The following is a 57,365-nucleotide window of genomic DNA, read 5'->3' as shown; positions in this document are numbered from 1 at the left end:
CTCACGGCACGAGGCATGAAGGCGAGCTGCCGCCATCCCAAATCTGACCTGCGAGGCATCACCTTGGACATACAAGGCATCAGGGGGAAGGGTTACAGGGAGTGGGCATCAGGACAGCATGAACCGCGGTCCTGATGCCCACTCCCTTTCGTCCTCCCCCCTGATACCTGAGGGGTTACTCATATCTGACCTCTGACCTCTGACTTCTGAGCTTAGCGCTGTACCGCCGCCAGCATCCTCTGCACAAACCCATCAATCGACGGCGTCGTATCAATCCACCGCACTACCGCAATGATGTCATTCACGGGATCGACGTAAATGATGTTGTTCCCATTCCCCACGTGCACAAAGGCTTCCACCGGAGCGCTCGCGAGGAACTTGTGGTCCGGGTTCGTGAACCAGTTCATGAAGCCGTAGGTCGGCTGCACCTTCGTGGGGGTGAGCGCCTGCGTCACCCACGCATCGCTCAGCAGCTGCTTGTCGCCCCACTTGCCGCGGCGCAGCGTGAGCAGGCCAAAGCGGGCCATGTCCCACGCGTTGATGAACATGCCGCCGCCCCAGTGGCCGCCGCCGCTCACGCTCTGCACCTGCTTGCCGTCGAGAATCACCCACGAGTTGTCATAGCCGTACCAGCGCCACGTGTTCGAGGCACCGATCGGGTCCATGATCCTCTCCTTGAGCACCTCAGGAAGCGGCTTGCGCCACACCATGAGCGTCGCGAGCGCCAGCGCATTCACGCGCACGTCGTTGTACTCGTACACCGTGCCCGGCTCCACGCGCGGGCGCGTGCGCCAGGTGCTCGCATCCTGCGCGGGGCGATCGGCCCACTCGGGCTTGCCCCAGAGCGTGCCTTCCCAGTCACTCGTCTGCCGCAGCATCACATCCCACGTGAGCCGCTTGTTGTGCGGCGAATCGAACGGCTTGAGCCAGCGGGCATCGCCCGGCCAGTCGGCGGCGAAGCCGGTGCCGTTGGGCATCGCGCGCAGAATGGGTGGCACATACTTGGCCACCGTGTCCTGCGTGCTCTTGATCAGCCCCGCGTCGAACGCGAGCCCCACCACGGTGCTCAAGAAGCTCTTGGTCACGCTGTGGGTCATCTCGATCGCCTCGGGGTTCCCCCACTGCGCCACCACGTAGCCCTTGCGAATGATGAGCCCCGTTTCGTCGCCGCGGTCGATGATCGGGCCAATCAGCTGCCCCAGCGGCTCACGCCCGAACGTCTGGTAGTGATTCTGCTCCCACTCGCGCGGCGTCTTGCTCTCCTTCGACTTCGCAAAGGCAATCGCCGCCTCGAGCTTCACCGAATCGAGCCCCACCGCACTCGGCGACTTTCGCTCCCACGCCCCAGCCGGCGGCACATACACCGCCGGCGCAGCGGGCTTCTTCTGAGCGACGAGGAGCGAAGGCAGCACACACAGCAGCACCTCCGTGCCCCTCCGTGCCCACCGTGCCTCCGCGCGAGACGCTTCCGCGCGAATCATGCGATGGGCCCCTTCTTCTTCGCCGAGACGACACCCGGCACGCCCTTGGACTCCAGGAGCTTGTTGAATGCCGGCACATCGACGAGTTCAATCTGCTCGACCTCCGCACGCAAGGCCGCCCAAATCTTCTCCAACTCCACCAACCGATCCTTCACCGGCTGCGTCAGCTGCGTATTCCCCTCGACCTGGCCAAGCAGGAAGCCATACTGCCCGTTGATGCCGTTGGCGTAGTTGATGATGTCCTGCCCGTTCGCCGCCTTGGTGGTGAGCCGCGGGTCCATCTTGTCGAGCTTGCCGGTGAGCGCCTTGCCCGCCGCCGCGATGGTATCGGGCGCGCTCGTCTCCTTGGCGCGCTGCACAAAGCCCGCCACCTGCCCCTTCACATCGCGCAGGCGCAGCACGCTTTCGTGAATCTCGTTGATGCGCGTGGACAGCAGATTCGCCACCGAGTCACGCTCCGCCACCAAAGCCACCGGCGTCGTGACGCGCGGATCGTTCTGCACGGTGAGCGGGCGCGTGAGCACCGTGCTCTTGCCGCCCTGCGTGAACGTCAGCCGCACGCTGTACTGCCCCGGTGACACATGCGCCCCGCCATCGTTCGGCGCGCCAAAGAGCAGTACCGTTCCCAGGCGCGCCGGCGCCGCGCGGCGGAGGTTCCAGTACAGGCTGTTGAGCCCCGCCTTGGCGGTGAGCTTGTTGAGCGAATCCTTCGAGGCAAACGACCGCACCACCGTACCCTTGCTGTCGAGGAACTCCACCGACACGGTCGTCACGCTGTCGGGCGCAGCCGCAAGGCGGAAATACACCGTGGCGCCGAAGGCGGGGTTGGCGCCCGCCCCCTTGCCGGCCGGGGCCGTGCCGCTGGCCAGCAGCACGGCGGGTCGCGGCGCGTAGAGATGCACCGCCGCACTCGCCAGAGAATCGGCGCGCTGCCGCAGCACCGACAGATCATCGAGAATCCAGAACGCCCGCCCTTCGGTGGAGGCGATGAGATCGCCGTGCTTCACCGCGAGGTCGGTCACCGGAGTCACCGGGAAACCCGTGAACGGCATCCACGCGCCGCCATCGTAGCTCACGTACACGCCGGTTTCGGTGCCGGCGTAGAGCAGCCCCTTTCGCGCCGGGTCTTCGCGCACGACCCGCACCGGCTCATTGGGGCGGAAGCCGCTCACCATTTCGGTGAAGGTCGCGCCGTAGTCACGCGAGACATACACATGCGGCGTGTAATCGCCGAGACGATCCTTGCGGAAGGAGACGTAGATCGTGCCGGCGTCGAACGGCGACACCGCGATCTCATTCACCAGCCCGTCGCCCCACGAGGCCGGCGTGATGTTCGTCCACGTCTTGCCGCCGTCGCGGGTGCGCTGAATGACGCCGTCGTCGGTGCCCACGTAGAGCGTGTTGGCATCGTGCGGCGACTCCTCGATCACCACGATCGCGGCGTACACCTCACCGCCGGCGCCCTCGTTGGTGATCGGCCCGCCACCCCATCCCTGCCGACTCTTGTCGTTCTTGGTCAGATCGCCCGAGATCGGCGTCCAGTGCTGGCCGCGATCGGTCGTCTTGAAGAGCACGTTGCCGCCATGGTACACGACCTTGTCGTCGTGCTGCGACACCTCGATCGGCGCCGTCCAGTTGTAGCGGTACTTCGTCTTGTCGGTCGGTTCGGTGAGGTTCATCTCCGGCCACGGCATGATCGCGCGCCGCAGCCCCGTCGCCTGATCGACCTCTTCGATGATCCCCTGATAGCAGCCGCCATACACATAGCGCGGGTTCTTCGCGCTCACCCCCATGTTGGCGCTTTCACACCCCGGGCCGATGTCCCAGTCGCGGATGTCCACGCGCCCCATGTCGCTGAAGCTCTTGAGCATCACCGACGAGTTGTCCTGCTGCCCGCCGTAGAGCTTGTAGGGGAAACCATCGTCCACGGCGACGTGATAGAACTGGGCCGTGGGCTGGTTGTCCTGCGTGCTCCAGCTCTTCCCGCCGTCGAGCGATACACTCGCGCCGCCATCGTTCGCGTTGGCGACATACCGTGAGTCGCGCGGATTGATCCACAGCTGGTGATTGTCGCCGTGCATCGCCGGCACCGTCTGGAAGGTGCGGCCGCCATCGATACTGCGCACGATCGGGGCGTTCATCACCCACACCACATTCTCGTTCTTCGGATCGGCGGTGACGTTCATGTAGTACCACGACCGCGTCTGAATGAGGCGATCGCCGCTCAGGAGGCGCCACGTCTTGCCGGCGTCATCGCTGCGGTAGAGGCCACCGGCCTCCGCCTCCACAATCGCAAACACGCGCTCCGGATTGGCCGGCGAGACCGCCACGCCGATCTTGCCCATCAGCTTGGGGAGCCCCTCGCTCAGGCGCGTCCACGTGTCGCCGCCATCCGTGCTCTTCCAGATCCCGCTGCCCGCACCACCCGAGCGCACCATCCAGGGCATGCGCTGATGATCCCACATCGCCGCGTACAGGATGCGCGGATTGGTGGCGTCCATGCTCAGATCGCTCGCGCCACTCGTCGCGTTCACCCCCTTGAGCACCTGCGTCCACGTCGTGCCGCCATCCGTGCTACGATAGATGCCGCGATCCGCCGTCCCCTTCCAGCGATCGCCCTGCACGGCCACGTACACGACCTCCGGATTGGTCGGATGCACGCGCACAGCGCTGATCTGCTTCGACAGCTCGAGCCCGATCTTCTTCCAGGTGCGCCCCTGGTCGGTGCTCTTGTACATGCCGTCGCCGTACGTGCTCGACTGGCCGCGCACGGCATGCTCGCCGGTGCCCACGTAGATCACGTTCTCGTCGCTCGGCGCCACCGCGATCGCGCCAATGGTGCTCGACGTGAACTGCCCGTCGGAAATGTTCTTCCAGTTCAGCCCCGCATCGTCGGTGCGCCACAGCCCGCCGCCGGTGTAGCCGGCAAAGTAGACCAGCGGATTGGACGGGATGCCGGCGATCGCATTCGCGCGGCCACCGCGCGACGGGCCAACGTTGCGCCACGCGAGCGCGGCAAAGGTCGACGAGTCCAGGGCACTGGCGGCGGCGGCGGCCCTGGCGGGAGCGGCCTTGGCCGGGGCCGACTTGGGCGCCGACTTGGGCGCGGGCTGCTGGGCATGGGCAGTCGAGACGGCCGCGCCAAGGAGGCCGGCCGCAAAGAGGCAAATACGCATCACAGATCGGGGCTGAACGTGAACGGGGGCGACAGGCAAAGGTAGCATTCGGTGGGCGCCCACGGCGTGACCGGGGCGGATCATCTGTCGGGGGGGTGCTGCCGATACTTCCCAGCACGATGAGCCACCCCCGGACGACGCCGTCTGCCCCGACCCCGCGCCCCCGCTTCCGCCGAGCCGCCGATTTCACCGCGCTTCGGCTGGGCCGGGCCGTACTCGGCTATCTGGCACTCACCACGGCGGTCATCACGCTCGCGCCCTTCCGCTTTCAGCTGACGCCGGCGCACGGGCTCACCACGATCTGGACCTGGTCCGATCTCGTCATGAACGTGCTGATGTTCGTGCCCTTCGGGTTCGTGCATCAGCTCACCCGCCCGCGCGGCGCGCCTGCCGATTGGCGCCGCGTGCTGCTGCTCGGCGCCGGGCTCAGTGCCGCGATCGAAACAGCGCAGCTCTTCGCGCCCGATCGCTTCAGTTCGCTGCTCGACGTGGCGACGAACACCGCCGGCGCGCTGCTCGGTGCCCTGCTCTTCGCGCGCGTGAGTCGCTATGTGGAGAGCGAGGACACGGTGCAGTCGCTGGCGCTCGAGCTCCCGCTCATGGGGCTCGTGTATCTGCTCGTGCCGCTCGCCTGGCTGCTCGGATTGGGGAGTGAAGGCGACGAACGCCGCGTACTGCTGCTGCTCCTGTCGATCGTCGCTGGCGCGGTGCTGGGCACCGTGCACGGCGCGTATGTCGCACCGGCGTCGGGGCGACGAGCGACGCGCTGGCTGGTGGCCTTCCCGGCGGCGTGGGTGCTGGTCTCCGTAGTTCCGGGCGCGCGTGGCGCCTGGGATATCGTGGTCGCCGCCGTGGGCGTCACGCTCGCGGCGGCCACGTGGCGCGATGCCGCCATGCAACGCGCCCCCGATATCAGCCCCCGACGCTTCGAGCTGCCGACGTTGCGGCTCGTGTTTCCGGTGTTCGCGACCTATCTCGCGCTCTCGTCGTTGTGGCCACTCACCGACGCCGGCTTTGGCTGGCGCGGCACGCTGGCGCTGACGCCGCCGAACGTCGCCCTCTCGCAGCCCATGGTGTATCGCGCCCTCGAGCACCTCGCGGCGTTCACGCTCGTGGGATACATGGGAGCCGAATTTCACGGCCGCGACAGCCGTCGCATGCGGCAGGTGCTGCCGCGCGTGCTCGTCTTCACGGTGCTCGCTTCGGCCCTGCTCGAGGGCGCCCGCGGGTTTCATGACGCGTACGGCGCGAGCGTGCTGCTCTTCCTGCTGACGCAGGTCGCGGCAGTCTTCGGTGCCTATGTGTATGTGCTGCAGCGGGCGCACGTGCGGGCGCTGGTGAAGCGCCGGCAGCTGCTGGTGGAACTGGCCGCCCGGCCCCCCGCGCCGCTGCGTCGCACGGCCTGACCGGCGATGTCACGTGGCGTGACGCCACGCATCGAACCGATAGACGACGGGCACGGCCGGATCATCCACATAAGCCATTGCTGCAACACGGCTTAGGTCAAATCCGAGCGCTGGTGCGGAAAATGCTTGGCTGGTGGGTGTCCCGTCGGCCCGCAACGGCCGACCCATCAGCACGCCTCTGCCGGAGCCCCTATGACCACCCATCCCGCCGCCCCACCTGGCTCGTCATTGTTGATCCTGGACGGCAACCTGCTGGTGGCTGCCTGAGCCGCGCGCGGCGCGCTACTTCTGCCGCACGTGGAGGTCGCGCGCCAGGATCATCTTGAGGACGAACTTGTCGGCACTGTTCGTGAGGCCGTAGCCGGCGCCGACTTCCACATCCCACACGCGGCCGGCGTGATCGACGGCGCCCCATACCTGATGGGACGCCGCGCGACCGCCGATCAGGTGGTTCAGGGTGCCAAGATCCGCATACTCCTCACCGGCCACGGCCCACGTCGCATTGATGTTGTAGGCGACGCGCGTGGAGGGCGCGAAGTCGAGATTCTTGAGCCCGCCCTTGTAGTCGGTATCGACGATCGGGTTGGTCACGAGATCCCACTTCTTGAGATGCCATGCGAGAATGGGGCGGAACTCCGAGGCGATGCGGTTCGGATCCCAGCGCTTGGCGTTGAAGCCGAGCTCCCAGCCCAGGCCGTAGGCGAAGGTGTGCTGGTCGCCATTCGGGCGGGCGACGAGCGTACGCAGCTTGAAGCCGTCGAGGCCAAAGCCCTGATGCGAGTCGAGCGTGTACAGCGGCATGTAGAGGCCGAGCTCGAGCCACTTGGTTGCCCCGTACGCCCACTCCGGGACGCCGTTCCACGAGTGATTGCTCGTCACCGCACCGGGAAACCCGGCCGTGGCGATGCCTTTGGGCGTGATGTTGTTGTGGATCGTGAGATTGAAGGTGCCGACGGCCGCGAGCCCGCCGGTATAGACCTGAATCTCATCGGCCTACGCGGCCAACCGCGCCACTGGCGCGCCGAGCGCCGCAGCGAACACCAGCACCTTCGTGAACCGGCTGCGCGAACAGCGCATGGGGCGGGACCTCTCGAGACGGGGCGGGATCCGTCAGTGACCTCTCGGTCGTTCCAATCCTACTGTCCGGTCCGATTTTCCGTTGGGCGCGTGCGCCCCCCGTAGCGCGCCTTTCCGGACCCGGAGATCATTCGGCACCCGCTCCCCCGCCCCCTTTTCGGGACCGTTGCTTCGGTATGGCTTCCAGTCTGCTGGCTCTGCTCGACGATATCACGTCGCTCCTCGACGACGTCTCCGCCCTCACCAAGACGGCGGCCACCAAGACGTCCGGGATCATGGGCGACGATCTCGCGCTCAATGCGCAGCAGGTGGCCGGGTTCGCCGCCGAGCGCGAATTGCCGGTGGTGTGGGGCGTCGCCAAGGGATCGCTGATCAACAAGGTGATCCTCGTGCCGATCGCGCTCCTGCTCAGCGCGTTCGCCCCCAGCTGGATTCAGCCGGTGCTGATGCTGGGCGGTCTCTTCCTCTGCTTTGAAGGCGTGGAGAAGCTCGCCCATAAGTGGCTGCCGCACGACGAGGACGAATCCACCGCGGTGGCCGTGGCGCACGAGCACGAGCCGGAAGTCGATCTCGCCGCCTACGAACAGGAGAAGATCAAGGGCGCCATCCGCACCGACTTCGTGCTGTCGGCGGAGATCGTGGTGATCGCGCTGGGTACGCTCGGCGGGCGCACGCTCACCGAGCAGGCCACGGTGCTGGCGATCATCGGCGTGGCGGCGACGGTGTTCGTCTATGGCCTGGTCGCAGGGATCGTGAAGCTCGACGATCTGGGGCTCAAGATGGTGCAGAGTGGTGCGGCCGCGAGCGTGAAGACGGGGCGACTGATTCTCGCCGCCGCGCCCAAGATGATGCGCACGCTGAGTGTGGTGGGCACTGCGGCGATGTTCACCGTGGGTGGTGGCATTCTGGTACACGGCGTGCACCCCGTCGCGCATGCGTTCGAAGGGATCGTGGAGCGCGTCCACGCGGTGAACGGCGTGCTCGCCAGCCTCGTGAGCATGACGCTCGATGGCGTGTTCGGGGTGCTGGCCGGTGCGGGGTGTGTGCTGCTGTTCGAGATGGGAAAGCGCGTGCGAAAGGCGTCACGCAAGGCACAGGCGTAAGGTCACGCGCGTCGCATGCCGTCCACCGACCTCCTCCTCGACGACTTCACGGTCAGCACCGACGCCCGAGGGTGGACGGTGTTCACCGATCGCGTCATGGGGGGCGTCTCCAACGCGCAGGGCGCACTGACCGACGTGCAGGGGCGCCGCGCCCTGCGACTCGTGGGGCAAGTCTCGCTCGAGCGGAACGGCGGCTTCGTGCAGATGGCGCGCGCGCTCAGCGATGGGCGTACCCCGTTCGATGCGCGCGCCTACACGGGTGTGGCGCTCACGGTGTGCGGCACCCCCGGGTCGTACTTCGTGCACCTGCGCACGGCGGATACGCGCGCGCCATGGCAGTACTACGGCGCCGAGCTGCCGGTGGCGCGCGACTGGCGCACCGTGGTGCTCCCCTGGTCGGCGTTCGCGCCGGTGTCGCTGGCGGCGCCGCTCAATGTCGCGGGGCTGGCGCGCATTGGGATTGTCGGGGCCAAGGTCGCCTTTCTGGCCGACGTGGCGCTTGCGCGCCTGGCGTTGGTGGGCTCAGGCTGACGCGCGCGCGTCGCGTCGGGCGGCGTAGAGAAATCGCAACGCGCCGAGTTCGGCCGCGCTCTTGGTGAGCTCGGTGTTGGCCCAGGCAAAGAGATCGGCGAGCGGGCGATCCCGAAACGGCCACCGGACGCGCGCCGACGACGCCAGCGTGCCGGCGTCACTGCTCGCCAGCGCGGCACGCCACGCATCGTGCAGGGCGCGGAGTTCGGTGCGCAGGCCATCGGCGTGGCCGGGCCACGGCACCGCCTCGCGCGTGAGCGTCGCGGCGCCCCACGTGTGATCGGCGGCCATGCGCCACCAGAAGAGCCAATGCCAGGTAATCCAGCCGGCACTCGACGGCCCGAGATCATAGCCCTCGTGCGTCGGCCAGTCGGCGACCCAGTGGTGCGCGGCCTCGTGCACGTGCAACCCGCGATCGGCGGGGCGCCACAGGCACTCCTCCGTCGTCAGCGATTCCAGATGGTACCACGCGAGCTGCCACGCGACATCGAATTGCCGCAGCAGCACCTTGCGCGTGTCGGTGCTCACGCCATCGGCTCCACGAGATGCGCGCGATTGGCCGGTGCCGGATACGGCTCGGGCCAGAACTCCACGATGCGCGTGATGCGCCCCTGCGCCACCGTAAAGAACGACACCGCGCGCCCGAGCACGTCGCCATCGGTGACACTGACATCGGTCACCACCTCACTGCCATTGGCGACCGCACGCGAGACCATGAAGCGCCACGGCCCCTTGGCGGGATATTCGGCGTTCATCTGCGCAAAGTTGGCCGCGCCACGAATGCGTTCGCGCGACTGCGGCCACTCGAGCACGAACTCGGGCGCGAGCACGGCGCCGACCGCGGCGAAGTCGTTGGTGGCCATCAGGCGCCAGAACTCCTGCACCACCGCCAGCGCATCGGGTGCGACGCGTTCATCGCGGATGACCGGCGCGTGGGTGCCAACATCAAGCGGCAGTTCCCCGGTGAGTCGCGGATCGGGCGCGATTTCGATTTCGCGCTTGTACGGTGTGAATCCGGACCGCACGTAAAACGCGACGGCGTTGGCGTGATCGAGCGTGCACGTGTGCACGTGAACGCGCGTGATGCCCCGTGCCCACGCGCGGGTCGTGGCCTCGTGCATCAGCCAGCGGCCGGCGCCCTGCCCCACGTGCGATGCCGCGAGGCCAAAGAAGGCGAGCTCGCACTGGCCCGGCTCGCGGAAATCGAGCTCGAGCATACCAATGCGCGCGTTGCCGTCGCGCACCGCGTACGCCTCGACCAGCGGATCGGCCAGCAGGCGGGCGAGCTCCGCGTCGGGCATGCGGAGACGGGAAAACCAGAGCCATTCCTGGCCCACTTCGCGAAAGAGCGCGCGATACATGGCGAGGTCCTCATCATGCATGCGCTCGAGGCGCAGCGGCCGCGACAGCGTGGGCACGGGGCGCGACGCAGGCGGGGCGGTCATCTCGAGGTGCGTCACCACCGCCGCCAGATGGCCGGCGGGGACCGGTGAGAACCCCGGGGGCAGTTCGGTATGCGTCGCCATACCTCTCAAGCTAAAAGCTCGCGCGAAACTGGCCACATGGCGCTCCGGCGGTGCATGTTCTCCGCATTCGGTTCGTCCTCGTTGCGATAGCGTGCCCCATATTCGCCGCATGGAATCCTTTCGCGCCCGCCTCGAAGAGTCGCTCGCCGGTCAGTACCGTTTCATCCGCGAGTTGGGGGGTGGCGGCATGTCGCGCACCTATCTCGCCGACGAACCGGCGCTGCAGCGCCGCGTGGTGGTCAAGGTGCTCGCGCCGGAGATGCTCGAAGGGCTGAGCGTGGAGCGGTTCAAGCGCGAAGTGCTCATGGCGGCGTCGCTGCAGCATCCCCATGTGGTGCCGGTGCTGGCCGCGGGCGACGCCGATGGCTTGCCCTGGTTCTCGATGCCCTACGTGGACGGCGATTCCTTGCGGCAACGACTGGGCCAGGGCGCGCTCACGATTCCGGAAGCGGTCGGCGTGCTGCGCGATGTCGCGCGTGCGTTGAGCTACGCGCACGCCCAGGGCATCGTGCACCGGGACATCAAGCCCGACAACGTGCTGCTCTCGGCGGGGAGCGCCACGGTGACCGATTTCGGAATCGCGAAGGCCATCTCGGCGTCGCGCACCTCCGCCGGCGGTGCCACGCTCACGCAGGCGGGGCTCGCCATTGGCACGCCGGCGTACATGGCGCCGGAGCAGGCGGAAGGCGCGGTCGCGGTGGACCATCGGGCCGACTTGTACGCCTTCGGGGCGATGGCGTTCGAACTGCTGACCGGGCAGCCGGTCTTCTCGGCGAACACCCCAGGACGGTTGCTGGTCGCCCACATCACCGAAAAGCCGCGCGATCCGCGCGTACTGCGGGCCGATGTTCCGCCGGCGTTGGCTGAGCTGGTGCTGCGGTGCCTGGAGAAGGCGCCGTCTGATCGGCCGGCAGATGCGGCCGCGATTGTCCGCGCGCTCGAAGGCAGCGGCGCCTCGAGCAGCACAACCGCGCCCGTTCTCGCGCCGACGATTCCGCTCTCCACCGCACTCGGTACCTGGGCAGGTGGTACCGCACTGCTGGTTGGTGGCGTCTTCATCGCCTCGCGTACCGTCGGCGTCCCCACGTGGGCGATGCCGTCGGCCATTACCCTCGCCGCGGCTGGGCTACCCGCACTTCTCGGGACATGGTGGGTGCAGCGCACCGCGCGTCGCGCGATCACGCGCACGCCGACGCTGACGCCTGGTGGGTCGGCGGTGGGCCCCGGCACCATGGCGACGCTCGCCTTGCGGGCGCAGCCTCACGTCAGCTTTCGTCGCACCCGGAAAGCGGGCATCGCGGTGGGAGGGGGCTTTGCTGCGCTGCTGGCCGCCTTTGCGGTGTCGCGCGCCTATGGCATTGGTCCAGCCGCGTCGCTGATCGGTGCCGGTGAGTTCGGCGAGCGCGAAAGCGTCATGGTAGCGGACTTCCGCCCCCCGGCGAACGATACGACGCTGGGAGTGACGATTGCCGAAGCGTTGCGCACCGACCTCGCGCAATCGCCCAACCTGTCGGTGCTGACGCGTGCTGCCGTGCGCGAGGTCCTCCAGCGCATGCAGCGTCCGACAGATGCGGCAGTGCCCTTCGACGTGGCCCGCGAGATCGCAACGCGCGAGGGAACGAAGGCGGTAATCGATGGGGATGTCGTGCGGCTGGGCGGCAGTTACGTGCTCTCCGCACGACTGGTGAGCGCCACCGATGGCCGCGAGATGGCGACCTTTCGTGCAACTGCCGACGGCGACGCGACTTTGGTCTCGGCCGTTGGCAAGCTCTCGCGAAGCATCCGCGAAAAGGTCGGCGAGTCACTCAGGGGGCTGCAGAGCGCGAAGGCCATCGAGCGGGTGAGTACGCCGTCGCTCGCGGCGCTGCGCAAGTACGTCGAAGGCGCGCAGATCGAAGAGAATGGCGGCGATCGCGCCAAGGCCATGAAGCGACTGCAGGAGGCCGTCGCGATCGATACGGCGTTTGCTATGGCGTGGCGCAAGATCGCCGTGATGTACAACCAGCTGCCGAACTCGGAAGCGGAGCAGATTGATGCCATATCACGCGCCTATCGACATCGCGATCGACTGACGGATAATGAGCGCGATGTGACCGAAGCGGGTTACTTCACGTACGGCCCGACGCCTGATCCGGACAGGACGATCGCTGCCTACGAGCAGCTGCTGGCACGTGATTCGCTGAATAACATCGCACTGAACAATCTGGCTGTCGCTTACGTGCAACGGCGCCAGCTTGATCGCGCCCTCGCCATGTACCGGCGCGCCGCAATGCTCAAGCGGCCGCCGGCGGTGAGTGTGGTGAACTGGAGCGGGATAGCGGCCCGATTGCAGAAGCCGGCTGTGGCCGACAGCGCCGCGGCTCGCTTCGCCACACTCTTTCCGAAAAGCCCGCTCCAGTGGGAAGTCACTTCGTGGCAACTGTATGCCCACAAGCTCGACGACAGCCTGGGGCGCTTGGTGCGAACGTGGATGGACACCTCGCAGTCGCCGCGGCTGACGTTCGGCGCCGCGAATTATCTCCGCGACCTGAATGCGATCGGTGGGCGGATCGACGCCGCGCTTGCGATGAGTGTGTGGCGCACCAATACCGTGGCTCGCCTCACCCGGCGTCCGCCGGCGGCGCTCCAGTTGGCGCTCGACTCCGCCGTGTTCATCGCCAAGTTCGACGGCGACCGCGCGCGCACGCATCGCACGCTGCAGCGGATGCTCACCCCCGCGTTCTACGAGTCAACGCCGCCAGTCAGCCGGCCATGGTCCGCAGCGGCGGTGGCCGCGGCGCTCGTCGGCGATGCCGAGATGACCGAGGCGCTCGCGGCCGCGTATCGACGCGATAACGCGGAACGGTCGGCAGATCGTGTGTGGGAGGATGCGCGCGTGGCGGGCCTGGTCGCCCTGGCGCATGGCCAGTACCAGCAGGCGGCGACGCTGCTCAAACAGGCAGGTCAGCGCCGCACCGCCCCCGATGCGGAGGAAGCGTACCTGATCGCCGTGGCGTTCGACCGTGCCCACCAGGTCGATTCCGCGACGGCGTGGTTCGCGCGGGTAGTCGATCCGAAATGGGAACGGGATGCTCGAGGTACGGGGCATCTGGCTGGAGCGCACAAGCGCCTCGGCGAACTCCTCGACGCGCAGGGCAATGTCGCCGGCGCCATCGAGCACTACGACGCCTTCGCCACACTCTGGAAGGACGCCGAACCCTCGCGTCAACCGGTGGTGAAAGCCGCGCGCGACCGCATCGACTAGCTCCGACTCAAGAAGAACCCCGGCTGACGCGCGATCGCGTTACGGCGTCGTCCGACACCGCGACGCCAACAGCCCCGTCGCCTGGGTCATGTCGCAGTCCACCACCAGCAGCCCCGCCTCACCATACGGCTGCCACGCCACGATCGTCCCGTCCGGCGCCGCCACGGCGCTCGTGGTCGGCGACCCCTCCCCGGCGCAGTTCACCGTCGCAAACCACACCGTGTTCTCCGCCGCGCGGCACCGCACCGCGGCTTCGTGGAAGGTGTTGCGCGGATCGGCGTAACTCACCGGCTGATAGCTCCCTGGCTCCGCCTCGCCGTAGTGCGGATGCACCACGAGCTTTGCCCCGCGCCGCGCGGCCCAGCGCACGGTTTCGGGATAGCGCCACCCCTCGTGACAGATCACGATGCCGAACGGCACACCGGCCACCTCAAACAGCCGCCGCTCGGCCGCAGCGACATAGCCGTTCTCCTCACTCGGGTCGAGCTGCACCTTGTCCTGCCACCCGACGCGCTGGCCCTCGGCGTCGATGACCAGCGCGCTCAGCACGAGCCCGGCGTCGGTAAAGCGCTCGGTGCCGAGCACCACCATGATCCGCGCCGAGGCGGCCGCTTCGGCGACCGCCTGCCACGCGCGCTCGAGATACGCCGCATCCGGCGCCGGCACGTGGCGCGTAGGCCAGCGATACCCCGGCACATAACACTCGGGGAACACCACCAACTGCGCGCCGCGCGCGGCGGCCTCGTACACCGCGGCCACCGCACGCGCCACCGCTGCCTCGGGCGACTCGGGATACGGCAGGTTCGCCAACGCGATCCGTAGCATGGGACCGGACCCGTCGCTCACTTCTTGACCGCCGTCTGCAACTGGGTGAGCCCCTTCTCGAAATCGGGGCCGACCATCTTGTCCATCGTGGTGAAGACGCCCATCACCTTGCCCATGAGCGTGTTGTCGCCGCGCATGGTCCAGATCACCTCGGTGCCGCCATCCTTGGGCTCGAGCTGAAAGGACAATACCGCCGTGCTCTCCATCGGCTTCAGGAAGTGCAGGTCGATCATCACCTTGTTCGGCGGCATCGACTCCTTGATCGCCATCGAGCCCTCACCGGCGTCGCTGTTCCCCTTCCACTCATAGGTCGCGCCGACGCCCGAGCCGGGAGTGTTGATCGACAACGCCATGTTCGGATCCAGCTTGGCCCACGGCGACCAGTTGGCCCAGTTGTGGAAGTCATTGATCTGCGCGAACACCTGTTCCGGCGAGGCCTGAATCGTGGCGCGCCGCTCCACGGTGAACGAATCGGGCTGACGCATCGCCAGCGCGCCGATGCAGACCACGGCGAGGACCAGCACCAACAGGATCTTCTTGATCAACGGACACCTCCTCCACTGTGAGTTTCTTTACGGCCTCGCACAGAGAGCGCAGAGCATCACAGAGGAGCACAGAGGACCGCGAACAGTCCGACGCGGAAAGTCGAAACCCTCTGTGCTCCTCTGTGATTCCCTGTGCCTCTGTGCGAGATAGTTCAACGAACTACGCCCCACGCACCACACGAGCGGTTACGATCAGCTGCCCCAAGTGGCGCATGCCATGCTCCGCCCCGTGCATCAGACACCCAATCACGGTGCTCGGCAGCGCCGCGCGACCGATGCCGCGCACGTCACCGAGCGTGGCGGGATCGGTCTCACGGTATTGGGCGAGACTGGCTTCGATCTGCGCATCGAGCCGCGCCAGCAGCGCCGCGCGGTCATCCTGCACGAGGGGCTCGCCTTCGCCCTTGAGCGCCGCCTTCTGCGCATCATCGAGGAGTGCTCCGCGCGCGTACGTGCCCATGCGATCGAGCACACCCGCGATATGCCGCACGTGATACGCAATCGACGCGACGCCGGCCGGGCGGGCGTTCCACTGCGCAAGGGTGAGATCGGCCACATGCGGCTGCAGTTCATCGCGCAGTTGCAGCACCATGTGCGCCGCGGGCTGCAACGCGACGGGCACGCCGTCCACCGGGCCGCGCAGCCACCACTCAGGTTGTGTGCTCATGTCGTTCCGGTCATCGGGCCCCCGGGATCTTCGCCAGATCCACGAGCTGCACCGTCTTGGAGTTGAAGTTGGTGAGCACGAGCGTGCGGCCATTCGGCATCAGCCGCAGTTCGCGCGGGAAGGCCCCCGCCGGGATCTCACCGAGCACCGCCTTGGCGCCGTCGGTCACCCGGGTCGCATCGATGACGGTGACCGACTGATGATCATCGGCCCCGCCGGCAAAGCGATTGGAATTGGTCACCAGCACCCGCCGGCTGTCGGGGGTCACGGCAATGCCTACGGGCGCCGTGCCCACCGGGATTCGAGCCACCAGCGGATTCGCGGTGTCACCACGAACGCCGAGCTTGCGCGCATCGAACACGAGCAAGGCGTTCTCCCCACGGGCGCTCACGTACGCGCGATCCCCCTTGGGCGAGAACACGAACCGCACCGGATTACATCCCGCGCGAATGATGCGCGCCACGCTGTGCGCCGCATCGGTGCGCGCCTTTGCCACATCCACCACGAGCACGGCGCCCTCGACCTGCTCGGGGGGATCGGCCGGATCGAGCGACCCCTGCTTGCGGCACACCACCGGCCACTGCTGCGTGTTGGGCACGCGCTGGCTCGTGGTGTAGAGCCACTTCCCGTCGGGCGAAAACGTCAGTGCAATCGGCAGATCACCGGTGGGGATGAACCCGAGCACACTCCCGGCGGCGCCACCCGGCGCGCGCGCCTTGGCGAAATCCACGACGGTGATGCTCTGCGTACGCTCATCGGCCAGAAAGAGCAGCGCGTCATCGGGCGACGTGTTGGCGTACACGCGCCCGGCGCCGGCTTTATCCGGGAGGCGCCCCAGCAGCGCCTCGCCGCCGTTCACGAGCGCGGCCACATCAAAGAGGGAGGCGCTCTCATTGTGCGCCGCGATGAGCACCTGTCCATCACGCGACAGCGCCATCCCCGACGGGATCTGCGGCGTGGGGACGATGCGCCGCAGCGCGAGCGTCCGCCCCACGTCGAGCACGGCCACACCGGGCTGTTCGCCGGGGCCCGCCGGATTGAGCGAGACAAACAGGTGACAGCCGTCGGCGCTCGGCAGCGCCACGAACGGCCGCCCGGGCACCGTGGCCGTGATGATGGAATCGGCCAGGGGCGCGGTACACGCGGCCGCCTGGGCGTGCGCGCGCGTCGCCACCAGGAAGATCGCGACCACCAGACCACGGAGCATGCTCACTCCTTGACGCCGAGCCAGCCGCGAATGATCTGCGACAGCGTTTCGGCCATGGGTGGGTCGACGTTCGCGAGGATCACCAGATCGCGATCGCCGGGGAGTGCGCCTTCGATCACCGCGTTCACACCGGGACTGCCGCCCGCGACGCCGATGCCGGGCGGTAGTCCCTGCGGAATACGCCTGTCGCGCAGCGCCTGCACAAAGAGCAACAGATCCTGCGCCGAGGCATAGCCGCCACCGGCCGAGGAGCCACGCCCGGGGAGCGACCCCTTGTTCAATCGCGGCGCGTCGAGCGGATCACCCGCGACACTGCGCTGCGTCGTCCCTACGACCGCAAACTCCGGCAGCGAATCGCGCGCGAAGTAGCCGGCACTCGTCATGCCCGCAAAGCGATAGATGCGCTCATCCACGAGGTCATAGTACGACCGCTTCGTGCGCTGTTCGAGCAGCAGGCCGAGCAGCACGTAGCCGGCATTCGAATACGACTCCCGGGTGCCGGGCTTGAACTGCAACGGATTGTCAACGAACGTCGGCAGATAATCACGCAGCGCGCGGCGCTTGCCACGCACGGCAGAGTCGCCGGCAAAGATGTTGCCCTGCACGCCACTCTTGTGCGTCAGCAGCTGGCGAATCGTGATGGCCTGCGCGACGGCGGCGTTCGGATAGTCGGGCCAGAGACCGGCGAGCGTCGTGTCGAGCGACCACCCCTGCTCGGCGGCGGTCTGCCGCACCAGGATCTCGGTAAAGACCTTGTTGATGGAGCCCAGATTGAATGCGGTGGTACTCGTCGGCTTGGCGCCCCCGGGCTTCGTGAGACCCGCGCTGGCGAGGTACACGATGGCACCCCGCTTCCCTACGGCCACGATGCCGGAGAAGGCGGGCGTCGCGGCAACCAGCGAGTCGATCCGCTTGAAGAGCACGGCATCGGGAAGGCTGGGCGGCACGGGCCCAGACGCCTGCGCGCCCGCCACGGCGGACACCGTGACGAGCGCGAGGGCGATGAGCGACGCCGAGGCCCCGGCGCGACTCACGAGGCGCGCGCCGCGATCATGCGGGAACCATCGGGGCCGACGCGGGGCCGCGTTTGCGACTGACCAGCCAGGCGGAGACAAAGGAGAAGAGCAGACCAACGGGGAGTGGCTCCAGAAACGTGTAGGCAATGTTGATGAGCGGGTTCTTGTAGGCGATGGCAAAGGCCTGCATGTCCGCCGAAACCTTGGCGATCTCCGCCTCGCTCTTGCCAGCCGCTCGCGCGCTTTCCACGGCGACTTTGGCATAGTGTTCGGCGAAATCGGGGGTCAGGGCAAAGAAGATGATCTCCCAGCAGGCGACATATATCGCGCTCCCGACGAGCATGATCAGCAGCCCGACCACCAACGCCCGTCCGTAGGACACCTGACCGTCGCCCATGGTGTCCCGATAGGTGGTGACGCCGGCGTGGATCATCAGAAACGCGAGCACCATGCTCGTGTAGCCGATGACCATGCCCAAAGTCCCGATGCCGATCTGCTCCCGGAACGGGTAGCTCCCGAACATCACGACGCCGAGAATGGCGCCCGCCCTGAGTCCGTATTTCAGTACAATGCTCCGCATCAGTCGCTCCTTGAGGATGAAGTGGGGCGGAGTGTGTCCGAACCGGGCGCGCCGCGCGTCACCCGAACGGGTGATTTTCTCGCGTGGAGCCGGAAATCATGCCTTCGGGTGACGATTCTGGCGAGTTGGACGGTCGTTCTGGCCGAAAATCATCGACCCAGCCCCGTCAGGGAATGAGTCGGAGTTCGCGGGCTCGCTGGGCCGCCTGGGTCCGCCGCTGCACCCCGAGCTTGTCGAAGACCCGGCTCGAGTGCGTCTTCACCGTATTCTCGCTGACGAACGCCCGCTCGGCGATCTCGCGGTTACTGAGTCCGGCCGCGATCAGCTCCAGAATTTCCAGTTCGCGCGGCGTCAGACCCAGGGCGGCGACCTGCCCCTCATCGCGCACGAACGGCCCCGCGGCCGGCACCTCGACGGGCACCTCGACCGGGACCTCGACGCGGACCTCCCGCACCCGTTCCACGAGCCGTTCCTTCGGGCGCGTCAGGCGCTGCCCAAGCCACAGCCCCACCGTCGCGAAGAGGACCGCGACCAGCGCGGCGTACACCTCGGCGGAGTGGGACAGGATCAACCACCGGTACTGGATCAGCTGCAGCACGGTAATCGCGAGCCCGCCAACGACGCCGTAAAGGAGGATGTGCCTGCGCACCCTACGCCAGCAGCCAGTACCCGGTGCCGCCGAGGATGGCGACGATGCCGACGCCAAGGGCAAGTCGCGCGATGCCGATGCGATCGAGGAACGATTCGTGCTCGGGCATCACGACCAGATGACGATGGCCCTGGTGCCGTTCGACCTCCACGACGCGCGGCGTATCGACGCGGCGCGTGCCATCCGGATCGGTAATGATGGGGCGCATCAGTCGGCGTCGGGAAGCGTGTAGGTGAACGTGTAGGCGTGCACGCCGTTCGCGATATCCAGCGTCATGCTGCCGCTCAAGCCGAGCAGTTCATCGGTGCCGGAATCCGGCACCACCGTCAGCGCGAGCTGCTGCGCGCCGGCGTGCATGGTTCCGCTGTGCTGCAGAATGAAGGTGCCGCGCCGCTCATCGACGGTACCAGTGACCCGTTCAATCGCGACGTACCCGGCGGAGCCCTTCACGGCGGTCATGCCGGTCAGCATCTGCCCCTTGCTCGTTCCCGCGATGCCCCCGCGAAAGACCTTGTCGATCGTGAGACGCCCGGTAATCACCCCATCGGCATAGTCATCCGCCGGTTGGGGGGTGAGCTTCACATCGAACGTGCCGGTCGCGCGCTGGGCCATGAATTCAGTCGGGGAGTGGGCTGCCACGACGTTACGCGCCGCTGGAATGAGCGGCTAGTCACATTCCCGGCCCGATTACAGCCCAGTTCGCTTCGCGATACCCCAGGCGAGGACGACTCCGGCCGCGTAGCTCACGAGATCACGCGAGTCGAAGCCTGAGCCGAGCACCAGCGGCCCGAGCCGGGTGGCCCGCAGCTGCTCGAGCCACGGCGCATGCCACAGCTGGCTGAACTCCACCGCCCAGCTGACGGCGAGCGCGACCGCGGCGCGCGTTGACGCCGAGCCGTTGGGCCAAAGCACCGTGACCCACCAGAACATCATCGCCGCCCAGAGTGCATCGCCGGCGATATCGCGCGCGGCGCTCGGGGCGGCGAGGCGATGAACCGCCAAGCCCGCAACGATGGTCGCGATGGCAATCGCGGCGGCTTGTGTACGCGACAGCGCAGGAGGGCGAGTCACACGTGTGGGGAGAGGTGGCGTGGCGCGGTAGGATACCACCGCGCCACACCCCCCACAACGCAGTGCGGCACCCGGGGGGAACCGGGTGCCGCTGGCAGACCGCTCGCGTATGACTCGCGCGCAGGTCCGGGAAAGGTCCTGCGAGCGGGCGATTACATCCGAATGCCCACGTGATCGCCGTTCTTGAGTTCGATGATCTGCGTCGCCAGATCGAGTCCGCCGGCGGGGCGCAGGAACACGCGGATCGTGTTGTCGCGCGCAATCAGCGACTTCGGGAACGTCAACGTCGTCTGCGTCTTCGCCTTCACTTCACCGAGGCGCACCGAGTACGTGCCCTGTTCGGCGTAGACAGTGACGGACCGATCGCGATCGTTGCTCACCGTGAGCGTGGTCGCCGCGAGTTCGCTGGCGTTGAGCTTCACGAGCAGGCTGTCATTCACCGCGATCCCACCTCGGGGCGGCACGAGCAGGCCAAGGCGCTTCGCGCCGCGGAGCGGGAAGGTCTGCACCGCGAGATCGGTGTCTTCGCCATCAGCGCGGGCGAACACCTTGAGAGTCGTTTCGCCGGCGACGGCCCATGACGGAATGGGCAGCGTGCTGATCTGCCCGGCCGGGACGATCCCCAGGCGGCGATCGAAGGCACCGACGCGCGCGTACACGGTGACGGCCGCGCCGCGGTCGTTCTGCACGGCGAGGAAGTTGGACGTATCGGCGGTGACCTTGGCGGTCGGGAGACGGCGGGGGGGCTGATTCTGAGCGGTGGCGACCGACGTGAGCGTCGCGAGCCCGAGCAGGATGGTGGGAAGGTGGCGCATCGTCGGATCCTCCAGAGTGAAGGCGCGGCGCCGGCGTGGTGGGGGCACCGAAGGAGGTGCCAGACGCCCGGCGAAAACCGCGTCGACTGTGCCCGCACCGATCCGAACCGATTCAGAGGAGCACATGTGGAAGATCGATTTCCCCAGCCGCAGGGAAGTAGGGGAAATGCGGGACTTGCGGTGTCGTTACCCTACCCTGATGGCGGGTTTCGCGTAATCGCGTATCGACATGCGAATCAGCGGTTTGGCGGCCCGTGTCAGGCCCATTTTTTCTTCGTGTACGCGTAGCTCGCCTTCACCATCTGCGCGAGCACTTTCTCATCAACGTCGGCGAGCGTCTTCACGTACACGCACGCCTTGGCCGTCTTGTGCTTGCCGAGCTTGGCCAGCAGCTCGTCGCGCTTCGGGAACTCGCTCGAGAGATAGAGGGCGATCTCCGTCGCGCGCGACGAAAAGCCCACGAGGCACGAGTCCCCTTCGCGGCCGCTGTCGTACACGTAGTGGTAACTGCCGAAGCCGACGATGGCCGTGCCCCACATCGTGGCGGGCTCGCCGGTGGCTTTGCTCATGAGCGCGGCGAGTCGCTCACAATCGGCGCGACGCGTCTCCTGCTTGATCGCCGCGAGATAGCTCGCGACGCTCCCCTTCGTGGCTTTCGTCTTGTTCTCGGCCATGTGGGCTCCGGATGAGGATGCTGGTGATTGCCCCGACTAGCGCGCCAACGCGTCGCGCCAAGGCGCGAACTCGTTGTACAACCGCTTGACCAGCGATTCGCTGAGCGTGGTCTTCGACGGCGCGCCGCGCGTGGCGTCCTTCACCACCAGCTCGATCCGTGGCGATGAGCCATCATCGCGGGGCACGAACGCGGTGGGCGGCACCACGGCGGCGAAGCCATTGAACACCGGCTTCTTGCCCCCCTGCTGGGCTTCCGGATTGGCAACCGCGGGAATCACGGCGCCGCTCTCGAGGGACACCGGTTGGCCGTCGCGCAGCAGCTCCACGCTCGTCACATCGCCCTTCTTGAAGTCCACCACGCCATCCGGATCGAGCTTGGGCCACGGCGACCGATCGGGCATCACTTCCAGGACGTACACCGCACGTCGAGCCTGCACGGTGCGGCTCCACGCACTCCACCGCTCGATCGGATCGGCGAGCTCGTAGCTGCTCCCATCGGGGCGCTTGAAGCCGTTCTTCCAGCTCGCCACCTGATCGGCGCGCCACACACTCATCGGCGCCGGCATGACGGTGACCCGCATGTCGTCGAAGCGCACCTGATGGGCCTTCACATCGATGCCCTTGTCGATCATCGCGCGGAGTGGCGCCTCGGGATACCGCGCCCGTGCCGCCGCCACCGCCGCCGCACTGTCGGCCGCCGCCTTCGCGCGCTTGGCGGCATTGAGTTTGGCCGTGTCGTCCTTGGCCTTTCGACTGGTGTCTGCCGACGGCTTGCCGCCCTTGGCTGACGCGGCCGCTACGGTCGGCGCGGCCGTCGGTGTGCCAGCCGTCGGTGTGCCAGCGGTCGGCGCGGGCGCGGGTGCTGCGCCGCTGGCGAGTGCCGCCGAATCACCGGGGACCGGCGCCGCGGCCATCGTGTCCGCGGCCGGGACTTCCGGCGATCGCCCGCGATTGACCGTCCAGAGCGTGGTCGCCACCGACAGCGTCACCACGCCACCAATGACGAACGGCCACCGTGCCTTGGGCGGTGGTGGCGGCAGCACCGGCGAGCCGCCGGACACCACTGGGACGCTGCCACTGCGCGACACGATGGAGCGTTCCCCCGAGCCGAGCGCGCCCGGCGTGCGCGCCACGACGCCGGCCGCGCGCGTTTCGAGCGCATGTCGGTACATCTCGGCGGTCTGCGTGGGCGTCATGCTGCTGATCGCGCGCGACAACCCTTCGGCAAACTCCAGCACGGTCGCGTAGCGATCGCCCGGCTCTGGCGAGAGGGCCTTGTTGAAGACCCCCTGCAGCGCTTCCGGCCACTCGATGTCCACGCGCGCATCCTGCAGCGACTGTGGGCGGCTGGTTAGCCGGAGAATGAGCGACTCCTTCGTGCTCTCGGCGGGAAACGCCTGCTTGCCCGTCAGTGCATAGAACGCCACCAGTGCCAGCGAGTACTGATCGCTGCGCGTATCGAGCGCCTCACCCGCCAGCTGCTCGGGCGACATGTACTGCGGCGTGCCCACGGCAAAGCCGGTACGCGTGACCTTCTGCTCGCCGCTGCCATACGTGCGCGCAATGCCGAAGTCCACGAGCTTCACGAGATACGTCCCGTCGGCGCGCCGCCCAAGCATGATGTTGTCGGGCTTGATGTCGCGGTGCAGCATGTTCATCTCGTGCGCCGCGTGGAGCCCGTCGGCCGCCTGGCCGATGATGTCCGCGGCGACTTCCGGATGCAGCGCCTCACGCGCGAGGAGATCCGCGAGCGATCCGCCGTCCACATACTCCATGGCGAGATACACGACGCCGTCGGCCGTCTCGCCGAAGTCGAAGATCGACGCGATGTTCGAATGCGACAGCTGGCTCGCGTTCTCGGCTTCGCGCGTGAACCGCTGCAGCGCTTCCGGCTCATGCACGAGCGCCGGCCGCATGATCTTGATGGCGCTCTTGCGACGCATGCGGACGTGCTCGCCCAGATACACCTGGCCCATCCCGCCTTCGCCAATGCGCGATTCGATGCGATAGCGCTCGGCGATCACGGTGCCCACCAGATCGGCGCTCTGCCCGGCGCGAATCAGACGTGTGCCATCCTTGGCGCAGAAATCGACGGCGTCGTCATACGTGTCGCCGCAACGCGGGCAGATCTTGGGCTGGGTCACGCAGGAGAGCAGGTGTGGGCCACGAACAGTCCGGATCGCCGGAAATGTAGCGGCGTGCACGCCCGCCGAGAGCGGCCTCGGCCATTCTGTTTTGGCGACTTACCGATCGAGCAGCACGCCCGTGTAGCGCATCTCGTTGGTGGCCACGAACCCCAGCGTTTCGTAGAGCGGGCGCCCCTCCGCGGAGGCGTGCAGCACCAGCCGCTGGACCGGCATGGCCCGCACGTCGTCGATGAGGCGGGTCATGAGCGCACCCGCGACCCCCCGCCGGCGCCAGGCGGGGTCCGTGTAGACGTTGATCACGATCGCCTCCCGGCCGTCCATCACCGCGGGGCCGGTGGGCCGGTCCACGACCCGCGGCAGGATCCGCCGATGCTGGATCCCCGCACCGGCGATCACCTGCGCCGGCGCGTCGGCGGGCACGGCCAGCCATCCCACGTACTCACCGGCCGGCAGCGCGGTGGCGAGATAGTCCGTCGTGGCGTCCACCAGCGACGTGCGGAGCGCCTCGGGCATCGTCCCCATGTCGATGAACATCTGGGCCCGATGGTGCGCGATCGTGGCGATGTCGGCGATCGTCGCCAGGCGGATGGTGAAAGGCGGCATGCGACATTCTACCACGGTGGGACCGAAACGGATCGCGCCCGCGGCACACCGACTGGTGCGCCGCGGGCGCGTGTCCGACAGGGCCCGCCTTACTTCATCGGCGACGTCACCACATCCGTCTCGCTGGCATCGATCAGCGTCCCCGAGCGGGACCAGAGCTCGGCGCGCACCCGGTACGGCGTGCTGTACTTCACCTGCGGCCCTTCGAAGTCGATCATGGTCGAGAGGCCGAGGTTCGGGTAGTCGAGCTCCACGAGACCGGTGTTGAGGTTCGTGATCTTGAGGTGCACGGTGCCGCCCTGTCCGCAGTCTTGAGCGTCCTGCGCGGCCCACAGCGCCGCGTAGTTGACCCAGTAGCCCACCGTGGCCGTCTCGTGAATGAACGGCGTGCAGGGGAGCGGATTCGTCATGTCCACCAGCTGCGACGCGGTCGCGATGACCGTGCCGTCGTTCCCGTTGATGGCCCGGGCGTCCACACGATAGGTGGTCAGCGTGTACGGGAGCGACCAGATCGCGATGGTCCCTGCGAGGTCAGGCACCGACTGCCACACCACGAAGCCCGTCGCGAGATCGGTGGCGCGCATGTTCACCTGCTTCTTGGAGTAGCAGGACGTCACGACATAGGTCGCCGAGAAGCTGTTGCCGGCGAGTGACTCGGTGCCGGTCGCGTTGATCGAGAGGGAGTTGGTGCACGTCTTCCCGCCGCCGCCGCCGCCACCGCCACCGCTTCCACCCGTCGATGTGGATCCGCCGCCGCCCGATGACGTCGAGCCACCGCCGCCGCTCCCGCCGGAGAGTCGAGCGACCGCATCGGGCCCCGACACCGCATCACCACTGCACGCGGCGAGCAGCATCGCCGTGACGAGACCACTGCTGACCATTCGAAGAGCACGGACCATGATGCACCTTGTCGTTGAAGATCGCGGGGCGGGTCCGCGTGTCCTCTCTCAAGGCATGGTGCAGGCCACGGCCGTGTTCGGCGCGCCCGGCGTTTCAATCTGTTGTGCCGTATACGCTTAGCGCACAGCCGGCAGGGCTGGGCGCCAGCGCCGGCGGCACCATCCCATTACACCCTCTCACGTTTCGTGACAGCAGGCGCGCCACGGTCGCCTATCGCCGCCCCGACAGATCCCGCTCCACCTGCGCCAGGTATTGCCGCGCCACCTCGCTACCGGGCGCAAGCGCCGCGGCGCGCTGGAAATGCTCGCGCGCCTCGATGAGGTTGCCCTGCTGCGCCAGAGCGACGCCCCAGTTGAGGTGGGCATCGGCATAGTCCGGACGAATCGCGACCGCGCGGGCGTAGTGCGCAAGCGCACTCGCCGCATCCCCGCGTCGCACGAGCGCGTTCCCCCAGTTCACTTCCGCGTTTGCATTCTGCGCATTGAGCTGCACGGCGCGCGCCAGATGACGCACCGCGCCGTCGAGATCACCCGTCTGCATCAGGGCGCCTCCAAGATTCGCTTCGACATCGTCGCGCGTGGAATCGACGGCCAGCGCGCGCGTCAGCATCTGGATGGCCTCGGCCGGCTTTCCTGCCGTATTCAGGGCGACACCCAGATTGGCCAGCGCCGGCCCGAACGTCGGCCGCAGTTCCACCGCGCGCGCATAGCGCGCGACCGCCTCCTCAACGCGCCCGGCCGCCAGCAGCACATTGCCGTAATTGTTATGACCGTGGGCACTCTCTGGCTCCACTGCGAGCACGCGTAGCCAGAGCGCCTCGGAGTTCTGCCAGTACGCCTGCTGTTGCCACGTCACGGCCGCGAGAGCCGCGACCACCGGCAGTGCCAGCAGCGGTGCCGCACGCAGGCGCGACCAGAGCGTGAGCACAGCGCCACCCGCCAGCAGCGCCAGCGCAAACGACGCGTTGTACGTGTTCCGGTCGGCCGTGATCTGCGGCCCGCCCTGATGCAACCCGAGCAGCGGGAAGATGATCACGCTGAACGCCAGAAGCGCCACCACCACACCCGGCACCCGGCGATACAGCCACCACCCCGCCACCCCACTGAGCACCACCACCGCCCCCGCCACGACAAAACGCGTCGCCAGCGGATCGAGCGGCTCCGGCATCAGATAGAGCGGCGAGAGCCCACTCGGCCACACCGTCTTGGCGAGATAGAAGCACCAGCTGTAGAGACTTACCGCGATCTTGCCGGTGATTGGGAGCTGCGGATAGGCGAGCCCACGCAGCGCGACCACCGCAAAGCCCACCGCCAACACGCCAAAGGGCGCGAGCACCCGGAGGGCGCGCTGCCACGCGGCGCGCGACCAGCCCGCCTCGCCGCCGATCTGCCCCAGCGGCATCCACCAGAGCAGCGCCATCGCGCCCGGTACGGTGACGGCGGTGCCCTTGGCGAGCAGCGCGGCCACAAAACTGCCCAGGGCCAGCGCATACCACGCGCGCGCCCGCGGCCCGCCATCCGCGAATCGGACAAAGGCGATGAGTGCGCCGAGGTAGAACATCCCCGACAGCACATCACGCCGCTCGGTGATCCACGTGACCGACTCCACGCGCAGCGGATGCACCGCGAACGCCAACGCGCCGATGGCCGCCGACACCGGCAGCGCCAGTGGAGACGCCGCAGCGAGGCGCGCGCGCGACGAGCCGGCGGGACGCGCAAGGACGTCGATACCGAGCTGCGTGAGCAACACGGCATTGATGGCATGGAGCAGAACATTCGTCGCGTGATACCCTGCCGGCTCCATGCCGAACAGCAGGTAGTTCGCACCGAGTGTCATCCACGACAACGGAATCCAGATGCCGAGGTGGAAGCTCGTCCACATCCACCGCAGCTGCTCAGCGCCGAGTCCGCGGAAGTTCGGGTTCAGCAGGAAGTTCGTGTCGTCATCCCACGTCACCCAGTCGGCGCCGAGTGATGGCCAGAAGACCGCGGCCACCACACCGGCGACGACGAGATACAGGAGTGCCCGACGCAAACGATCCGCTCCCACTGCTTACTTCGCGCGCATCCAGCGGTCTTCGAGTACCTGCACGGCGTTCGTGTACGTCTTCCCACCCACCGTGAGCGATGCGGTATAACTCCCCGGCGCCGCCGAGGTGGGCGCTCCCCCTCGTCCACCCGCCGCTGCCCCCGTGCAGCTGCGATCCCCCGCCGAAGCCACCGGCTGCACCGCCGCAGCCGCCGGCTGCGCCCCCGCAGTTCCCGCAGTCCCAGCTCCCGCCGTTCGAGCTTCCGCAGTACGGGCTTCCGCAGTACGGGCTTCCGCCGTTACCGACGGTCCAGCCCCACCCCGCCCCGCCGGTGCCGCCGCCAGCATCGGTGCCCCCAACGTCCACTGCACCCGATTCATCCCCGCCACGCCCTTCACCGTCTGCTCGCACACCGCCCGCCCGGTCGCATCCGCAATGCGCAGCGTCGCCTCGGCCGCGTTCTTGAGCCAGAAGTGAATCGCCGTCCCGCGCGCGGGGTTCTCCCCTTCGAATTCCTTCTCGCCACCCGTGTAGATGTCGAGCGTAAAGTCGTTGAGGTAGGCCACGGCCGGTCGCACATCGAAGAGATGCGCCTCACTCGCACGCACTGCCGGCGTGAGCTGCTGCAGCGGCGTGATGTCGTCGGCGATCCAGATGCTGCGGCCATGCGACGCGACGATCAGATCGCCGTCGCGCGGATGCACCAGGATCTCATCCGTCCGCACGGTGGGATAGCCAGTCATGAACTTGTCCCACGTGGCGCCGGCATCGAGGCTGATGTAGATGCCGAACTCGGTGCCGGCGTAGAGCAGGTCGGGGTTCTTCGGGTCCTCGCGGATCGTCTGCACGTTCCCCGAGCGCGGCAGCCCGGTGCTCACCGACTTCCAGGTGGCACCGTAATCGCGCGTGACGAACACATACGGCGTGAGATCGTCGCTGCGGTGGCCGTCGATGGACACGTAGGCGGTCGCGGCGTCGAAGTGACTGGCCTCGATGCGCGAGATCCAGTACGGGTTGTCGCCGGTGAGCGCCTTCGCCGGGAGCCCGGTGATGTTCTTGCCGACTTCCGTGAAGCTCACGCCGTTGTCGCGGCTCACCTGCAGGTTGCCATCATCGGTACCCGCCCACACCACGCCGGGGCGTACCGGTGATTCGCGAACGGCGATGATCGTGCTGTAGCTCGTCATGCCGTCATTCTTGCTCGCCTGCGGCTTGGTGCCCGGCACGCCCATCACGCTGATCGTGCAGCGATCGACCTGCTTGGTCAGATCTTCACTCGCATACCACAGGTCGCCCTGATTGGTCGAGCGGAACAGGCGATTGCCACCGAGCCAGACCACGCTCGGGTCATGCGGCGAGAGCTGATACGGTGTGTTCCAGTTGAAGCGGTACGTCTCGCCCGGCTTGCCGTTGATCACATTGGCCGCACCGCCGCCGCGCCCGCCGAAGCCGCCGCCCGGTGCCGCATTCGCGCCCGGGGTGGGCGGCGGGATGATGCGACCATCGACACACGACCCCGGCGCCGGCGTGGCCGCCGCACCGTTCGCGCCCCCACGACCGGCCGGCGGGGCGATCGGGCGAATGCTCTTCACCGCGCCCGTCGTCAGATCCGTCTTGATCGTGTTGCCGTCCTGCGACTCGGTGAAGATGAGCGTCGGATCCATCGGCGACACCGCCGTCTGGAAGCCGTCGCCACCACCGAAGCGATGCCAGGCAAAGTTGCGGATGCCATTGCGGCTCCGCTGCGCGCTCGGCCCGCCCCAGCTGTCGTTGTCCTGCAAGCCGAAGTAGACGTTGTAGGGGCGCTCCATGTCGGCACTCACCCAATAGGCGAGGCTCGTCGCCATCGTCTTCACATACTCCCACGTCTCGCCCTGATCCCAGCTCACGGCAAAGCCGGCATCGCTGCCGCGCATGATGTGGTCGGGGTTCGCCGGGTCGATCCAGAAGGCGTGCTGGTCCACGGTTTCGTTGCCGAAACCCATGCCGCTGTCGATCGGCGCAAAGCTGCGCCCGCCGTCGACGCTTTTGGCGGCGCGCACATTTGCCAGATAGACGCGCTGCGGATTGGTGGGATCGATGCGGATGTTGCTGAAGTACATCGGCCGCCCGTTGCAATTGCTCACGAGCGTCCAGCTGCGCCCCTTGTCATTCGAGCGATAGAGCCCGGGGCGATAGCGCGAGAGCGCCGGCACCTTCTTGAGACTGTCGGGCGTGTTGGCCGCAAAGCCCTTGGTGGCGCCGCCATTGCTGCACCAGTCATAGCCGCCGCGACCGCCGCCACCGCCGTTCACCACCACCGCGGAATCGGCGCCGTCAGTCTCGATCTGCGCGTACACGATGCTCGGGTTCGAGCGCGCCACATCTACCGCAATGCGCCCGAGATTCCCCGGCGGCAACCCACCGGTGGTCAGTTTCGTCCACGTCTTGCCACCGTTGTCGCTCTTGTACAGGCCGCTCCCCGGCCCCGCACCATTGAAGCAGCACCCCGTGCGGCGGCGCTGATACATGGCGGCGTAGAGCGTATTCGGGTTCGACGGATCGATTGCCAGATCGGTCGCGCCCGTGTGCTCGTCCACGAAGAGCACCTTGCTCCACGTCTTCCCAGCGTCGGTGCTCTTGAAGACCCCCCGTTCGGCGTTGGGGCCGAACAGATGACCGGTGGCCGCCACATACACCGTGTTCGAATTGCGCGGGTCGATCACCACCCGCGCAATCGTCTGCGTTTCGCGCAAGCCGATGTGGGCAAAGGTCTTGCCGCCGTCGGTGCTCTTGTAGAGCCCATCGCCGAACGTCGCCGACTGGCGGTTGTTCGGCTCGCCCGTGCCCACGTACAGCACATTCGGATCGCGCTGGTCCACCGCCAGATCGCCGATGCTGGCCGAGCCGTACTGCTCGAAGATCGGCACGAAGGTGGTGCCGGCGTTGGTGCTCTTGAACACGCCGCCGGCCGCGTAGCCGATATAGATGATGCGCGGGTCCTTTTCGTACACCGCGATGTCATCAATGCGGCCGCCCATGCTCGCCGGACCAATGGAGCGGAAGCGAAACGGCGCGAGCGCCGGGTTCGTGCTCCGATTGATGAACGCCGTATCGCGGCGCTGGATATTGGACTGCGCGGCGACAGAGGCCAGCGGCGCCAGCAGGGCAGCCGCGAGAAGCACACGGGTGGAACGCACGACGGAGCTCCGGAAGGGGGTCTCCTAATGTGCCACCGGATGTGGTTGCCGGGCCAGTTTCAGAGAACAGCCGAGAAGGGGCACGAAGACATGGGAGGCCACGAGGAAGTACTTTGTACATCGCCCCTTCGTGGCCCCCGGCCCCTCGTGCCCCTTTGCGGCAGTGTGCGGTTCCTCCTTCACCCCGGAAGCGATGTCGCTCCCCCCCTGCCCGAGCTGCAGTTCCGTGTACACCTACGAGTCTGGTACGCTGCTCGTCTGCCCCGAGTGTGCACACGAGTGGACCGCCGGCAGTGCCGAGCCGTCGAACGCGGGCCCGCGGGTGATCCGTGATGCCGTCGGTAACATCCTGCAGGACGGCGACACCGTGACGCTCATCAAGGACCTCAAACTGCGCGGCTCGTCGACCGTCGTGAAGGTCGGCACGAAGGTCAAGAACATCCGACTGGTTGACGGTGATCACGATATCGACTGCAAGGTCGACGGCATTGGGCCGATGGGGCTCAAGTCGGAGTTCGTGAAGAAGGCATGAGCGACGCCCCGTCGGAGGTGGCGATCGCGGCGGCCAGCTTTCTGCTGGCCCTGCGTCACGATGACCTTGATCGTGCCGTCGACCTGCTGCAGGCGACGCCGGCGGTCGCCCGTTTCAACGTGCATACGGCCGCGGCCGTGGGCGACGCCGAATGGGTACGCGCACTTCTCCGCGCCGATCCCACGCTGGTGTCCCAGCGCCTTCCGCATATCGAGCTCGAACCGCTGCTCTTTGCGGTGGACGAATCGCTCAAGGAGCGACTGGCCGTCCCCGCCGATCAGCGCCTCGACACCGTGCGCGCGTTGCTCGATGCCGGCGCCGATCCAAACGCCAGCGTCGCGCTGCCAGACACCGGCGACGCCATTTCGGCGCTCTACTTCCCGTGTGTGCGCAACAACGTGGCCGTCGCGCGGCTGCTCCTCGAACGCGGCGCGAACCCCACCGATGGCGAAGCGCTCTACCACGCTGCGCAGCTTGGGCACGTCGACACGCTCGACCTGCTGCTGGCCTTCGGCGCCGACTTGCATCGTGGCCCGGAGATCTACGGCAACACGCCGCTGCACTTCGTGGTCGCGCACACGCCGGAGAATCCCATCGCGTCCCAGGCGATGCGCGGCCTCCACTGGCTGCTCGACCACGGCGCCGATCCGCGCATCCCGAGCACCGGGAAGTACGTCGCGGAGGCGCACCAGGGCGAAACGCCGCTGCATCGGGCGGCGGCGGTAGGACACGCGGTCTCCGTGCTGCGCGCGCTCGTCGAGCACGGTGCACCAGTCAATGCGACGCGCGACGATGGACGCACGGCGTATCAGCTCGCGTATCGCCGCGGCCACGGCGAGGCCGCCGCGTATCTGGCGAGTGTCGGCGCGGACACCACGATCAGCGCCGTCGATGAACTGCTGGCGGCGTGCGCGAGTGGCCGAGCGGCTGATGCTCGCCGGGTGGTCGAAGCCAATCCCGGCATCGTGCAGACGCTCGGCCCCAGTGAACGCGATGCGCTCGGGCTCGCGGTTACCCGCAACGACCTCGAGACGGTGCGTCTGATGGCCGCGTTGGGTTGGCCGCTTACCGCGGAAGGCGAGTGGGGCGGCACCCCACTCCACTGGGCCGCGTGGAACGGCCGCGTGGAGATGGTGCGCCTGCTGCTCGACGCTGGTGCGCCGGTGAACGTGCGCGATACCCGCTATGGCAGCTCCCCGATCGCGTGGTGCGCGCACGGCTCGCGCTACTGCGATCGCGCGAATGACGACGACTATCCGGCCATCGTGCACCTGCTCATCGACGCCGGCGCCACGCGCGCGGAGTCGTTCAATCAGTGGAACGAGAGTCCGGAGAGCATGGCGCGGCCGAGTGTGGCGGCGGCGCTCAAGGCGCGCGGATTTGCCGTCTGACCGCCTACGCCTCCACCGGCACGAGCAGATCCGTCCGCCACTCGGCTTTGGGCGTGGTGCGCATGTCGGAGCGATAGATCTCGAGCGCCGGTCCCGATGCCACCACGTAGCCGCGCGATGGGAGTGCCTCACCCATGAAGCGCGACCACACGTCGCCCAAGAGCTCATAGCCACCGATGTGCGTGTAGCAGGCATATGGACCGCCGCTGATCCGCTGCTCCTCGAGTCCATCTGGGAGCGGCAGATCGTCCGGCACCGAAATGCCCGCGCGTGAACGCAACTCGTCGACCGGCTTGCCTTCCGGATCGTCGTCGTAGGTCGCAACCATCATCGCGCCCGGATAGGCGTACAATCCGGCGCGTCCGGCGAGACCGCCAAGCTGTTCGAAGGCGGCGCCAATCTGATTGAATGGCCCAAGATGCACTACGGTCGCCAAGCGCATCGCGGGCAGCTGCTGCAGAGTGATTTCCATCCCAGCACCTCCGGTATCACGGGGAATGAACACGCTGAGGACATCAGTCGTGTCGAAGTGAATCCCGCACGGCGCGGCCAGATGTGGCCGAGCGCGCGGGTTCTGCCGGAAGCCGGATGGTGCCTCGCCATACGCCACGCGGAAGGCCCGCGTGAACGCCTCATGCGTTTCGTAGCCTGCGGTGAACGCGATCTGCGTCACCGGCGTGGTGCTGTGACGCAGCGTGTGTGCAGCGCGTTCGAGGCGCAGGCGTCGCAGCAGCTCGAGGGCTGTCTCGCCCACCATGCCGCGAAACACACGGTGAAAGTGGAAGGGCGACAGGTGGGCCAGACGCGCCAACGCGGCGAGATCCGCCGAGTCGTCGAGATGGGTCACAAGCTGCCGCAGCACGCGCGTCACGGCGTCGAGATAGAACGTACGGGTATCCGGCTTCATGACGGCACACTATGGCGGTACAGACACCGTCGCTTGATCCTGGTTGCGGCTTATGCGGATCGGAACGGGAGTTCGAACGAGTTCAGGGCACCCACACTGCCTCGTGATGCCGTGAGCGTGCGGCGGTGATAGTCGATCTGCCCCAGATGGTACCCGAGGTGCATCACGAGGTGGGCCACGTAGTCGGCCGCCTCGTACACCCGTCCACCTTGCGGCTCGGGAAAGTCACCGGTGAGTTGATCATCGCGGAGCTCGGCCAGCACGGGGAGGACGTCCCGTTCGGTCTCGGCGATGAGCGCCAGCAGCGCCGCGCGGGACACCGGCGGGGCGCTGAACTCGAGGTCGCGCTGTCGCACGTAACCCGTGTGCCCGAGCACAGCGCCGAAATAGTGACGCAGGTTGCCGCACAGATGCCGCACGAGCACGCCCGCGGAATTGGACAGTCCTGATGGCGTGCTCCAGATCGCCTCGTCGCTGGGATACGCCTCGAGCTCGCGACGGAGCGAGCCCAGGTCACGGCGCACCAGCCGATGAACCGTCGAGGCGCGCATCAGCGTCTCCGCAGGCGCTGGCGTACCAGCAGCGCATTGCCGACCTCGCGCTCACCCGTGGCATCACTGGGGGTGTTGATGACCTGGCCATCCACCACCAGCGTCGTGCTGCCGCCGCCATCAAAGTTGAGCGCATCCCAGGCGCCGAGTGTGCGGAGCGCGTCGGCCAGTTGGCTCGTGGTCATCCCCACACTCGCGGTGGACCGTCCATCCACCACATACAGCCAGACTGTTCGCCGATCCTTCGACACGCCGATTGCTGTCCGCGGATGAGGCGCTTCGGCGTTGCGGGAGATCGTGCCTTCACGAATCGCCGCGTCGCGCGCCACGTTCACCCCGTGCTCGAGCAGGCGCGGCCACCCGCCGAGCAGCGTCGCCGGCGACTGCCCGTCGGGGAGTCGTGGGAGGGTGCTGAGCACCACGCCGACTGTGTCCCCGACCTGCACGGCCTGCCACGCGGTCGCGCGATCGCCATAGCCCGCCAGCACCGCACCGTTCGCGGGAATCATCGTGCCCGCGTTCGACACCGCCGGCGCAGCCACCACATAGCGCAGCGTGTCCCCACGGGCGCCCACCGCGCGCAGCGCCAGCTCACTGACCTTCCGCACCGAGTCCTTCGGCGCGATGTCACGCGGCGTGGTGGCTCCGAAGCGTGGCGTGTACAGCGCCGTGCTTTCGTAGGGCCCCATCGGCAACGCATTGACGGCCAGCACCGGCACCGAGGCGCCCCGCACGATCGCGCGCCCCTCAAGCACATAGCGATCCACCGCGGCGCGCCGATCGCGCCCGATGGCAACCTGTGCGTGCACGTTGTCGTACGTGTCGTAGGGCGACTGCGTGAGCATCAGCCCCTTCCACCACTCGCCCGCTGTGACCTGGTTGTTCTCCGACGCGCCGGTCTTGAGGTCGAAAAAGTCCGCATTCACCGCCACCCGCACCCGCGCGGTGGAATCGGTATGCCGCTGCGCGATGCTCGACGTGCGCTCGCGTCCATTCAAGGCATCGCGCGCATGTACCGCCAGCAGTTCGAGATCGGCCTGGCGCAGATCGATACGCACCACGTAGCTGTTCCACGGCCCGCGCGCATCCGACGCGCGCCACCACGTCAACCCCGGCGCCAACCGCGCCGGCGACGCCGCCGTCTGTGCCCACCCACTCTGCGCGGCACACATGACGGCCGCCACAACGACTCGATAGGAAGCGCCCATACCCGTAGTCCAGCTCCCGTAGTTCAGCTTCCGCATTACAGGCTTCCGCCCGACCCGCCGTTCAGACCGTCCCCACCACCGCATTCGCCCACCCCTCCAACACCACCCGCCCGTCATCCTGCGTCACCACGTCCGCCATCTCGTCTCTGAGCGAGCGAAGCGACGCGTCCTCCATCGCCCGCAGGGCCTGTCCCGCACTCGGCCCGCCCTTCGCAATGGCCCAGAACTCGTCGAAGCTCGCAAACGTGCGCGACACGCGGATGGTCTCCGATCGCACATCCCGAAGCCCCGCCGACGTCCACAAGGCGGACATCACCTCCAGCCGCGACGCCTCCGGCACCGGCGGCAGTGGCACCGTGCCGCCGCGCGCGCGAATCCGCTCGTGCAGTACATGGTACGGAAACCCGCCGCCATCCATGTCCCACATGTAGGCGCTCACCACGCCGCCGGTGCGCACCACGCGCGCCATCTCGGCCACACCGCGCGCCGGGTCGGGTACGAATGAGAGTACCAGCGGCATCACCGCCGCGTCGGCACTGTCATCCTCGCGCGGCAACGCGAGCGCGTCTCCTGCATCGAGCCGCACGGGCTTGCCGGCAAAGCGCTCGCGGGCGAACGCGAGTTGTGCTTCGGAGGGATCCACACCATGCACCGATGCCGGTGCATGGTGGTCCACAATCAGCGCCGAAAAGGCGCCATTCCCACATCCTACATCCACCCAATCCCACCCCGCCTGCGGACCGATCCACTCCAGAAAGCGCTTCCCTACCAGCTGGCTCCAGCGTCCCATGAACTGCTCGTAGGCCGCGCCGTCGTCGAAGCGAATCGGTTCCGTCATGCGTGGCTTACCGGTTGAGGCGATCCCGGCGAATCTGAACCTTCTTCCCCTTGATCTTGCCGTTCTTGAGCACGGCAATCACTTCGTCCGCCATCGCCTCCGGTACTTCGACCGTCGAATAGCCATCGGCAATCTGAATGGCGCCGATGTGGCTCGAATCGAGCCCGGCCTCGTTCGCGATCGCGCCCACCAGGTCACCCGGGCGGATGTTCAGCTTGCGGCCGGCACCAATCCAGAGCGTCGCCGCCTTCCAGGCGGTCTCCCGCTTGGGCTTCTTGCCCGTCGGCTTCCCCTTGGGCGCCTCACCGCGCGCCGCAAACCGCTCTTCATGACGCGAGGGCCGCCGCTCACCCGCCGGGAACTCGCGCGGCGCGCGCGGCGTGACCGCCGGAATCTCCTGATCTTCCTGACCGTCGTTCGCCGCCACCAGCTTCACCGCCGCTGCCGCGAGATCCATCACGTCGATCTCCGACGCGAGGCTCTCGACGATGCCGCGCCACGACTCGAGGTTCCCCTCGAGCACGGCTTCGCGCAGCGTCGCCTTCACCAGCTCACGACGATGCGCGCGCAGGTCGGCCACCGTGGGCACCTGCGCGATTTCAATCGTCTGGCTCGTCTGCCGTTCGATATTGCGCAGCAGGCGGTGTTCGCGCGGCTCGGCGAGCGTGATGGCCACGCCCTCGCGCCCCGCGCGGCCCGTGCGGCCAATGCGATGCACATAGGTCTCGGCATCGGCCGGCACATCGAAATTCACCACGTGGCTCACATGCTTCACATCGAGACCACGGGCCGCCACGTCGGTGGCGATGAGCAGGTCCACCTTGCGGCCGCGGAACTTCTGCATGACGCGGTCACGCTGATCCTGCGAGAGACCACCATGCAGCGACTCGGCGCGCAGCCCGCGGGCGGTGAGCGTTTCGCTCAGCTCGTCCACCTCGGTGCGCGTGCGGCAGAAGACGATCGCGCTCGTCGGCTGTTCGATATCCAGCACGCGGGCCAGTGCCGCCATCTTGTGGGCGCGCGACACGATGTACGCCACCTGCCGCACGCGGGCCGCCTCACCCTCGGGCACCACCTCACGCTCGACGGTGACGTGGACCGGCTTGTTCAGATGCTTCTGGGCAATGCTCGCAATGCGCGGCGGCAGCGTCGCGCTGAAGAGCGCGGTCTGACGCGACGCCGGCGTCGCGTTGAGAATCGCCTCGAGTTCATCGGCGAAGCCCATGTCGAGCATTTCGTCGGCTTCGTCGAGCACCACGCACTTGAGCGTGCCCAGCTTGAGCGTGGCGCGCTTGATGTGGTCGAGCGCGCGGCCGGGGGTCGCGATCACGACATCCACGCCACGTCGCAGCGCGCGGACCTGCAGCTCCATGCTCGCGCCGCCATACACGGCGAGCGCCTGAATGCCGAGCGGCTTGCCGTAGCGGTGCACCGCCTCGGCGACCTGCATCGCGAGTTCGCGGGTCGGCGTGAGGATGAGGACACTCGGGCCGTCCACACTGCGCTGGCCGTTCGCGATGCGCGTCAGCAGCGGCAGCGAGAAAGCCGCCGTCTTGCCGGTCCCAGTGGCCGCCTGGGCCAGAACGTCTCGCCCGTCGAGCAGGGGCGGAATGGCTGCCCGCTGTACGGGCGTCGGTTCTTCGTAGCCAAGCGCACTCAGCGCTTCGGCGATGCGGGTCTCGATGCCCAGGGCAGCAAAGCCCTGGAGCGGCGTTTCGATTTCTATAGACAAGTCGGGCACGTCAGGGGAAATGGTACGGGGTCCCATAGCCGCGCCTCACGCCGCTCGAGTCTCTCCGAAAACCGGTGTCGCCTTATTCGGGGCGAACCCTTGAATGTAGCCGGTTTGGAGCGCCCCACGGGCTTTTCCGCCTTTTTCGGGTGAACTGACCGATTAAACGCGACCGCGCACACTCAAATAGTGGTGCCAGAGCAACCGCGCGGCCACCGAACGCCACGGCGCCCATGACTCGGCCATTTGCGTCAGCGCCTCCTGCGACGGTCGCGCCGACAGTTCAAGCACAGTGTGTGCCGCATCGGCGAGCGCCACGTCCCCGTGCGGCCACACATCGGCATGCCGGAGCGCCACGAGTCGGTACACATCGGCCGTCCACGGTCCAATGCCGCGAATGCCCAGCAGCACCGCGCGCGCGTCCGCCTCCGGCATCCGCGCCAGCGCCCCGAGGGACAGCTGGCGCGAGACGATCGCCTCCGCCAAGTCCACCGCGTACCCCGCCTTTTGTCGCGTGAACCCCACGGCGCGCAGTACATCCGGCCCCGCCTCCACCACCGCGCGAGCGGTGACCGCGCCAATCGCGCCGCGCAGCCGCCGGTACACGGCCGCCGCCGACGCGAGCGACACCTGCTGCTCCAGAATGAGCTTCACCAGCGTCGCGTACCCCGGCGCCCGCACCCACAGCGGCGGTGGGCCGTGCACCTGGACAATGCGCCCGAACGCGGGGTGCCGCGCGACGAGCGCCTGCGTGCCGTGCTGCAGCGTCTCAGCGGTGATGCGCATGCGCTTTGGGATTTCGTGGGTTTCAGGGATTCCGTGGATTTCAGGGATTCCGTGGATTTCAGGGATTTCGCGGATAACTGAAACTGCATGTGAGGATTCCACGGATTTTACGGATTATTCCGCGCCAAACACCCATCCCCGTGATCCCTAGTATCCCCATTGATCCTGTTGTGCTGTTTCCGTTATCCGCGAAATCCCAAACCATCCGCGAAATCCACCGTCCAGCAAAGAGTCCCACAGACTCGCGGAACCTCTTGCCGTAATCGCGATCGCGCCGGATTCTAACCCAGCCCACGTCCTCTCACGGAACCAAGCATGGCCACGACCCGCCGCGACTTCATCACTAGCGCCGCCACGACGGCCGCCGCGCTGACGCTCTCGCCCATCGCCGAGCGCGGCGCCGAGGCGCTCGAAGCCGCCGCGCCAGCGAATCCGGTGCTCGAGCATGAGCGTCGGATGCTGAAGGCGCACCCGGTCCCGCTGGAGCGCGTGCGTCTCACCGGCGGCCCGCTCAAGCGCGCGCAGGACGTGACCATCGCCTACCTGCTCGCGCTCGACCCCGATCGGATGCTCGCCGCCTATCGCACGCAGGCCGGGCTCCCCACCACCGCCAAGCCACTCACCGGCTGGGACGGCACCGGGCGTAATCTCACGGGGCATATCGCCGGTCATCATCTGTCGGCGGTGTCGCTCATGTACAAGGCCACCGGTGATGCGCGCTTCAAGCAGCGCGCCGACTATCTGGTGAAGGGCTTGGCCGAAGTGCAGGCCAAGAACGGCGATGGCTACTGTGGCGCACTCGAGGGGCTGCGCGATGCGTTTGCGCGCGTGAGCAAGGGCGACATCAAGAGCGGCGCGTTCGACCTCAATGGCCTCTGGTCGCCATGGTACACGCTGCACAAAACCTTCGCCGGCCTGCGCGACGCGTATCGACACACGGGTAACCTGCAGGCGCTCACCGTGGAGAAGGGATTCGCCGCGTGGGCCGAGGGGGTGATCAAGCCGCTCAGCGACGACCAGGTGCAGAAGATGCTGCTCACCGAGTTCGGCGGCATGAACGAAGTGTTCGCCGACCTGTACGCAGATACCAACGACCCGCGCTGGCTCAATCTGTCGCTGCGCTTCGAGCACCACGCGTTCACCGAGCCCCTCAAGCGCCATCAGGACAACCTCTCCGGCAAGCACGGCAACTGTCAGATCCCCAAGCTCATCGGCTCCGCCGCGCGCTACGGCTACACCGCCGATCCGCAGGACATCATGGCCGCGAGCTTCTTCTGGGACCGCGTGGTGCGGCATCACAGCTACGCCACGGGCGGGCATGGTCTCGCCGAGTACTTCGGCCCGCCCGATGCGCTCGCGCCGCGCGTGGATGGCCGCGCCGCTGAGACGTGCAATGTGTACAACATGCTCAAGCTCACGCGGCGCCTGTTCGCCTTCCGCCCCGATGCCGCGTACGCCGACTTCCACGAGCGCGCGCTCTTCAATCACATCCTCGGCTCCATCGAGCCCGACGAAGGACGCACCAGCTACATGGTGCCGGTTGGGCGCCGCGAGCAGCAGGAGTATCAGGACATGCAGCGCGACTTCACCTGCTGCGTGGGAAGCGGTATGGAGAGCCACGCGCTGCACGGGCTCGGCGTCTGGTACGAAAGTCGCGATACGGTCTGGCTCAACCTCTTCGTGCCGAGCACGGCGACGACCACGATGGTGCCGGCGCAGTTCGCACTCGACACCGGCTTCCCCGACGGCGATAGTGCCACCGTCACGGTGACTGTCACGAAGCCGACCGCGTTCACGCTTGCGGTACGTCGCCCACTCTGGGCCGGCGACGGCTTCCGCATCGCGGTGAACGGCGAGAACCTGCCGCAGCCATCGGTCGCGTCGTTGAATGATCCCGTGGCCGGCGGCCGCGCCGGTGGGGTGGGGAACGAAAGCGAGCACGGAGCGAGCACCTATGTGCGTCTCACGCGCACCTGGAGGAGCGGTGACACCGTCAGCATGCAGATCCCCAAGACGGTGACACTTGAGCCCACGCCCGATGACCCTTCGGTCGCGGCCTTTCTGTGGGGCCCGCTGGTGCTCGCCGCCGATCATGGCCCGCGACGCACCGGCCGCGAGAACAACGAAGCCAACGAGAACGCCGCCCAGGAGTTCGGCAGTCTGGGCGCGGTGATGGTGAGTGCGTCGCGCTCGCCGGCCGACTTGCTGGCGCCCGTGGCCACCGGCGAGTTTCGCACCCGTGGCGTGATGCGCGTTCCCGGCGGCAGTGGCAGCGATGCGGATGTCACCTTCCGCCCGTTCTATCGCACGCACAAGCGAACGTATGGCATCTACCAGGATGTGCTGACGCCGCAGGAGTTCGAAGCACGCACCGTGGCCCTTGCGCGCAGCAAGGCGGCAGCCGAGGCACTGGAGCGCGCGACGATCAGCAAAGTGGCCTTCGGCGATGCCGCCGCTGAAGCCGCGCTGAAGTATCGAAGCGAACCCGCCGACCGCCCCGTGAGCCGCGCGAACCGCCGAACTGGCCGCGGCGGCGCCGGGTTCTTCGAGTACACCATGCCGAGCGACGCGACCGCCGCACTGGCGCTGGTGGTGACGTACTTCAACGACCCCGGGCTGCCGGCACCCATCGGCGACTTCGCGATTCGTGTGGACGGCACCCAGGTCGTGGCCCCGAAGCCGAATCCGCACGCGTCGGGCTTCTACGACGCCACCTACGAACTGCCTGCGGAGCTCTCACGTGGCAAGTCGGTGCTGACCGTGCGCATTGAAGGCGCGCGCATCGTACCTATTTACGGGCTTCGGGTGGTGCGCCGGTAGACGGGCGCGTGCTCTACGTGGAGGGATGTGAACTGATCACACAGAGGACACTGAGCCACAGAGAACACAGAGGCGCGCTTCGATCGATTCGAAACGCGCCCCAGTGACCTCTGTGACTCTGTGTCCTCTGTGCGATCAGTTCAAAAAATCGCACCGAGCTACGCCGCGCCGAGCCCGGTCATGAGCCGCAGCACCGCATCCTGCGTTGCCGCCTCACGCGACAGCTCGCCGCGCAGCGACCCCTCACGCAGTACCAGCACGCGCGACGCGAGGCCGAGCAGCTCGGGCAGCTCCGACGAGATCAGCAAAATCGCCGCCCCCTCCGCCGCGCGCTGGGCGATCCACGCATGCAGTTCCGCCTTGGCACCGACATCCACGCCGCGGGTCGGTTCATCGAGGATGAGGATCTCGCTCGATGCCGTGAGCCACTTGGCCAGCACGACCTTCTGCTGATTGCCGCCGCTCAGGCTCGCGACCGTGATCTCTCCACCGCGGCGGAACGCCACCCGACCAAAGGCCGCGTCCACCGCTCGCGATTCCGCCGCGCGATCCACCAGCCCGGCCTTCGCAAAGCGCCGCAGAATGGGCAGCGTGGAGTTCTCGCGCGCCCGCATGCCAAGCACGAGCCCCTGCTTCTTGCGGTCCTCGGGCACGAACCCGATGCCGAGCTTCACGGCATCCTGCGGCGTGCGGATCTGCACGCGCGCGCCATCCACGAACACATCGCCCGTCGCGCGCGCGTCGAGCCCGAAGATCGCGCGCGCCACCTCCGAGCGCCCAGCACCCACGAGCCCCGCGAGCCCCACGATCTCGCCCGCGCGCACCGCAAAGCTCACCTCGCGAAAATGCCCCGCGCTCGAGAGCCGCGCCACACGCAACCGTTCGGCGCCCAGCGCATGCTGCACCGGCGGCGCCACATACGCCTGCAGTTCGCGGCCGATCATCTGCCGCACCAGCGCCGCCTCGTCGAGCGACGTGGTGGGCTGTGTGGCCACATGCTGCCCGTCGCGCAGCACCGTGATGTGGTCGCACAACGCGAAGATCTCCGGCATGCGGTGCGACACGAACAGCTGCGTCACGCCACGATCCCGCAGCGAGCGGATCAACGCATACAGCGCCTCGGCTTCCGTCTCGCCCAAGCTGCTGGTCGGCTCGTCAAAGATGATGACCTTGGCGCCGGCGCCCACGGCGGCGGCGATCTGCACCACCTGCTGCTCCGCCACACTCAGCGACGACATGGCACGCGCGGGATCGATCGACGCCCCGATGGCGCTCAGCAACTCGCGCGCCCGCGCTCGCAGCGCCGCGGTATCCACGAAGCCGAACTTTCGCGGCAGCACACCGAGCGACAGGTTGTCGGCCACCGTAAGGTTCTCGCAGAAGGCGAGCTCCTGATGCACCATCGCCACGCCGGCGGCGAGCGCGTCGCGCGGCGTGGCGAAGTGGACCGCCTGCCCATCCAGCTCGATCGTCCCTTCGTCGGCGTGATGAATGCCGGCGAGAATGCGCCCCAATGTGCTCTTCCCCGCACCGTTCTCACCGCAGATGGCGTGACAGCTCCCCACGCCCACCTCGAAGCTCACATCGCGCAGTGCGACGTTGCCGGGAAAGCGCTTGGTGATGCCGCGAAAGCGGATGCGGGGAGTGCTCACAACCAACGAGTTACTTGGGCAGCGCGAGGTACTTCGGATCCACGTCGGAGAAGCCCCAGTCCTTGAGCTGCTTGGCCCACGCGCCGAGGTTGTCCTTCGAGACCTTCACCAGGTCCATCTGCACCTTGTCGCCCACCGGCTGCTTCTTGTAGACGTGGTCGAAGATGGTCTTCACCGACACGTAGCCCCAGTTGAAGACCGGCTGCGCAAAGAGCACCGGCGCGAGCCCGCTCTCCACGTATGGCAGCTGCGCCGGGAGCGCGTCGATCGCCACGATCTTGACCTTCTTGGGGTCGAGGTCGGTGAGCAGCGTGCGGGTAAAGAGCGGCCAGCCCCCCACCATCGCGTACCCCGAGATGTCCGGATACGCATTCTTCACGCGCAGCACCTCGGCCGCGGCGTCCTGCGGCGTTTCGGCGTGGTAGAACGCATCGACGATGGTGATGCCCGGGTACTTCTTGGCCGTCTCCCGCACTCCCTTCACGCGCGCCTGCAGGTTGAGCGCGTTCTGGTTGCCGGCGAAGATCGCCACCTTCCCCTTGCCCCCCATCTGCGCCGCGAGCTCGTCCATGATCTGCTCGCCCATCTTCACATCGTCGCCACCATAGAAGGTGAAGCGCTTGGAGTCGGGCACATCGCTGTCGAACGTCATCACCGGCACGCCACGGTCCACGGCTTCGTTCACGGCGCCACGCACCTTGCCGGCGTCGCTCGCCGACAGAAGAATCGCGTTCGCGCCCGAGTTGGCCGCCTCCGCAATACGCTGCGCCTGCACCGAACCGTCCTCGTTGGGCGGCGTCAGCCAATCGATCTTGACCGTCACCCCTTCGCTCTTGGTGAGCTCCGCGGCGGCCGCCTCAGCGCCCTGCCGCCCGGAGAGGAAGACCGGGTTCGTGGAGCTCTTGGCGATCATCGCGATCGTGAACGTCTTGCTGCTGCCACCAGCGGCCGCCGCGCCCGAGGCACCCGCGCCGCCTTCCGTCTTGCCACCACACGCGGCCACGGCGGCCAGCGCTCCGAACGCCACGAGCGGGCGAACCCGCGAAAACACGCCTGCCATAGATCGCTCCAGTAAGAGTCGTGCGGCCGTCAGGCCGCGCGGGACAACCGATTCTGCAACGCCTTCATGCCGCGCTGATCGAGCACCACCGCCACGATCATCGCCACCCCAATGATGATCCACTCGTAGTTCTGATCGAGATGCAGCGTGCGGATGGCCTGTCGCATCGTCACGATGAGAATGGCGCCGAGCATCGCGCTCAGGGCGCTCCCCTTGCCGCCGCTCAGCGACGCACCACCGACCACCGCGCTGGCCACCACGTACAGCTCATAGCCGTTCGCGTCGCTCGAAGTGGCCGACCCATAGAACGCCGCGCCCAGAAACGCCGCCGCGCCGGCTGCCAGGCTCGAAAGCACGAACACGCCCAGCGTGATGCGCGGCACACTGAGCCCGCTGAAGCGGCTCGCTTCGGGATTGCCACCCACCGCGAGAATGTGGCGGCCGGCCACGGTGCGCGAGAGATAGATGCCACCCGCCGTGGTGACCGCGAGCATGGCCAGCAGCGGGACCGGATAGAGCGCGGTCCCGAGGCCGAGCGGCGCCTTGGCCACCGCGGTGAGCGCCTCCGGCACCAGAATGCTTTCGGCGCGGCTGATCACGAACGCAATGCCGCGCACGATCCACATCGTGCCGAGCGTGATGATGAACGGGTGCACGCCAAGCCCGATGACCATCACGCCGTTGATCAGGCCACAGATGAGCCCCACGGCCAGGCAGGTCCCGAGCCCCACGAACACGGCGGCGGCCGGGGCCATCGGCCCCATGGCACGCAGGATCATCGCCATCGCCACACCGGCCAGCGCGTACACCGCGCCCACACTGAGATCGATGCCGCCGGCGATGATCACCAGCGTGGCCCCCACGCCCATGATGGCGAACGCGCTGGCGTCGGTGGCCATCTGAATGAGCGTATAGCGATTCAGAAAGTTGTTGACCGTCTCCCCCGTCTTGGGATCGGGGTGTGACCCCGCGGCCAGCGTGAGCGCCGTGGCCAGCAACACCAGCACCAGCACCAACCCGAATTGCGGCGAGCGCACGATGGCCTGCAGCAGGCCGGATTCCGAAGGCGACGCGGGTGGGGTGGCGGACACGATGCGGCGGGTAAAGGCAGGGGGTGGCGAGCGGCTCAAAGATAGGGCCGTGCAACGGAGCCAGCCATGGCGCCGCGTGGGGCCCCACGGTAATGTCTGCCCCAACTTCTTCCCTTCGCCATGCGCCTGACCAAGCTCACCTCCAAGGTTGGCGGCAAAGCCGCTTCTGCCTCCGCTGCAAACGGTTCCACGGCCCGCAAGACGCCCGTCCGCCCACCCGCCCCGCGCGTCACCCTCGGCATCATCGTGGGCAACCGCGGCTTCTTCCCCGGCCACCTGGCCGCCAAGGGGCGCACCGAGATGCTCCGGGCGCTGGAAGAAGAAGGGATCGACGCCGTGATCATCGACGCCGCCGCCACCAACCATGGCGCCATCGAAAGCCGGGACGAAGCCAAGGCCTGCGCCGCGCTCTTCAAGGCGAACGCGAGCCGTATCGACGGCATCGTGGTGACACTCCCCAACTTTGGCGACGAGCGCGCCGTGGCCGACACGATCCGCCTCTCTGGGCTCAGCGTGCCGGTGCTCATCCATGCCACGGCCGACGATCCGGCCAAGATGCTCATCGACAACCGCCGCGATGCCTTCTGCGGCAAGATGTCGGTGTGCAACGTGCTCTCGCAGTACGGCATCGCCTACACGCTCACCTCGCAGCACACGCAGCGCCCCGAGTCGGAGAGCTTCCGCGCCGACCTCCGTCGCTTTGCCGGGACCTGCCGCGTGGTGAAGGGGCTCCGCGGCGCGCGGGTCGGCGCCATCGGTGCACGGCCGGCCGCGTTCAAGACCGTGCGCTACAGCGAGAAGCTCCTCGAAGCGCATGGCATCTCGGTCGAGCCCATCGACTTGAGCGAGATCATGGGGCGTATCGGTCGCCTCAAGAACAGCGACAAGGACGTGAAGGCCAAGCTCGCCGAGATCCAGGCGTACGTCGATACGTCTGATGTAGACGACGCCGCGCTCCTCAAGATGGCCAAGCTCGGCCTGGTGATGGACCGCTGGATGAAGGAAGTGGACGTGTCGATCAGCGCCATCCAGTGCTGGACCAGCATGGAGGAGTTCTTCGGCGTCGTCCCCTGCACCGTGATGTCGATGCTGAGCAACGCCAACCTGCCGAGCGCCTGCGAAGTGGACGTGATGGGCACGCTCAGCATGCACGCGCTCACGCTCGCGTCCACGACGCCGGCCGCGCTCCTCGACTGGAACAACAACTACGGCGACGACCCCAACAAGGCCGTCTGCTTCCACTGCAGCAACCTGCCGCTCGATTTCTTCGAGAAGGCGAAGATGGACTATCAGGAGATCATCGCCGGTACGGTGGGCAAGGACAACACCTGGGGCACCGTGGTGGGCAAGGTCAAGGCGGGCCCGATGAGCTTCGCGCGCTTCAGCACCGACGAACGCGCCGGCGTGATCAAGGGCTATGTGGGCGAGGGCGCCTTCACCAAGGACCGCCTCCGCACCTTTGGCGGTGCGGGCGTGGTGGAGATTCCGCAGCTCCAGCTGCTGCTGCATCACATCTGCCGCCACGGCTTCGAACATCATGTGGCCGCCACCTTCTCCCATGTCGCCGACGCCGTGCACGAAGCCACGGTGCGCTACCTCGGCTGGGACGTCACCCGCCACGGCTGAGCGAGACCACACGATGGGCATCGTAGCCGGTGTCGACTTCGGCACCTTGAGTGTGCGCGTGTCCATTGTGGATGCGCAGCGGGGCGTGATCGGCTTTGGCACCGGCGACTATCCGTTGCACCGCCGCGCCGATGATCCCGATCACGCCACGCAGGCGCACAGCGACCATATGCGCGCGCTGACCGAGGCGATGGCGCGCGCACTCGCCAACGCCGGTGTGGCCGGCAGCGCGGTGCGGGCGCTGGCGCTCGATACGACCGGTTCGAGTGTGATTCCGGTAGGCGAGGGCCTCGAACCGCTCGGGGAGTACTATCTCTGGTGCGATCACCGCGCCCACGCCGAGGCGGCACGCATCACCGAGGTGGCGCATGCCATGCAGGTGCCGGCGATCGACTGGTGCGGCGGCACCTACTCGTCGGAGTGGGGATGGACCAAGCTGCTGCACTGGCTGCGCCACAATCCGGACAAGCGCGAGCGCTTGGTGACCGCGTTCGAACACTGCGACTACATCGCGGCCATCCTCTGCGGCGTGACGGATGCGAAGCAGGCCGCCCGCAGCGTCTGCGCCATGGGCCACAAGTGGCTCTGGAACGTGTCGCTCGGCGGCTATCCACCGGAAGAGTTCTTTGTCGCCGTCGATCCGTTGCTCGCCGGCATGCGCGACAAGCTCGACGGGCCGTATCGCACCTCCGACCATCTCGCCGGCCATCTCTCCGCTGAGTGGGCGGCGCAGCTTGGGCTCACCGCCGGCATCCCCATTCCGGTGGGCGCGTTCGACGCGCACTGGGACGCGGTGGGCGCCGGTGTGGCCGAAGGCGATGTGGTGAACGTGATCGGCACCAGCACCTGCATGATCGGCATCGCGCGCGACGCCGCGCTGGTGCCCGGCGTGTGCGGCGTGGTGGATGGCTCGGTGCATCCCACGCAGCGCGGTATCGAAGCCGGCCTGAGTGCGGTGGGTGACATTTTCGACGCCATCGCGCGCCGTGCCGGCCGCTCGGTCGCTGAGCTCACCGAAGGCATCGCGACGCATCGCGGTGGCCAGACGGGCCTCATGCGCCTCAGCTGGGACAACGGTGACCGTACGGTGCTCGTGAACCCCAACCTGGGTGGCGTCACGTTCGGCTGGAACCTGCAGCACACCGCCGAAGACGAGCTCTTCGCCGCCATCGAGGGCACCGCGTTCCACACGCGCATCATTCTCGATCGCATGGCTGAGCACGGCGTGCCGGTACGACGCGTCATTCACGGCGGCGGCATTCCGCAGAAGAACGCGGTGCTCAACCAGGTCTACGCCAACATCCTCGGCGTGCCGGTACTCGTACCCGAAACGCCCATCACGAGCCTCGGCTCAGCCATCTTCGCCTTCCTCGCCTGCGGCGAGTTTGCGTCGATCGAAGCGGCGCAGGCGGTGCTGTGCCCGAAGTACCGCGTGGTAACGCCCGATCCGGCCGCAGCGGCCGCGTACGCCGAACTGTATCCACTCTATCGGGACGTGTACTTCGCCTTGGGTACGCCCAACGCGTCGGCGGCTGCGCTGGGCCGTATGCTCCCGACCCTGCGCGCGGTCGCCGCGCGCGTGCGGGGCCAGTCCTCATGAGCGCACTGCCGACGGACGCGGAACTCAACGCCATCGGTGTCCTTCGGCGCCGTCTCATCGAGGCGCGCATCCTCGCGCCCATGCTCGCCGCCATGAGCCGCGAGTTCGGCGCTGAGCGTGTGCACGCCATCGCGCGGGATGTGATTCGCGATCTTGCCGAAGCACAGGGCGCGCAGCTGGCCGATTTCGCCGGTGGCTGCTCGCTCGCCCACTTCGCCGGCACGCTCGATCGCTGGACCGCCGATGAGGCGCTCACGATTGATGTGGTGGAGCAGACGCCGGAACGATTCGCCTTCAACGTGACGCGCTGCCGCTACGCCGAGATGTACCGCGCGCTCGGCGTACCTGAGCTCGGTGCGGTGTTCTCCTGTCAGCGCGATGGCGCGCTCATGGCGGGGTTCAACCCGGACGTGGAGTTCACCCGCACCCAGACCATCATGGGCGGGGCGTCGCATTGTGACTTTGTGTATCAGCTGCGGCGGGCGCCGGCGCCAGGGTAAGGTGATTGGAACTGCACGCACAGAGGACACAGAGCCACAGAGTTCACAGGGGCGTGCTCCGGCAGATATCGAAGCGCGCCCCAGTGTTCTCGGTGGCTCTGTGTCCTCTGTGCGTGCAGTTCAACGAACCAATCGTCGCAGAGCATCCACGACCGAGCGTGGCGCCAGAAAGGCCGACCCGTGCCGCATCCCCCGCGGCGCCTTGAGCGAATCGGCCCACGACTCAAATCGCACAAAGTCGCGGGTCCGCACCGCGCCATAGCGCCCGCGCGTGTACTCGTCGAAGTACACGTACCACCAGCCATCGCGGAACAGCGTCGATGGCCCCTCCGTGTGCAACGCCGAGAACGACGGAGCGGCTGGACCGTACGGACCGGTGGCACGCGAGGCGAACGCCACGCGCAGATTGCGCCGTTCCGGATAAAACGTCTCGTCTTTCATGACCAGCGCGTAACGCCCCGGTCCGACGCGCGCGATCGTGCCATCGATCGATGTGAAGCCCCCATCGTACAGCAAGGCGGCTTTGGTGTACGTGCGAAAATCGCGTGTGGTGACGTAGTACAACCGATGATCCGCGCGCCCACGACTCGTGCGCTGCGCCATCGAGTCGGTAGCCGGGAAGCGCCCCGGAATGGCCGTGGCCCACACGACGACGAACTGCTTCGTGTCGGCATCGTAGAACAGATCGGGCGCCCACGCATTGAGTGCCGTGGGTTCGTGATCCATCACCCCCACGCGCTCCTGGGCACTCCAGTGGACGAGATCACGTGAGTGCGCCACACCAATGCCGCGGTCGTTCCACGCGATCGTCCAGACCATGTGGAACATGCCGTCGGGGCCGCGCACGATGCTCGGATCGCGCATGAGCGCGGCCTCGGTATCCCACTGCTGCCAATCGCGCCCCTTCCCCTTCACCGTGGGCGTGAGCACCGACGCCCCGCTGTTGAGCGGCTCCCACGTGGTGCCGTCGGCGCTCACGGCGAGGTGCAGACCGTCTTCGCCGTTGCGGGTGAAGTACGAGAACAGATACGTGTCCGCCGGCTCCACATGCGACGGTGGGGCGCTACGGCACGCGCCAAGCAACGCCGCCGCCAGCAACCAGCGACGCACGACTATTGGGACTGCCCGTAGTACGCCGCGCGACCGTGCTTGCGCAGATAATGCTTATCGAGCAGCTCACGGCTCACGCCGGCCGCCTTGGGCGAAAGCGCGAGCGTGTGGTGCGCCATCGTCGCGACCTCCTCGAGATAGCTCGCATAATCCACCGCCTGCGCCACCGTACGCCCCCAGCAGAAGGGGGCGTGGTTCGCGACCAGAGCCGCGGGCATCATGAGGGGATCGTGGCCGCGGAGCCGGCGAACGATGGCGTGCCCCGTCTCGAGCTCGTACGCCCCGTTCACCTGCGCCTGCGTGAGCGGCTTCGTGCACGGAATCGCGCCGTAGAAGTAGTCCGCATGCGTCGTCCCCAGGCACGGAATGTCGCGCCGCGCCTGTGCAAACACCGTAGCGTACATCGAGTGCGTGTGCACGATACCGCCAATGCGCTCCCACGCGCGGAACAGCGCGGCATGCGTCGGCAGGTCGGAGCTGGGGCGCAAGTCTCCTTCCACCACCGTGCCCTGCAGGTCCGTCACGACCAGCATCGCCGGCGTCAACCGATCATAGCCCACACCGCTCGGCTTGATCACGATCAACCCCAGCTCGCGATCCACTCCGCTTGCGTTACCAAAGGTGAACTTGGCGAGCCCCCGCTCGAATAGCGCGATGTTCGCCGCGCACACCGATTCACGAAGCGCCTTGGACGCCCGCGCCTGCCGTGCACGCGCCATCAGCCGAGCCCCGCGCGCTGCTTCGCCGCCGCGATGACGCGCGCCATGATGTCCTTGTGCTTGGTGAAGGTGTCATCCACGATCTGCAGCGTGGGGATCGCCGTCGGCGACAAGCCTAGCGTTTCATTATTGAACCGCTGAAAGCCCGCCTCGTGCACCCCGCTCGACCCGCGCCCCGGCGCCGGTGCGCTCAGGTGAGAATAGAAGCGCGAGTACTTGCGCCACCGTTCGCCGCCGCCGGCGTGATAGAGCGGAATGAAGGCATGCAGTGCGTCATATGGCATCTCGCCCACGCCGATCACGTTCGGGTACTTGTCGCGCAGGTTCTTCACCATCAGGCGCGTCCCCTCGTGCATGTCACCGGTGGTGCTGTTCACGTGGCCACCCACGATGTCCAGAAAGTACGCATCCACCTTGAACCGTTCGATCATCTCGGCAATGCGCCCTTCCATGTGCTTGCGCCACGCGTCGTCGCCCAGATTCATGTAGGTGAGCCAGCCGTCCTGATGGCGGTCGTTATTCCAGTCCACCCAATTCAGGTTGTACAGGTCACCGTCGATCTTGTACGTCGCGCCGCTCTTGATCTTGTCCCACCCCGGCTGCTTGCGGTTGGCCGAGTTGGTGCCGTACATCGGCATCATCTTGAAGCCCAGCTTCTGCGCTTCGCTGATGAGCGTGCGGAACCCTGCCTCGCCACCCATGCGCGCCGGGATCTTGTAGTTGGGATAGTCCCAGTAGTAGCGGCCATCCCAGCTGGCGAGGAACACCAGCACCCGGTTGGCCGGAATCTGCGTGGCCACCCACCGAAGAATCGCCAGCTGCTGCGCGTAGTCGTTGAAGATGAAGCCCGTGTAGTGCATGCCGTGCATGGTGAGCACGAGCGACGTGTCGCGCATCCACTGCGGCACGTCGGTACGTGTTTCCCACGCCGGGAGCCCGAACGCCTTCTCCACGTAGCCCATGTGGATGTCCATCGCCGCATCGAGCGTGGGTGCGTGGCCGATCTCCCATCGCGGCACTTCCACCCGCGTGTCGTTGCGCCACGCATCGTGCTCGTAGATCATCTCGGTGCGGTACATCTGCTCGCCGGCCTGAAAGTAGTAGCGCTTGGGCCGGACCTTGGTGTCGTGCGTCGTGAAGTACACGAAGTCGGTGTCCGATGCCTTCACCACCGCCACCGGCGTCGTCATGCTCTGCGGCGTGCCCGCGCCATGCAGGTCACCGGCGCCGAAGGTGTAGCCCCCCAGGAAGTCGCCTTCGCGGCCGTCCATGAGATTGGAGCCACCCAGCGACACCTGCCCGCGCGGCACATCACGCACCACGGTGGTGACCGTCTTGATGGGCTTGTCCATCTCCACCACGGTATCCACCGTGATCGTGCGCCCGGTGCGCTGCAGCGTCATGGTCACCTTCCCCGGCGCCTTCTCCTGCCCGCCCGCCCACACGAGTCCGTCGCACGTCACCACCAGCTTGTCGTCGTTGCCGGTGGCCTTCAGGCGGGCACGGTCCATGGCGTAGGTGTTCTCTTCGGTGAACACCACCGTGCTGAAGCGATGCGCCCCGAACACCACGCTCGGCTCCGGGAAATCGAACGAAAAGCGCATCCACGCCCGCCCGCGGGCCGGCGTGAACACATCGCTGGTATTCATGAGCTCCACGATGTCGCCGGTGGCGTAGCGCGTGCGGATATCCGCCAGTGGCGGAACCGGCGTCGGCGCGGGCGCGGCCGGTGGCTGCGCCACGGCGTCGAGGGGCGTCACCGGCAACAGGGCGCCGGCGCCAACGGCGCCAAGCGTCTTCAGGGCATCGCGACGGGAGAACGAATCGGACATGGCGTGGGGGCAGAGGTGCCCGAATGTCGCGCGCGTCCAATGCGCTGTCGAGAGACCACCCCGCAGCGCGCGGCCGAGCAACCCGTTGGGTGGTTCCCGGGCCGGTTAGCTTGCGGCGAGCCCCGTTTGGCCCCGAACTCCAGCCCGCCCTCCCGTGAACGTTTCTGTCGCCATCGCTGCCCGCCGCTCCATCCGCGCCTTCACCGAGACCGCGCCCACCCGCGAGCAGCTCGAAGGGCTCTTTCACGACGCGAACCAGGCGCCGAATCACCGCCTCACGCAGCCGTGGCGCTTCTACGTGTGCGGTCCTGAGGCCCGCGCCGCCTACGGCCTCGCCCTGGGCAACCGGAAGGCCAAGAAGGCGACCGACGAGGCACATGCCGAGCAGATCCGGAAGGACACGAGCGATCAGCACCGCGCGTGGCCGAGCATGGTGATCGTGGCGATGACGCTCAACGACAACCCCGAGATCCGCGAGGAAGACTACGCCGCCACGATGATGGCGGTGCAGACGCTCTGCCTCTCGGCGGTGGCGCACGGGCTCGGCACCTACATTCGCTCCGGTGCCATCATGGACGACCCGGCCGCACGCGCGGCGGTGGGTGTCGCCGAGAACGAGCGCATCGTGGCCGTCCTCACGGTTGGCGAGCCGCTCGAAGTGCCGCCTCCCAAGACGCGCCGGCCCGCGGCCGAGCTGACCGTGTGGCGCGACTGAGTGATGGGTTGAACTGATCGCATCCAAGGCGTTCAAGGCGTCCGAGTCATCCGAGAACCGCGGTTCTTGAATGCCTCCAACGTCTCGGATGCCTTGGATGGATCAGTTCATACTCCCACCTCACACCACCGCGTTCGACATCGCCCACAGCGCCGCCGCGGCGCGCGTCTTGACGCCGATCTTCACGTAGACGTGCTGGATGTGGTGATCGGCCGTCTTCGTGGAGATGAAGAGGCGTTCGGCGATCTCCTTGGTCGTCAGCCCACGCGCCGCCAGTCGCAGCACATCGACCTCGCGTCGTGACAGGCCGCCCGGGTGCTTGCCGCGCTTGACGCTCGGCGCGGCCGGCTCACCGTGGCCGGCCGCGACCAGCACTGCGCGTACCGCCCGCGCATCGAGCACGCCCGCCGAGGCCAGATCGCGGAGCTGCTGCGCGGCGACATCGGCCGGATGCGCGGGGCGGTGAGCCCGATCGCTCGTCAGTCCGACATACACTTCCGTCGCCGCCAGCACGGCAGCACCCGGGTCGATCGCGTCGGTGCGCACGCGCTTGTGATACCCCGAGCCGTCACACTTTTCGTGATGCGCGCTCGCGATCCGGTTGAGCACCGCTAACGCCGGGGAGCGGCGCAGCATCTGCTCGGTCAGCAGCGGGTGCATCTCCACACGATCGAACTCGGCGCGCGTGAGCGTCCCGGTCTTGTCCCAGATCGAGTTGGGAACGGCGGTGGTACCAAAATCGTGAAGCAGTGCGGCGCGGCGAAGCGCGGTGAGCTCCGCGTCACTATACCCCAGCACCAGCGCCGCATCGCCACTCAGCTGTGCGCAGCGACGACTGTGACCACCCATGTACGGCGACTTGAGATCGATGAAGTCGGCCGCCATGAGGAGCGCATTCTCGAGCGCGGCGCCTTCGAGAATCCGTCGCGGATGCGGCTCCAGGTCGAGCACCGCATCCCACGGTTCAGTACGCGCGAGGCGTGCAAACCACTCGGCGCCGCGGGCCGCAAAGAGATCGGCCAAGGCCGGATCGTACGTCTCGCCGCGCCGCTCCTGCACCGCCTCGAGCGCCCGCTCCGGTGAGAAGAGGCGGGCAATCGCCTCCATGTCGTGCGATAGGTGCACGATGCGCATCGGCAGCGGAATGGCCTCACCACCGGTGTGCGTGGGATAGCCGTTGCCGTTCCAGCGCTCGAAGGTATAGCGCAGCGATTCCCGCACATCGGCGCCGAACTCGATGCGCTCGAGCAGCATGTCGGCCACTTCGCACCCCGAGGCGAAGTTGTGTGTGGCCCACTCCCGCGCGTTCTGCTGAATGAACTGCACGATCGCCTCGCGCTCGGCCTGTTCGCGGCCGGCGGTGGCATAGGCGATCACATCGCGAATGACCTCCGGTGGATTGGCAGCGTTGTGCGTGAGCGTCGCGGCGCGAATGGCGATCTCGTCGCCAAAGAGCGTGGCCACCTCGTGTGCGTGGCCGGTGCAACCGATGTAGCGCAGCAGCGCCACCCAGTAGGTCGTGGCGCGCTGTGCGGGGGGCACCGCCGCCGCCTCGGCAAGCCACGCGGCCAGCAGACAGGAGCGGAGCTGGGACTCGAGCGGCTGCCCGAAGGCGTTGTCCTGCGCGAGCGCCAGGGTGGCGACGAACTCGCTCAGGCGGAGGGGTTGAGCAGAAATGGGGAACTCTCCCGATGTATGGGAATTCGGGTGGTCGCATCATCCCCCTGCGCGACGGGCGCCGCGATTCCACGGCACCGGACCTCCACCTTCTCGCTCAGGGAAACCCACATGGAACGCAGCAACGAGACCGGCAGACCGATCAAGGTCGGCGTGATCGCGGATCAGAGCGGTCCGCTCTCCTTCGCCGGCCTGGCGAACGCCAACGTGGCCCGCATGGTGATCGGCGACATCAACGCCAAGGGCGGCCTGCTCGGTCGACCGCTGGAGTTGCTGCTCGAAGACAGTGCCACCGACGATGCCACCGCCGCCGCCTGCGCGGCCCGGCTCGTGGCGCAGCGCGCAGACGTCATTCTCGGCGGCATCTACAGCTCTACCCGGCAGGCGATCAAGGCCGAAGCCGTGACCAAGGGCAAGACGCTGTACATCTACCCCGAGCAATATGAAGGCGAGGAAAGTGATCCGCGAATCTTCTGCACCGGCCCCGTGCCCGCGCAGCAGGTCACGCCGTTCATTCCATGGCTCATGAAGGAGACCGGCGCGCGCAAGTTTTTCCTGCCGAGCGCCGACTACATCTGGCCGCGCGTGATGAATCGCAAGGTGCGCGATATCGTGACCGCGAACGGTGGCGCGATCGTGGGTGAGGAATACTTCCCGCTCGATCACACCGACTACGTCGGTACCGTGCAGCGCATCATGGCGAGTGGCGCGGAGGTCGTGTTCAACACCACCGTCCCCCCCGGCGTTGGGCCCTTTCTCGCCGAACTCCATGCGGCCGGTTTCCAGCAACGGGGCGGCAAGCTCGTCTGTCTCTATTTCGACGAGAATTTCCTCAACATGGTCCCGCCGGAGCATGTCGAGGGGCTCTACAGCTGCCTCGACTACTACCAGGCCGTGGATGAGCCCTTCAGCCGCAGCCTGCTGAACCAGTACGACGCGCTGTATCCGGGGCATAACCTCTTCACCGCCGGCAGCGCCTGCACGGGGCTCTATCGCGGGCTCCGCCTCTGGGAAGCCGCGGTGACCGAAGCCGGCACCGTCGAGACGGATGCCGTCGTGCGCGCCCTCGACCATGCGTCCATCGCGCAGGGCCCCGGTGGACCGGCCGCGATGGTCCCCGGTGAGCATCACGTGCGCATGTCGATGTACATCGCGCAATCGCATCACGGAACGTTCGAGGTGATCAAGCACCTCGGTCCCGTCGATCCCCACGAAAAGGCGATCGATCCCACCGCGTCACCCACTCACTCTACGGAGAACCCGATGCTGCTCGCGACCACCACTGTTGCCGACTTCGACCAGTTCATGAAGATCTTCTCCACCGGCGGCGCCGAGCTGCGGGCCAAGCACGGATCGAAGGGCGCGAAGGTCTTCCGCGACCCGAACCAGGCCGATCGCGTGTGGGTCGTCTTCGATTGGGACGCCGCGGGCTGGCAGAACTTCGTTTCCGATCCCGCGGTGCCGCCGGTCATGAAGGAAGCCGGTCACACCAGCAAGCCGCAGGGGCTTGCCCTGGCCGGCGAGTGCGTCGCCTGACCGCGCCGCGTTCAGACGCTGCCGTTCAGCTCGATCAACTCACCGTGCGCGATGCGGGCCCCGAGCGTGTGCTCGGGGTCCCAGGGCACGGTGAGGCGCAGCTCTACCGGAAACTCCGCGTGGGCCGCATCGACCACGAGCCGCTCGATGCGCACATGCGGCCACACCTCGTGCCGCGTCTCGAGGCGTGGTGCTTCGTCCACCTCGGCTTCGAAGTACGGCTCCCAATGCTCGTAGAGAGCGGTCGCAAGCGCATCGCGCACCGCGAACACGTCCACCGCCGCCTGCGGCGCGAGTGCAAGCGACGCCGGGTCCGGGCGCTTGCGATCACCCGGCACCGTGAGCGGCACCGGCCCGAAGCCCTCGAGGGAAATCACGCCCTGCCACGTGCCGCCCTTGCGCTCGAAGCCACCGAGCGTGGGATCATTGTGGATGTCGTTGCCGAAGAACCCCATCGCTAGATCCCGTACCGCTGCTTACGCTCGGCGGTGAAATCCCACCACGCGCGCGGCTCTTCGCCATCCAGAAAGCGCGTTACCGACATGAACACGTCCAGCACGCACGGATCCTGTCGGGTGTTCGTCAGCGCGCACAGGCGCTGGTACAGCGCATACGGATCCGCCCCCGTCAGCTGCAACGGCGTCGTGTAGCCGAGTGCCACGAAGTCGCCAGCCATGGCCGGGCCGATGTTGGGGAGATCTTCGAAGCGCCGCAGGGAGGTGCGGGAGACTTTGCGGGGATGCATGATGGGAAAGATAGCGTATACGTGGGGTGGAGTTGACCCGATTTCGTGGACTAGTTCCTCACCCTAGGTTGGAGCGGGAGGCAGTTCATGAAACGGAACCAACATGGTGGTCGTCGGGCACGCCGGACGTTGAGCGACGAGTTCAAGCGGGAGGCGGTCCGGATGGTGAAGGAACGCGGGCCCGGCGTGCCGCTCGCACAGATCGGGCGCGAGCTCGACGTGACGGTGTCAGTGATCGCGTGAAATTCCCCAGGAAGTGATCGTCTCAAAGTCCCCACCCCCATT

General features: G+C 67.3%; 50 protein-coding genes. 13 read left to right on the top strand and 37 right to left on the bottom strand.

Going from position 1 to position 57,365, the window contains the following annotated elements; all coding sequences use genetic code 11:
• Positions 1-212: 212 nt before the first annotated feature.
• Together K2R93_17500 and K2R93_17495 are read right to left on the bottom strand one after the other, a co-directional pair.
• Complete coding sequence (locus K2R93_17500) at positions 213-1,481, bottom strand: serine hydrolase (protein MBY0491638.1); 1,269 nt, start codon at positions 1,479-1,481, stop codon at positions 213-215.
• The gene (locus tag K2R93_17495) at positions 1,478-4,657 is read right to left on the bottom strand and encodes a glycosyl hydrolase (GenBank protein ID MBY0491637.1); all 3,180 of its coding nucleotides are present in this window, start codon (positions 4,655-4,657) and stop codon (positions 1,478-1,480) included. The genes K2R93_17500 and K2R93_17495 overlap by 4 nt, the downstream gene beginning before the upstream one ends.
• A gap of 119 nt (positions 4,658-4,776) precedes the next feature.
• Here K2R93_17495 and K2R93_17490 point away from each other — a divergent pair, with 119 nt between their 5' ends.
• Positions 4,777-6,063, top strand: a complete 1,287-nt coding sequence (locus tag K2R93_17490; protein ID MBY0491636.1) for a VanZ family protein — start codon at positions 4,777-4,779, stop codon at positions 6,061-6,063.
• Between the two features lie 282 nt (positions 6,064-6,345).
• On the opposite strand, the gene K2R93_17485 is transcribed toward K2R93_17490, so the two are convergent.
• Positions 6,346-6,942, bottom strand: a complete 597-nt coding sequence (locus tag K2R93_17485; protein ID MBY0491635.1) for a hypothetical protein — start codon at positions 6,940-6,942, stop codon at positions 6,346-6,348.
• Between the two features lie 374 nt (positions 6,943-7,316).
• On the opposite strand from K2R93_17485, the gene K2R93_17480 reads away from it, so the two are divergent.
• Together K2R93_17480 and K2R93_17475 are read left to right on the top strand one after the other, a co-directional pair.
• The gene (locus tag K2R93_17480; GenBank protein MBY0491634.1) at positions 7,317-8,243 is read left to right on the top strand and encodes a DUF808 domain-containing protein; all 927 of its coding nucleotides are present in this window, start codon (positions 7,317-7,319) and stop codon (positions 8,241-8,243) included.
• Between the two features lie 15 nt (positions 8,244-8,258).
• Positions 8,259-8,774 carry a CIA30 family protein gene (locus K2R93_17475; protein ID MBY0491633.1) on the top strand — a complete coding sequence of 172 codons (516 nt, stop codon included), beginning with the start codon at positions 8,259-8,261 and terminating at the stop codon, positions 8,772-8,774.
• On the opposite strand, the gene K2R93_17470 is transcribed toward K2R93_17475, so the two are convergent.
• Positions 8,766-9,302, bottom strand: coding sequence for a DinB family protein (locus K2R93_17470; GenBank protein ID MBY0491632.1), 537 nt, complete (start codon positions 9,300-9,302; stop codon positions 8,766-8,768). The two genes, K2R93_17475 and K2R93_17470, sit on opposite strands and share 9 nt — an antisense overlap.
• A complete protein-coding gene (locus K2R93_17465) occupies positions 9,299-10,300 on the bottom strand; it encodes a GNAT family N-acetyltransferase (protein MBY0491631.1) in 1,002 nt (333 codons plus the stop codon). Before K2R93_17465 ends, K2R93_17470 begins: the two co-directional genes overlap by 4 nt.
• Before the next feature lie 109 nt (positions 10,301-10,409).
• Here K2R93_17465 and K2R93_17460 point away from each other — a divergent pair, with 109 nt between their 5' ends.
• Positions 10,410-13,544: a protein kinase gene (locus tag K2R93_17460; GenBank protein MBY0491630.1), complete on the top strand. Its 3,135-nt coding sequence runs from the start codon at positions 10,410-10,412 to the stop codon at positions 13,542-13,544.
• Positions 13,545-13,583: 39 nt separating this feature from the next.
• On the opposite strand, the gene K2R93_17455 is transcribed toward K2R93_17460, so the two are convergent.
• The 17 genes from K2R93_17455 to K2R93_17375 all read right to left on the bottom strand — a co-directional run bounded on the left by K2R93_17455 (position 13,584) and on the right by K2R93_17375 (position 30,452).
• Complete coding sequence (locus K2R93_17455) at positions 13,584-14,369, bottom strand: carbon-nitrogen hydrolase family protein (protein ID MBY0491629.1); 786 nt, start codon at positions 14,367-14,369, stop codon at positions 13,584-13,586.
• Positions 14,370-14,386: 17 nt separating this feature from the next.
• A complete protein-coding gene (locus K2R93_17450) occupies positions 14,387-14,914 on the bottom strand; it encodes an SRPBCC family protein (protein ID MBY0491628.1) in 528 nt (175 codons plus the stop codon).
• Positions 14,915-15,074: 160 nt separating this feature from the next.
• Complete coding sequence (locus tag K2R93_17445) at positions 15,075-15,581, bottom strand: DinB family protein (GenBank protein ID MBY0491627.1); 507 nt, start codon at positions 15,579-15,581, stop codon at positions 15,075-15,077.
• Positions 15,582-15,591: 10 nt separating this feature from the next.
• Entirely contained in the window at positions 15,592-16,788 is a 1,197-nt protein-coding gene (locus K2R93_17440; GenBank protein MBY0491626.1) for a beta-propeller fold lactonase family protein, read from the bottom strand.
• A 2-nt stretch (positions 16,789-16,790) separates the two neighbouring features.
• Entirely contained in the window at positions 16,791-17,822 is a 1,032-nt protein-coding gene (locus K2R93_17435) for a beta-lactamase family protein (protein ID MBY0491625.1), read from the bottom strand.
• 16 nt (positions 17,823-17,838) lie between these two features.
• Positions 17,839-18,384 carry a DUF4199 domain-containing protein gene (locus K2R93_17430; GenBank protein ID MBY0491624.1) on the bottom strand — a complete coding sequence of 182 codons (546 nt, stop codon included), beginning with the start codon at positions 18,382-18,384 and terminating at the stop codon, positions 17,839-17,841.
• Positions 18,385-18,550: 166 nt separating this feature from the next.
• On the bottom strand, positions 18,551-19,117 hold the full coding sequence (locus K2R93_17425) for a response regulator transcription factor (GenBank protein ID MBY0491623.1): 567 nt from the start codon (positions 19,115-19,117) through the stop codon (positions 18,551-18,553).
• Positions 19,035-19,241 carry a hypothetical protein gene (locus K2R93_17420; GenBank protein MBY0491622.1) on the bottom strand — a complete coding sequence of 69 codons (207 nt, stop codon included), beginning with the start codon at positions 19,239-19,241 and terminating at the stop codon, positions 19,035-19,037. The genes K2R93_17425 and K2R93_17420 overlap by 83 nt, the downstream gene beginning before the upstream one ends.
• Positions 19,241-19,645 carry a DUF3224 domain-containing protein gene (locus K2R93_17415; protein MBY0491621.1) on the bottom strand — a complete coding sequence of 135 codons (405 nt, stop codon included), beginning with the start codon at positions 19,643-19,645 and terminating at the stop codon, positions 19,241-19,243. Before K2R93_17415 ends, K2R93_17420 begins: the two co-directional genes overlap by 1 nt.
• A 75-nt stretch (positions 19,646-19,720) precedes the next feature.
• Entirely contained in the window at positions 19,721-20,104 is a 384-nt protein-coding gene (locus tag K2R93_17410; GenBank protein ID MBY0491620.1) for a DUF2809 domain-containing protein, read from the bottom strand.
• Between the two features lie 152 nt (positions 20,105-20,256).
• A complete protein-coding gene (locus K2R93_17405) occupies positions 20,257-20,919 on the bottom strand; it encodes a hypothetical protein (GenBank protein MBY0491619.1) in 663 nt (220 codons plus the stop codon).
• Positions 20,920-21,176: 257 nt separating this feature from the next.
• Positions 21,177-21,593 carry a DUF1801 domain-containing protein gene (locus tag K2R93_17400; protein ID MBY0491618.1) on the bottom strand — a complete coding sequence of 139 codons (417 nt, stop codon included), beginning with the start codon at positions 21,591-21,593 and terminating at the stop codon, positions 21,177-21,179.
• Between the two features lie 36 nt (positions 21,594-21,629).
• Positions 21,630-23,738 (bottom strand): serine/threonine protein kinase, encoded by a 2,109-nt coding sequence (locus tag K2R93_17395; GenBank protein ID MBY0491617.1) that lies wholly within the window; start codon positions 23,736-23,738, stop codon positions 21,630-21,632.
• Between the two features lie 99 nt (positions 23,739-23,837).
• Entirely contained in the window at positions 23,838-24,344 is a 507-nt protein-coding gene (locus K2R93_17390) for a GNAT family N-acetyltransferase (GenBank protein ID MBY0491616.1), read from the bottom strand.
• An 89-nt stretch (positions 24,345-24,433) separates the two neighbouring features.
• Positions 24,434-25,243 carry a hypothetical protein gene (locus K2R93_17385; protein ID MBY0491615.1) on the bottom strand — a complete coding sequence of 270 codons (810 nt, stop codon included), beginning with the start codon at positions 25,241-25,243 and terminating at the stop codon, positions 24,434-24,436.
• 211 nt (positions 25,244-25,454) lie between these two features.
• On the bottom strand, positions 25,455-27,278 hold the full coding sequence (locus tag K2R93_17380; protein ID MBY0491614.1) for a tetratricopeptide repeat protein: 1,824 nt from the start codon (positions 27,276-27,278) through the stop codon (positions 25,455-25,457).
• 18 nt (positions 27,279-27,296) lie between these two features.
• Positions 27,297-30,452 carry a hypothetical protein gene (locus K2R93_17375; GenBank protein ID MBY0491613.1) on the bottom strand — a complete coding sequence of 1,052 codons (3,156 nt, stop codon included), beginning with the start codon at positions 30,450-30,452 and terminating at the stop codon, positions 27,297-27,299.
• 193 nt (positions 30,453-30,645) lie between these two features.
• Here K2R93_17375 and K2R93_17370 point away from each other — a divergent pair, with 193 nt between their 5' ends.
• Together K2R93_17370 and K2R93_17365 are read left to right on the top strand one after the other, a co-directional pair.
• Positions 30,646-30,984: an alkylphosphonate utilization protein gene (locus K2R93_17370; GenBank protein MBY0491612.1), complete on the top strand. Its 339-nt coding sequence runs from the start codon at positions 30,646-30,648 to the stop codon at positions 30,982-30,984.
• Entirely contained in the window at positions 30,981-32,375 is a 1,395-nt protein-coding gene (locus tag K2R93_17365; GenBank protein ID MBY0491611.1) for an ankyrin repeat domain-containing protein, read from the top strand. Before K2R93_17370 ends, K2R93_17365 begins: the two co-directional genes overlap by 4 nt.
• A gap of 4 nt (positions 32,376-32,379) precedes the next feature.
• On the opposite strand, the gene K2R93_17360 is transcribed toward K2R93_17365, so the two are convergent.
• From K2R93_17360 to K2R93_17335, 6 genes are all read right to left on the bottom strand, one after another.
• The gene (locus K2R93_17360; protein ID MBY0491610.1) at positions 32,380-33,282 is read right to left on the bottom strand and encodes an AraC family transcriptional regulator; all 903 of its coding nucleotides are present in this window, start codon (positions 33,280-33,282) and stop codon (positions 32,380-32,382) included.
• A gap of 50 nt (positions 33,283-33,332) precedes the next feature.
• Positions 33,333-33,833 (bottom strand): DUF1572 domain-containing protein, encoded by a 501-nt coding sequence (locus K2R93_17355; GenBank protein ID MBY0491609.1) that lies wholly within the window; start codon positions 33,831-33,833, stop codon positions 33,333-33,335.
• Entirely contained in the window at positions 33,833-35,041 is a 1,209-nt protein-coding gene (locus tag K2R93_17350; GenBank protein ID MBY0491608.1) for a phosphodiester glycosidase family protein, read from the bottom strand. Before K2R93_17350 ends, K2R93_17355 begins: the two co-directional genes overlap by 1 nt.
• Positions 35,042-35,102: 61 nt before the next feature.
• Positions 35,103-35,879 (bottom strand): class I SAM-dependent methyltransferase, encoded by a 777-nt coding sequence (locus K2R93_17345; GenBank protein MBY0491607.1) that lies wholly within the window; start codon positions 35,877-35,879, stop codon positions 35,103-35,105.
• 7 nt (positions 35,880-35,886) lie between these two features.
• Positions 35,887-37,647 carry a DEAD/DEAH box helicase gene (locus tag K2R93_17340; protein ID MBY0491606.1) on the bottom strand — a complete coding sequence of 587 codons (1,761 nt, stop codon included), beginning with the start codon at positions 37,645-37,647 and terminating at the stop codon, positions 35,887-35,889.
• 126 nt (positions 37,648-37,773) lie between these two features.
• A complete protein-coding gene (locus K2R93_17335) occupies positions 37,774-38,397 on the bottom strand; it encodes a hypothetical protein (GenBank protein MBY0491605.1) in 624 nt (207 codons plus the stop codon).
• 315 nt (positions 38,398-38,712) lie between these two features.
• Here K2R93_17335 and K2R93_17330 point away from each other — a divergent pair, with 315 nt between their 5' ends.
• Positions 38,713-41,217, top strand: a complete 2,505-nt coding sequence (locus K2R93_17330) for a glycoside hydrolase family 127 protein (GenBank protein ID MBY0491604.1) — start codon at positions 38,713-38,715, stop codon at positions 41,215-41,217.
• Between the two features lie 158 nt (positions 41,218-41,375).
• On the opposite strand, the gene K2R93_17325 is transcribed toward K2R93_17330, so the two are convergent.
• From K2R93_17325 to K2R93_17315, 3 genes are read right to left on the bottom strand one after another with little or no spacing between them, the layout of a single operon-like run.
• Positions 41,376-42,869, bottom strand: coding sequence for a sugar ABC transporter ATP-binding protein (locus tag K2R93_17325; GenBank protein ID MBY0491603.1), 1,494 nt, complete (start codon positions 42,867-42,869; stop codon positions 41,376-41,378).
• 10 nt (positions 42,870-42,879) lie between these two features.
• The gene (locus K2R93_17320; GenBank protein MBY0491602.1) at positions 42,880-43,929 is read right to left on the bottom strand and encodes a substrate-binding domain-containing protein; all 1,050 of its coding nucleotides are present in this window, start codon (positions 43,927-43,929) and stop codon (positions 42,880-42,882) included.
• Positions 43,930-43,958: 29 nt separating this feature from the next.
• Positions 43,959-45,020: an ABC transporter permease gene (locus K2R93_17315; GenBank protein ID MBY0491601.1), complete on the bottom strand. Its 1,062-nt coding sequence runs from the start codon at positions 45,018-45,020 to the stop codon at positions 43,959-43,961.
• Between the two features lie 120 nt (positions 45,021-45,140).
• On the opposite strand from K2R93_17315, the gene K2R93_17310 reads away from it, so the two are divergent.
• The 3 genes from K2R93_17310 to K2R93_17300 are packed head-to-tail and all read left to right on the top strand — an operon-like array spanning position 45,141 to position 48,746.
• Entirely contained in the window at positions 45,141-46,646 is a 1,506-nt protein-coding gene (locus tag K2R93_17310) for an L-fucose/L-arabinose isomerase family protein (protein MBY0491600.1), read from the top strand.
• Between the two features lie 13 nt (positions 46,647-46,659).
• Positions 46,660-48,246, top strand: coding sequence for a ribulokinase (locus K2R93_17305; protein MBY0491599.1), 1,587 nt, complete (start codon positions 46,660-46,662; stop codon positions 48,244-48,246).
• Positions 48,243-48,746 (top strand): L-2-amino-thiazoline-4-carboxylic acid hydrolase, encoded by a 504-nt coding sequence (locus K2R93_17300; GenBank protein MBY0491598.1) that lies wholly within the window; start codon positions 48,243-48,245, stop codon positions 48,744-48,746. Before K2R93_17305 ends, K2R93_17300 begins: the two co-directional genes overlap by 4 nt.
• A gap of 120 nt (positions 48,747-48,866) precedes the next feature.
• Here K2R93_17300 and K2R93_17295 read toward each other — a convergent pair whose 3' ends face one another.
• Genes K2R93_17295 through K2R93_17285 form a run of 3 tightly spaced genes read right to left on the bottom strand, consistent with a single transcriptional unit; the run spans position 48,867 to position 52,407 of the window.
• Positions 48,867-49,856, bottom strand: coding sequence for a glycoside hydrolase family 43 protein (locus K2R93_17295; GenBank protein ID MBY0491597.1), 990 nt, complete (start codon positions 49,854-49,856; stop codon positions 48,867-48,869).
• 2 nt (positions 49,857-49,858) lie between these two features.
• On the bottom strand, positions 49,859-50,575 hold the full coding sequence (araD, locus tag K2R93_17290) for an L-ribulose-5-phosphate 4-epimerase AraD (GenBank protein ID MBY0491596.1): 717 nt from the start codon (positions 50,573-50,575) through the stop codon (positions 49,859-49,861).
• On the bottom strand, positions 50,575-52,407 hold the full coding sequence (locus K2R93_17285) for a twin-arginine translocation signal domain-containing protein (GenBank protein MBY0491595.1): 1,833 nt from the start codon (positions 52,405-52,407) through the stop codon (positions 50,575-50,577). The genes araD and K2R93_17285 overlap by 1 nt, the downstream gene beginning before the upstream one ends.
• 154 nt (positions 52,408-52,561) lie before the next feature.
• Here K2R93_17285 and K2R93_17280 point away from each other — a divergent pair, with 154 nt between their 5' ends.
• The gene (locus tag K2R93_17280) at positions 52,562-53,122 is read left to right on the top strand and encodes a nitroreductase (protein MBY0491594.1); all 561 of its coding nucleotides are present in this window, start codon (positions 52,562-52,564) and stop codon (positions 53,120-53,122) included.
• 120 nt (positions 53,123-53,242) lie between these two features.
• On the opposite strand, the gene K2R93_17275 is transcribed toward K2R93_17280, so the two are convergent.
• The gene (locus K2R93_17275; GenBank protein ID MBY0491593.1) at positions 53,243-54,664 is read right to left on the bottom strand and encodes a LuxR C-terminal-related transcriptional regulator; all 1,422 of its coding nucleotides are present in this window, start codon (positions 54,662-54,664) and stop codon (positions 53,243-53,245) included.
• Between the two features lie 246 nt (positions 54,665-54,910).
• Here K2R93_17275 and K2R93_17270 point away from each other — a divergent pair, with 246 nt between their 5' ends.
• Entirely contained in the window at positions 54,911-56,335 is a 1,425-nt protein-coding gene (locus K2R93_17270) for a substrate-binding protein (protein MBY0491592.1), read from the top strand.
• Between the two features lie 11 nt (positions 56,336-56,346).
• Here K2R93_17270 and K2R93_17265 read toward each other — a convergent pair whose 3' ends face one another.
• Together K2R93_17265 and K2R93_17260 are read right to left on the bottom strand one after the other, a co-directional pair.
• Complete coding sequence (locus K2R93_17265) at positions 56,347-56,790, bottom strand: hypothetical protein (GenBank protein ID MBY0491591.1); 444 nt, start codon at positions 56,788-56,790, stop codon at positions 56,347-56,349.
• A gap of 2 nt (positions 56,791-56,792) precedes the next feature.
• A complete protein-coding gene (locus K2R93_17260; GenBank protein ID MBY0491590.1) occupies positions 56,793-57,080 on the bottom strand; it encodes a helix-hairpin-helix domain-containing protein in 288 nt (95 codons plus the stop codon).
• 87 nt (positions 57,081-57,167) lie between these two features.
• On the opposite strand from K2R93_17260, the gene K2R93_17255 reads away from it, so the two are divergent.
• Positions 57,168-57,323 (top strand): hypothetical protein, encoded by a 156-nt coding sequence (locus K2R93_17255; GenBank protein ID MBY0491589.1) that lies wholly within the window; start codon positions 57,168-57,170, stop codon positions 57,321-57,323.
• Positions 57,324-57,365: the final 42 nt, after the last annotated feature.

The sequence above is a fragment of the Gemmatimonadaceae bacterium genome (genome assembly GCA_019752115.1).
GTDB lineage: Bacteria > Gemmatimonadota > Gemmatimonadetes > Gemmatimonadales > Gemmatimonadaceae > Gemmatimonas.
The sequence above is the reverse complement of the archived record's forward strand: the minus strand, read 5'-3'. Positions and strand labels throughout refer to the sequence as shown.

What these genes read in the sequence shown, in the direction of transcription:
- K2R93_17500 (MBY0491638.1), bottom strand. Translation starts at nt 1,481, where the DNA reads ATGATTCGCGCGGAAGCGTCTCGCGCGGAGGCACGGTGGGCACGGAGG.
- K2R93_17495 (MBY0491637.1), bottom strand. Translation starts at nt 4,657, where the DNA reads ATGCGTATTTGCCTCTTTGCGGCCGGCCTCCTTGGCGCGGCCGTCTCG.
- K2R93_17490 (MBY0491636.1), top strand. Translation starts at nt 4,777, where the DNA reads ATGAGCCACCCCCGGACGACGCCGTCTGCCCCGACCCCGCGCCCCCGC.
- K2R93_17480 (MBY0491634.1), top strand. Translation starts at nt 7,317, where the DNA reads ATGGCTTCCAGTCTGCTGGCTCTGCTCGACGATATCACGTCGCTCCTC.
- K2R93_17475 (MBY0491633.1), top strand. Translation starts at nt 8,259, where the DNA reads ATGCCGTCCACCGACCTCCTCCTCGACGACTTCACGGTCAGCACCGAC.
- K2R93_17465 (MBY0491631.1), bottom strand. Translation starts at nt 10,300, where the DNA reads ATGGCGACGCATACCGAACTGCCCCCGGGGTTCTCACCGGTCCCCGCC.
- K2R93_17460 (MBY0491630.1), top strand. Translation starts at nt 10,410, where the DNA reads ATGGAATCCTTTCGCGCCCGCCTCGAAGAGTCGCTCGCCGGTCAGTAC.
- K2R93_17455 (MBY0491629.1), bottom strand. Translation starts at nt 14,369, where the DNA reads ATGCTACGGATCGCGTTGGCGAACCTGCCGTATCCCGAGTCGCCCGAG.
- K2R93_17445 (MBY0491627.1), bottom strand. Translation starts at nt 15,581, where the DNA reads ATGAGCACACAACCTGAGTGGTGGCTGCGCGGCCCGGTGGACGGCGTG.
- K2R93_17440 (MBY0491626.1), bottom strand. Translation starts at nt 16,788, where the DNA reads ATGCTCCGTGGTCTGGTGGTCGCGATCTTCCTGGTGGCGACGCGCGCG.
- K2R93_17430 (MBY0491624.1), bottom strand. Translation starts at nt 18,384, where the DNA reads ATGCGGAGCATTGTACTGAAATACGGACTCAGGGCGGGCGCCATTCTC.
- K2R93_17420 (MBY0491622.1), bottom strand. Translation starts at nt 19,241, where the DNA reads ATGCGCCCCATCATTACCGATCCGGATGGCACGCGCCGCGTCGATACG.
- K2R93_17415 (MBY0491621.1), bottom strand. Translation starts at nt 19,645, where the DNA reads ATGGCCCAGCGCGCGACCGGCACGTTCGATGTGAAGCTCACCCCCCAA.
- K2R93_17405 (MBY0491619.1), bottom strand. Translation starts at nt 20,919, where the DNA reads ATGCGCCACCTTCCCACCATCCTGCTCGGGCTCGCGACGCTCACGTCG.
- K2R93_17400 (MBY0491618.1), bottom strand. Translation starts at nt 21,593, where the DNA reads ATGGCCGAGAACAAGACGAAAGCCACGAAGGGGAGCGTCGCGAGCTAT.
- K2R93_17390 (MBY0491616.1), bottom strand. Translation starts at nt 24,344, where the DNA reads ATGCCGCCTTTCACCATCCGCCTGGCGACGATCGCCGACATCGCCACG.
- K2R93_17385 (MBY0491615.1), bottom strand. Translation starts at nt 25,243, where the DNA reads ATGGTCCGTGCTCTTCGAATGGTCAGCAGTGGTCTCGTCACGGCGATG.
- K2R93_17370 (MBY0491612.1), top strand. Translation starts at nt 30,646, where the DNA reads ATGTCGCTCCCCCCCTGCCCGAGCTGCAGTTCCGTGTACACCTACGAG.
- K2R93_17365 (MBY0491611.1), top strand. Translation starts at nt 30,981, where the DNA reads ATGAGCGACGCCCCGTCGGAGGTGGCGATCGCGGCGGCCAGCTTTCTG.
- K2R93_17360 (MBY0491610.1), bottom strand. Translation starts at nt 33,282, where the DNA reads ATGAAGCCGGATACCCGTACGTTCTATCTCGACGCCGTGACGCGCGTG.
- K2R93_17355 (MBY0491609.1), bottom strand. Translation starts at nt 33,833, where the DNA reads ATGCGCGCCTCGACGGTTCATCGGCTGGTGCGCCGTGACCTGGGCTCG.
- K2R93_17350 (MBY0491608.1), bottom strand. Translation starts at nt 35,041, where the DNA reads ATGGGCGCTTCCTATCGAGTCGTTGTGGCGGCCGTCATGTGTGCCGCG.
- K2R93_17345 (MBY0491607.1), bottom strand. Translation starts at nt 35,879, where the DNA reads ATGACGGAACCGATTCGCTTCGACGACGGCGCGGCCTACGAGCAGTTC.
- K2R93_17340 (MBY0491606.1), bottom strand. Translation starts at nt 37,647, where the DNA reads ATGGGACCCCGTACCATTTCCCCTGACGTGCCCGACTTGTCTATAGAA.
- K2R93_17335 (MBY0491605.1), bottom strand. Translation starts at nt 38,397, where the DNA reads ATGCGCATCACCGCTGAGACGCTGCAGCACGGCACGCAGGCGCTCGTC.
- K2R93_17330 (MBY0491604.1), top strand. Translation starts at nt 38,713, where the DNA reads ATGGCCACGACCCGCCGCGACTTCATCACTAGCGCCGCCACGACGGCC.
- K2R93_17320 (MBY0491602.1), bottom strand. Translation starts at nt 43,929, where the DNA reads ATGGCAGGCGTGTTTTCGCGGGTTCGCCCGCTCGTGGCGTTCGGAGCG.
- K2R93_17310 (MBY0491600.1), top strand. Translation starts at nt 45,141, where the DNA reads ATGCGCCTGACCAAGCTCACCTCCAAGGTTGGCGGCAAAGCCGCTTCT.
- K2R93_17305 (MBY0491599.1), top strand. Translation starts at nt 46,660, where the DNA reads ATGGGCATCGTAGCCGGTGTCGACTTCGGCACCTTGAGTGTGCGCGTG.
- K2R93_17300 (MBY0491598.1), top strand. Translation starts at nt 48,243, where the DNA reads ATGAGCGCACTGCCGACGGACGCGGAACTCAACGCCATCGGTGTCCTT.
- araD (MBY0491596.1), bottom strand. Translation starts at nt 50,575, where the DNA reads ATGGCGCGTGCACGGCAGGCGCGGGCGTCCAAGGCGCTTCGTGAATCG.
- K2R93_17285 (MBY0491595.1), bottom strand. Translation starts at nt 52,407, where the DNA reads ATGTCCGATTCGTTCTCCCGTCGCGATGCCCTGAAGACGCTTGGCGCC.
- K2R93_17270 (MBY0491592.1), top strand. Translation starts at nt 54,911, where the DNA reads ATGGAACGCAGCAACGAGACCGGCAGACCGATCAAGGTCGGCGTGATC.
- K2R93_17265 (MBY0491591.1), bottom strand. Translation starts at nt 56,790, where the DNA reads ATGGGGTTCTTCGGCAACGACATCCACAATGATCCCACGCTCGGTGGC.
- K2R93_17260 (MBY0491590.1), bottom strand. Translation starts at nt 57,080, where the DNA reads ATGCATCCCCGCAAAGTCTCCCGCACCTCCCTGCGGCGCTTCGAAGAT.
- K2R93_17255 (MBY0491589.1), top strand. Translation starts at nt 57,168, where the DNA reads ATGAAACGGAACCAACATGGTGGTCGTCGGGCACGCCGGACGTTGAGC.